This window comes from Deinococcus carri (assembly GCF_039545055.1).
GTDB lineage: Bacteria > Deinococcota > Deinococci > Deinococcales > Deinococcaceae > Deinococcus > Deinococcus carri.
On record NZ_BAABRP010000005.1, the window covers coordinates 75001 to 130081 of the forward strand.

Annotated in this window: 51 protein-coding genes and 1 tRNA gene (2 of these 52 running past the window's edge); 19 read left to right on the plus strand and 33 right to left on the minus strand. The window is 68.3% G+C overall.

Features of this window, described 5'->3' with window-relative positions:
- The 3 genes from ABEA67_RS08755 to secG form a co-directional block, all read right to left on the minus strand.
- Positions 1-71, minus strand: the beginning of a protein-coding gene (locus ABEA67_RS08755; RefSeq protein WP_345463946.1) for an ABC transporter permease. The gene continues 913 nt to the left of window position 1, outside the view; 71 of the gene's 984 nt are visible here — the first part of the coding sequence; its start codon is at positions 69-71; its stop codon lies beyond the left edge, outside the window.
- Positions 72-153: 82 nt separating this feature from the next.
- A complete protein-coding gene (locus ABEA67_RS08760) occupies positions 154-1935 on the minus strand; it encodes an ABC transporter substrate-binding protein (RefSeq protein WP_345463949.1) in 1782 nt (593 codons plus the stop codon).
- A gap of 333 nt (positions 1936-2268) precedes the next feature.
- Positions 2269-2493 carry a preprotein translocase subunit SecG gene (gene secG, locus ABEA67_RS08765; protein WP_345463952.1) on the minus strand — a complete coding sequence of 75 codons (225 nt, stop codon included), beginning with the start codon at positions 2491-2493 and terminating at the stop codon, positions 2269-2271.
- Between the two features lie 260 nt (positions 2494-2753).
- Between secG and ABEA67_RS08770 the strand changes: the two genes are divergently transcribed.
- On the plus strand, positions 2754-3830 hold the full coding sequence (locus tag ABEA67_RS08770) for a DUF4384 domain-containing protein (protein ID WP_345463955.1): 1077 nt from the start codon (positions 2754-2756) through the stop codon (positions 3828-3830).
- A 72-nt stretch (positions 3831-3902) separates the two neighbouring features.
- Here the strand turns inward: ABEA67_RS08770 and ABEA67_RS08775 are convergent, their stop codons facing one another.
- Positions 3903-5648 (minus strand): ABC transporter substrate-binding protein, encoded by a 1746-nt coding sequence (locus ABEA67_RS08775; RefSeq protein WP_345463958.1) that lies wholly within the window; start codon positions 5646-5648, stop codon positions 3903-3905.
- A gap of 55 nt (positions 5649-5703) precedes the next feature.
- Here ABEA67_RS08775 and ABEA67_RS08780 point away from each other — a divergent pair, with 55 nt between their 5' ends.
- On the plus strand, positions 5704-6963 hold the full coding sequence (locus tag ABEA67_RS08780; protein ID WP_345463960.1) for an MDR family MFS transporter: 1260 nt from the start codon (positions 5704-5706) through the stop codon (positions 6961-6963).
- 386 nt (positions 6964-7349) lie between these two features.
- On the opposite strand, the gene ABEA67_RS08785 is transcribed toward ABEA67_RS08780, so the two are convergent.
- Both ABEA67_RS08785 and ABEA67_RS08790 read right to left on the minus strand, forming a co-directional pair.
- The gene (locus ABEA67_RS08785) at positions 7350-7694 is read right to left on the minus strand and encodes a metal-sensitive transcriptional regulator (protein WP_425557170.1); all 345 of its coding nucleotides are present in this window, start codon (positions 7692-7694) and stop codon (positions 7350-7352) included.
- Positions 7694-7903: a CopZ family metallochaperone gene (locus ABEA67_RS08790; RefSeq protein ID WP_345463963.1), complete on the minus strand. Its 210-nt coding sequence runs from the start codon at positions 7901-7903 to the stop codon at positions 7694-7696. Before ABEA67_RS08790 ends, ABEA67_RS08785 begins: the two co-directional genes overlap by 1 nt.
- Positions 7904-8071: 168 nt before the next feature.
- On the opposite strand from ABEA67_RS08790, the gene ABEA67_RS08795 reads away from it, so the two are divergent.
- Positions 8072-10582: a heavy metal translocating P-type ATPase gene (locus ABEA67_RS08795; RefSeq protein ID WP_345463966.1), complete on the plus strand. Its 2511-nt coding sequence runs from the start codon at positions 8072-8074 to the stop codon at positions 10580-10582.
- 23 nt (positions 10583-10605) lie between these two features.
- Positions 10606-11025 carry a hypothetical protein gene (locus tag ABEA67_RS08800; RefSeq protein ID WP_345463969.1) on the plus strand — a complete coding sequence of 140 codons (420 nt, stop codon included), beginning with the start codon at positions 10606-10608 and terminating at the stop codon, positions 11023-11025.
- 300 nt (positions 11026-11325) lie between these two features.
- Here the strand turns inward: ABEA67_RS08800 and ABEA67_RS08805 are convergent, their stop codons facing one another.
- The 3 genes from ABEA67_RS08805 to ABEA67_RS08815 are packed head-to-tail and all read right to left on the minus strand — an operon-like array spanning position 11326 to position 13704.
- On the minus strand, positions 11326-12405 hold the full coding sequence (locus tag ABEA67_RS08805) for a sensor histidine kinase (RefSeq protein ID WP_345463972.1): 1080 nt from the start codon (positions 12403-12405) through the stop codon (positions 11326-11328).
- Entirely contained in the window at positions 12402-13070 is a 669-nt protein-coding gene (locus ABEA67_RS08810; protein WP_345463975.1) for a winged helix-turn-helix domain-containing protein, read from the minus strand. Before ABEA67_RS08810 ends, ABEA67_RS08805 begins: the two co-directional genes overlap by 4 nt.
- Before the next feature lie 37 nt (positions 13071-13107).
- Positions 13108-13704, minus strand: a complete 597-nt coding sequence (locus ABEA67_RS08815; protein WP_345463978.1) for a DUF305 domain-containing protein — start codon at positions 13702-13704, stop codon at positions 13108-13110.
- Positions 13705-13895: 191 nt separating this feature from the next.
- Between ABEA67_RS08815 and ABEA67_RS08820 the strand changes: the two genes are divergently transcribed.
- Positions 13896-14321, plus strand: a complete 426-nt coding sequence (locus tag ABEA67_RS08820; protein ID WP_345463981.1) for a four-helix bundle copper-binding protein — start codon at positions 13896-13898, stop codon at positions 14319-14321.
- Positions 14322-14552: 231 nt separating this feature from the next.
- Here ABEA67_RS08820 and ABEA67_RS08825 read toward each other — a convergent pair.
- From ABEA67_RS08825 to ABEA67_RS08840, 4 genes are all read right to left on the minus strand, one after another.
- Positions 14553-14635: transfer RNA gene (locus tag ABEA67_RS08825), tRNA-Leu, on the minus strand.
- Positions 14636-14706: 71 nt separating this feature from the next.
- Positions 14707-15960: a phosphoribosylamine--glycine ligase gene (gene purD, locus ABEA67_RS08830; RefSeq protein WP_345463984.1), complete on the minus strand. Its 1254-nt coding sequence runs from the start codon at positions 15958-15960 to the stop codon at positions 14707-14709.
- Positions 15960-16880 carry an MBL fold metallo-hydrolase gene (locus ABEA67_RS08835; RefSeq protein WP_345463987.1) on the minus strand — a complete coding sequence of 307 codons (921 nt, stop codon included), beginning with the start codon at positions 16878-16880 and terminating at the stop codon, positions 15960-15962. The genes purD and ABEA67_RS08835 overlap by 1 nt, the downstream gene beginning before the upstream one ends.
- Entirely contained in the window at positions 16877-17050 is a 174-nt protein-coding gene (locus ABEA67_RS08840; RefSeq protein WP_345463990.1) for a hypothetical protein, read from the minus strand. Before ABEA67_RS08840 ends, ABEA67_RS08835 begins: the two co-directional genes overlap by 4 nt.
- 96 nt (positions 17051-17146) lie before the next feature.
- Between ABEA67_RS08840 and ABEA67_RS08845 the strand changes: the two genes are divergently transcribed.
- The gene (locus tag ABEA67_RS08845; RefSeq protein WP_345463993.1) at positions 17147-17947 is read left to right on the plus strand and encodes a substrate-binding periplasmic protein; all 801 of its coding nucleotides are present in this window, start codon (positions 17147-17149) and stop codon (positions 17945-17947) included.
- A gap of 83 nt (positions 17948-18030) precedes the next feature.
- Here the strand turns inward: ABEA67_RS08845 and ABEA67_RS08850 are convergent, their stop codons facing one another.
- Positions 18031-18369: an RNHCP domain-containing protein gene (locus tag ABEA67_RS08850; protein ID WP_345463996.1), complete on the minus strand. Its 339-nt coding sequence runs from the start codon at positions 18367-18369 to the stop codon at positions 18031-18033.
- Complete coding sequence (locus tag ABEA67_RS08855; protein WP_345463998.1) at positions 18369-18818, minus strand: hypothetical protein; 450 nt, start codon at positions 18816-18818, stop codon at positions 18369-18371. The genes ABEA67_RS08850 and ABEA67_RS08855 overlap by 1 nt, the downstream gene beginning before the upstream one ends.
- 289 nt (positions 18819-19107) lie before the next feature.
- On the opposite strand from ABEA67_RS08855, the gene ABEA67_RS08860 reads away from it, so the two are divergent.
- Both ABEA67_RS08860 and cdd read left to right on the plus strand, forming a co-directional pair.
- A complete protein-coding gene (locus ABEA67_RS08860) occupies positions 19108-20448 on the plus strand; it encodes a hemolysin family protein (protein WP_345464000.1) in 1341 nt (446 codons plus the stop codon).
- Positions 20441-20890 carry a cytidine deaminase gene (cdd, locus tag ABEA67_RS08865; RefSeq protein ID WP_345464002.1) on the plus strand — a complete coding sequence of 150 codons (450 nt, stop codon included), beginning with the start codon at positions 20441-20443 and terminating at the stop codon, positions 20888-20890. The genes ABEA67_RS08860 and cdd overlap by 8 nt, the downstream gene beginning before the upstream one ends.
- Positions 20891-21225: 335 nt before the next feature.
- Here cdd and ABEA67_RS08870 read toward each other — a convergent pair whose 3' ends face one another.
- The 3 genes from ABEA67_RS08870 to aceA all read right to left on the minus strand — a co-directional run bounded on the left by ABEA67_RS08870 (position 21226) and on the right by aceA (position 24077).
- Positions 21226-22044, minus strand: a complete 819-nt coding sequence (locus ABEA67_RS08870) for a WD40 repeat domain-containing protein (protein WP_345464004.1) — start codon at positions 22042-22044, stop codon at positions 21226-21228.
- Entirely contained in the window at positions 22035-22646 is a 612-nt protein-coding gene (locus ABEA67_RS08875; protein ID WP_345464007.1) for a WD40 repeat domain-containing protein, read from the minus strand. The genes ABEA67_RS08870 and ABEA67_RS08875 overlap by 10 nt, the downstream gene beginning before the upstream one ends.
- Positions 22647-22748: 102 nt before the next feature.
- Complete coding sequence (gene aceA / locus ABEA67_RS08880; RefSeq protein ID WP_345464010.1) at positions 22749-24077, minus strand: isocitrate lyase; 1329 nt, start codon at positions 24075-24077, stop codon at positions 22749-22751.
- Positions 24078-24527: 450 nt separating this feature from the next.
- On the opposite strand from aceA, the gene ABEA67_RS08885 reads away from it, so the two are divergent.
- Positions 24528-25223 (plus strand): HD-GYP domain-containing protein, encoded by a 696-nt coding sequence (locus ABEA67_RS08885; protein ID WP_345464013.1) that lies wholly within the window; start codon positions 24528-24530, stop codon positions 25221-25223.
- Between the two features lie 95 nt (positions 25224-25318).
- On the opposite strand, the gene ABEA67_RS08890 is transcribed toward ABEA67_RS08885, so the two are convergent.
- From ABEA67_RS08890 to ABEA67_RS08905, 4 genes are all read right to left on the minus strand, one after another.
- Entirely contained in the window at positions 25319-25951 is a 633-nt protein-coding gene (locus tag ABEA67_RS08890) for a hypothetical protein (RefSeq protein WP_345464016.1), read from the minus strand.
- Positions 25952-26421: 470 nt separating this feature from the next.
- Complete coding sequence (locus ABEA67_RS08895) at positions 26422-29241, minus strand: RNaseH domain-containing protein (protein WP_345464019.1); 2820 nt, start codon at positions 29239-29241, stop codon at positions 26422-26424.
- Complete coding sequence (locus ABEA67_RS08900) at positions 29241-32627, minus strand: hypothetical protein (RefSeq protein WP_345464022.1); 3387 nt, start codon at positions 32625-32627, stop codon at positions 29241-29243. The genes ABEA67_RS08895 and ABEA67_RS08900 overlap by 1 nt, the downstream gene beginning before the upstream one ends.
- A complete protein-coding gene (locus ABEA67_RS08905; RefSeq protein ID WP_345464025.1) occupies positions 32620-33747 on the minus strand; it encodes a restriction endonuclease-related protein in 1128 nt (375 codons plus the stop codon). Before ABEA67_RS08905 ends, ABEA67_RS08900 begins: the two co-directional genes overlap by 8 nt.
- 390 nt (positions 33748-34137) lie before the next feature.
- On the opposite strand from ABEA67_RS08905, the gene ABEA67_RS08910 reads away from it, so the two are divergent.
- The 7 genes from ABEA67_RS08910 to ABEA67_RS08940 all read left to right on the plus strand — a co-directional run bounded on the left by ABEA67_RS08910 (position 34138) and on the right by ABEA67_RS08940 (position 41519).
- Positions 34138-34995, plus strand: a complete 858-nt coding sequence (locus tag ABEA67_RS08910; RefSeq protein WP_345464028.1) for a DNA-methyltransferase — start codon at positions 34138-34140, stop codon at positions 34993-34995.
- A gap of 114 nt (positions 34996-35109) precedes the next feature.
- Complete coding sequence (locus tag ABEA67_RS08915) at positions 35110-35220, plus strand: DNA methyltransferase (protein WP_345464031.1); 111 nt, start codon at positions 35110-35112, stop codon at positions 35218-35220.
- Between the two features lie 72 nt (positions 35221-35292).
- Positions 35293-36741: a hypothetical protein gene (locus ABEA67_RS08920; RefSeq protein WP_345464034.1), complete on the plus strand. Its 1449-nt coding sequence runs from the start codon at positions 35293-35295 to the stop codon at positions 36739-36741.
- Positions 36742-36782: 41 nt separating this feature from the next.
- Positions 36783-39773, plus strand: coding sequence for a DEAD/DEAH box helicase (locus tag ABEA67_RS08925; protein WP_345464037.1), 2991 nt, complete (start codon positions 36783-36785; stop codon positions 39771-39773).
- 245 nt (positions 39774-40018) lie between these two features.
- Positions 40019-40420, plus strand: a complete 402-nt coding sequence (locus tag ABEA67_RS08930; protein WP_345464040.1) for a type II toxin-antitoxin system RelE/ParE family toxin — start codon at positions 40019-40021, stop codon at positions 40418-40420.
- Positions 40421-40503: 83 nt separating this feature from the next.
- Positions 40504-41031, plus strand: a complete 528-nt coding sequence (locus tag ABEA67_RS08935) for a helix-turn-helix domain-containing protein (protein WP_345464042.1) — start codon at positions 40504-40506, stop codon at positions 41029-41031.
- Entirely contained in the window at positions 41028-41519 is a 492-nt protein-coding gene (locus ABEA67_RS08940) for a hypothetical protein (RefSeq protein WP_345464045.1), read from the plus strand. Before ABEA67_RS08935 ends, ABEA67_RS08940 begins: the two co-directional genes overlap by 4 nt.
- Before the next feature lie 184 nt (positions 41520-41703).
- On the opposite strand, the gene ABEA67_RS08945 is transcribed toward ABEA67_RS08940, so the two are convergent.
- The 4 genes from ABEA67_RS08945 to ABEA67_RS08960 form a co-directional block, all read right to left on the minus strand.
- Positions 41704-43911: a DEAD/DEAH box helicase gene (locus ABEA67_RS08945; protein WP_345464048.1), complete on the minus strand. Its 2208-nt coding sequence runs from the start codon at positions 43909-43911 to the stop codon at positions 41704-41706.
- The gene (locus ABEA67_RS08950) at positions 43908-45260 is read right to left on the minus strand and encodes an ATP-binding protein (RefSeq protein WP_345464051.1); all 1353 of its coding nucleotides are present in this window, start codon (positions 45258-45260) and stop codon (positions 43908-43910) included. Before ABEA67_RS08950 ends, ABEA67_RS08945 begins: the two co-directional genes overlap by 4 nt.
- On the minus strand, positions 45257-47503 hold the full coding sequence (locus ABEA67_RS08955) for a TerB N-terminal domain-containing protein (RefSeq protein ID WP_345464054.1): 2247 nt from the start codon (positions 47501-47503) through the stop codon (positions 45257-45259). Before ABEA67_RS08955 ends, ABEA67_RS08950 begins: the two co-directional genes overlap by 4 nt.
- A gap of 97 nt (positions 47504-47600) precedes the next feature.
- Positions 47601-48434: an HNH endonuclease gene (locus ABEA67_RS08960; RefSeq protein ID WP_345464057.1), complete on the minus strand. Its 834-nt coding sequence runs from the start codon at positions 48432-48434 to the stop codon at positions 47601-47603.
- 108 nt (positions 48435-48542) lie between these two features.
- On the opposite strand from ABEA67_RS08960, the gene ABEA67_RS08965 reads away from it, so the two are divergent.
- Positions 48543-50036 carry a hypothetical protein gene (locus ABEA67_RS08965; RefSeq protein WP_345464060.1) on the plus strand — a complete coding sequence of 498 codons (1494 nt, stop codon included), beginning with the start codon at positions 48543-48545 and terminating at the stop codon, positions 50034-50036.
- Positions 50037-50081: 45 nt separating this feature from the next.
- Here ABEA67_RS08965 and ABEA67_RS08970 read toward each other — a convergent pair whose 3' ends face one another.
- The 7 genes from ABEA67_RS08970 to ABEA67_RS19440 all read right to left on the minus strand — a co-directional run bounded on the left by ABEA67_RS08970 (position 50082) and on the right by ABEA67_RS19440 (position 53831).
- Complete coding sequence (locus tag ABEA67_RS08970; protein WP_345464063.1) at positions 50082-50291, minus strand: hypothetical protein; 210 nt, start codon at positions 50289-50291, stop codon at positions 50082-50084.
- Positions 50292-50324: 33 nt separating this feature from the next.
- A complete protein-coding gene (locus ABEA67_RS08975; RefSeq protein WP_345464066.1) occupies positions 50325-50462 on the minus strand; it encodes a hypothetical protein in 138 nt (45 codons plus the stop codon).
- Between the two features lie 436 nt (positions 50463-50898).
- Complete coding sequence (locus tag ABEA67_RS08980; RefSeq protein WP_345464069.1) at positions 50899-51840, minus strand: alpha/beta fold hydrolase; 942 nt, start codon at positions 51838-51840, stop codon at positions 50899-50901.
- On the minus strand, positions 51837-52529 hold the full coding sequence (locus tag ABEA67_RS08985) for a DUF4386 domain-containing protein (RefSeq protein WP_345464072.1): 693 nt from the start codon (positions 52527-52529) through the stop codon (positions 51837-51839). The genes ABEA67_RS08980 and ABEA67_RS08985 overlap by 4 nt, the downstream gene beginning before the upstream one ends.
- A gap of 21 nt (positions 52530-52550) precedes the next feature.
- Positions 52551-53315, minus strand: a complete 765-nt coding sequence (locus ABEA67_RS08990) for an SDR family NAD(P)-dependent oxidoreductase (RefSeq protein WP_345464075.1) — start codon at positions 53313-53315, stop codon at positions 52551-52553.
- 25 nt (positions 53316-53340) lie between these two features.
- A complete protein-coding gene (locus tag ABEA67_RS08995; RefSeq protein WP_345464078.1) occupies positions 53341-53724 on the minus strand; it encodes a nuclear transport factor 2 family protein in 384 nt (127 codons plus the stop codon).
- On the minus strand, positions 53697-53831 hold the full coding sequence (locus ABEA67_RS19440) for a hypothetical protein (RefSeq protein ID WP_425557171.1): 135 nt from the start codon (positions 53829-53831) through the stop codon (positions 53697-53699). Before ABEA67_RS19440 ends, ABEA67_RS08995 begins: the two co-directional genes overlap by 28 nt.
- A 273-nt stretch (positions 53832-54104) precedes the next feature.
- On the opposite strand from ABEA67_RS19440, the gene ABEA67_RS09000 reads away from it, so the two are divergent.
- Complete coding sequence (locus tag ABEA67_RS09000; RefSeq protein WP_345464081.1) at positions 54105-54569, plus strand: MarR family winged helix-turn-helix transcriptional regulator; 465 nt, start codon at positions 54105-54107, stop codon at positions 54567-54569.
- Positions 54550-55081 carry the 5' portion of a hypothetical protein gene (locus tag ABEA67_RS09005; RefSeq protein ID WP_345464084.1) on the plus strand. 2 nt of this gene lie beyond the right edge of the window, so 532 of the gene's 534 nt are visible here — the first part of the coding sequence; its start codon is at positions 54550-54552; its stop codon straddles the right edge of the window (only 1 of its three bases is visible, at position 55081). Before ABEA67_RS09000 ends, ABEA67_RS09005 begins: the two co-directional genes overlap by 20 nt.

Sequence of the window (55081 nt, forward strand, 5' to 3'; positions counted from 1 at the left end):
AACGCCAGCAGCGTGGCGAGCAGGAAGGTCGGGATGAACTGCAGGACGCGGCGGAAAATATATGGAAGCACGGGCTACCTCGCTCAGCATGAAGCGCGGGGCCAGGTGGCCCCGCGCTCCTACGTATGACTCGCGGCGCTGGCGGGAAACGCCTTAACGCTTGATCCAGGTCAGGTCGATGACGCGCGGCCCGTAGAGGGTGCTGGCCGTCAGGCTGCTGATGGCAGAACGGGGGAATTCGCCCTGGGTCCGGTCGGTCCAGGCGTAGTGCACCGTCTGGGCGGCGAGCTGCACGTAGGGCTGCTGCTCGGCCTCGATACGCTGAATCTGGTTGGCGATCGCCTTGCGGGCGGCGAGGTTGAACTCCGCGCGGCCCTTCCAGTACAGGTTGATGGTCTGTGTCTCGAAGGGGAAGCGGCACTTGTTGCTCTGGTTGAACATGTGCAGGTTGCCGCCGTCGGCCAGGCCACTGCACTCGATCACGTTCGGGCCACTGATCGGGAAAACTCGGCTGCCGTTCGTCAGGCCGATCAGGATCGCGTCGAAGTTGCGGCGACCGAAGTTGCTCTTGGCATCGAGCATGTCGGTCATCTGGTTAAAGGCGATGAAGCTGGTGTTGACCTTCATGCCGACCTTCTTGGCCTCGTCCTGGATGATCTTGGCGAAGCCCTGGCGGCGCACGTTCTCCGCGTTGGTGATCAGCGTGAACTCCAGCTTGTTGCCCGCCTTGTCCACCAGGATGCCGTCAGGCCCCTTCTTGGTGAAGCCGAGTTCATTCAGCAGCTTGATCGCGCCCGCCGGGTTGAACTTGTACTTGTCCGCGCCGGTAGCCAGCCAGTCCTTGAAGACGGGATACACGCCGGTGTAGGTGGGCTGACCCAGACCGCCCAGCGTCAGGTCGACCATCGCGTCACGGTTGACGATCATGCTGAACGCCTGGCGGAACTTGGGGTTGCTGAACAGCTTGGTCTTGAAGGTGGCGCTGTCGTCCATGTTGAACACGACGAAGTCGCTGCTGGCACGGCCACTGGCGTTGGGGATCAGCACGCCGTTGATCTTCTTGGCGTCCATCGCGGCCTTCACCTGGGCGAGCTTGTCGCGGTTGTCGGGCGCGTACACGTCGATGTTGCCCGCCAGGAACTGCGTGAGCTGCGCGTTGGCGTCGGGCACCACGTTGATCTGGACGCTGTCCAGGTACGGGAGGGCCTTGCCGGCGCTGTCCTTGTTCCACTCGCCGAAGTAGGGGTTCTTCTTCAGCAGGGCGCGCTCACCGCGCTGGTAACGGTCGAGCATGAAGCTGCCGCTCACCACGATGTCCTTGGGGTCCGTGCTGATGGTCCACATGTTCTTGATGCCTTCGGCACCCTTGCTCTTGAACACGGGCATGAACACGTGGGTCGGCTCCGGCTCGAAGCCGGTCAGGAACTCCAGCGCCGTCACGTCGGCCTTGGGGAACACGACCTTGACGGTATCGCTGTCCACCTTGCTGACCTTGATGGGCTGGTCGTTGATGAAGAAGCTGTCGTAGCCGTTGCTGCCGATGTCCTTGTTGCTGTACAGCGTGTAGCTGGTGACCCAGTCGTCAGCGGTGATCGGCTTGCCGTCGCTCCACTTCATGCCGGGGCGGACATTGAACGTGAAGGTCTTCTTGTCCGCCGACTGGGTGTAGGAGGAAGCCATGTAGGGGTAGTACTCGTCCGTGATAGGGTCCTGGCCCAGCAGACCGCCCGCCGACATGTACGCGGGAAGGTTGGGGCTTTCCTTGCTCACGAAGGGGTTCAGGGTCTTGAAGTCCTGGAGGTTCACGGTGCGGAGAGTGCCGCCCGTCTGGACTTCAGCGGGCTTGTTGGTGGTCCAGCTTGCAGGGTACACAAAGGGCGCAGCCAGGCTGCTTCCGAGCGTCATCGCCAGCGCAACAAACAGGGCTTTTTTCATGACTTCCTCCTGGTCTGGAAATTCAGCGCACCCGGGCCTGAGCCTGGGGGCGGTCCAAACGGGCTATTTGGGGGTTCCAGCGCGGCCAATATAAGGACAACGTTTGCGTGAGGTCAAGTGCAGCCCCCACTATGGTGCATGACTAATCACACCTTCATCACAGGTAAATCAGGAAAGAAAGCGCGCTGCCAGCGCTTTTAGAGGCAGCTTCATATCCAGCGGCACCGCAGGGCGCGTCCAGCATGGGCGAGCGGAAAGAGGTCGGGCGCTGCATAAAAAAACCGCCCTGGCAGCCAGAGCGGTCCTGTGACGGGAGAAAGGGGAATGGGGAAATCAGTGCGAGACGAAGCTGATCAGCAGGGCCAGCAGCATGAACAGGCCGCCCAGCACGCTGGTCACGCGGACCAGGCCACCTTCCACGCCGCGCCCACCCAGCAGCGAGCCGCCCGAGGCCATGCTGGCCGTCAGCCCCGCCTGCTTGGGCACTTGCAGCAACACGAAAAACACCAGGCCCACACAGACCAGGGCGAACAGGACAATAAACAACGTCAGGATCATAGAAGTACCTCTGGTGGTGCCGGTGAGGGGAGCTGACCTCCTGCGGTGGCCCACTCTATTTGGGCGGGCCGCTGCGCTCTTGCCCCGGCAACAACCCTTGCGGACGAACTTTACCACAGGCCGCCCCACACCACAGGTGCGGGTGGAAGGGCTTCATGGGACGTCCGGGGCCTCTCTGTTCTCCAGCCACCCCTGGATCATAAAGGTGGGGCCAGGTTGCCGTCAGCCGCCCATCAACTGAGGGCGGCATCATGCCGCCCATGAAAAAGCTTCTGATGATTCCCGCGGCGATGCTGCTCGGTACGGCGGCGGCGGCTCCCAAGATCAGCGCCCAGAGCATTATCGTCAACCCCGCCCAGCCCGACCTCAGCGTCAGCGTGCGGGTCGACAAGGACACCACCGGCAACGCCAACCCCACCTACCGTGTCGGTGAGAACATCCGCATCAGCACCTCCGTCAACCGTGACGCTTACGTCTACCTCTTCAATGTTGACGCGACGGGTGAAGTCACCCAGATTCTCCCCAACCGCCTCGGCGGCGAGAACTTCGTGAAGGCCAACACCACCGCCGTCTTCCCGGCTCCCGATGCCACTTTCACCTTCACGGTGGGGAATGACACGGGGTTGAACAAGGTGCTGGCGCTGGCGAGCCTGACGCCGCTGAACCTGGACCAGCTCAGCTCGTTCAAGACGCAGCAGGACCAGTTCGCCACCGTGAATGCCCGTGGTCAGCAACAGCTCGCCCAGGCCCTCAGCATCGTGGTGAACCCCCTGCCCCAGAACAGCTGGGTCAGCGACACCGCCTTCTTCAACGTCACGGCCCGCACGCCCATCACCACCGGGGGCCTGTTCGTGGGCACCAATGTCCCTGACGCCACGGTGTTCCTGAACGGCCAGCGGCTCGGCAGCGCGGACAGCACCTTCAGCAACATCCGCCCCGGCACCTACCCCGTACGCGTGCAGGCCCCCGGCTTCGCGGACTACAACACCAGCGTCACGATCCAGGCGGGCAGCACCACCAACCTGAATGTGGACTTCCAGGCGGTGGCCGTGGTGACGCCCGCCCCGCAGAGCAGCACGCCCGTGCTGGACCTGTTCCGCAACCTGCTGGGGGCCGCGCTCGGTGTACCGCTTCAGGACCCGGCCCGCAGCGCCTACGACCAGAAGGTGCGTGACCTGCAAGGCCAGGGCTACCGCCTCCAGCAGACCCGCAACGTCGCGGGCGGCTACGAGGGGCTGTTCGTGAAGGGCGCAACCACCGCTACCGTGACCGTCACGCTGGGCAGCAACCGCACCGTGAACGTGCAGGTGACCGAGAACACCGTCTACCGCTACTGAACTCAGCCTCCCGCTAGGCCCGCCTCTTCCCGAGGTGGGCCTTTTTGCCGTCTATCGGGGGAGGGGCACGGGTCATGCGCTGTCCTGCCCCTCCCCCACCCACAGCCGCTTGAGGTTGATGCGCCCGTACACGTCCGGGTGGACGTCGCGGATCAGCGGGTGAACGGCGCGGCGCTTGACCCGGTGGTGGGTGAGGTTGACGTGGCCCGTGCCGCTCAGCAGATCCTCCACCCGGTCGAGAATCGCCTCGTACTCCGCGAAGGTCTGCGCGGTCCGGTAGCCCTCCAGCGCCCGGTCCACCTCGGCCAGCACCGCCGGGGGGAGCAGGCGGCGAAACAGCAGCTCGGGCTGCCCCATGGCCGTCCAGAAGGACAGGTGCTCATCGGCCCCCGCGACCTCCCCCAGCAACACGAGGTCGGCGTCGCTCCCGCGGTCGGGCGTGGCGCTGAGGGGATAGCGGCAGAGCGTCATGGGCAGCCCGTGGCGGGCGGCGCGGGCCAAGAGCCACTCGCCCTCCGCCATCGGGTCGGGCAGGTCCAGCACCCAGAAGCGCAGGGGCGGCCCGGTGTAGGCGGCCTGCCGCAGCAGCTCGGCGGCCCGTTCCTCCGAGCGGGGGCGGGGCGGCTTCCTGGCGCTGCGGCGCGGGAAGAAGGAGGTGGCGGGGATCAGCGGGTCCGTGCGGCCCGTCTCCTGCCAGAAGGCCGCCACGTCGTGCAGCTCGCAGACGGCGGCGCGCAACGCCGCATTCCGGGCCGCCGGGCGCTCCCCGTTCCAGATCAGGAACTGCACGCCGACCTCGGCCTGCCAGCCGTCCACCGAGGCGGGCGCGGCCCCGTCCACCTGATAGTGCCGGACGTTGCCGTGTCCGCCGTGCCCCACCCGGTACACCTCTACCTCGTCGATCAGGGGCCTTCCGGCGAAGTGCGCGTCGAAGGCCGTGAGCCGGAAGCCCCCGTCCAGCCGCGTCCAGCGAAAGGCCCCGGTGCCCACCGGCTGCGTCTCGTCGAAGGGCAGGTCGCGCGGGAGGATCAGCGCCTGGGTGTCGGCCAGCCGCCGGGGCAGGAAGGCGTCCGGGCGGGCGAGGTGCAGCCGCAGGGTGTGCGGCCCCAACACCTCGCTGCCCAGCAGGTCGGGCAGGAACCAGGGCGCACCGGCCTGGAGTCGGTCGAGGGTAAAGCGCACGTCGTGGGCGTCCAGGGTCCGGCCGTGGTGAAAGGCCACCGCCTTGCGCAGGTAAAAGGTCCAGCTCAGCCCGTCCGGTGAAGCCCGCCAGTGGTGCGCGAGGTGGGGATGCAGGGTCCAGGTCTCGGGGTCGAAGCGGGTCAGCGGGTCCAGCACCTGGGCGAGCAGGTGCGCCTCGGCCGTCGCGCTGGCATGGAGGGGATCGAGACTGGTGAGGTCGCGGGTGAGGACGGTCCGCAGCCGGTCCACCCCCGCCCGTGTGGCGCTGAGGCCAAAGACGCTGCGGGTGGCGTCGGTCAGCACCCAGGCGCGCGGGAAGGGCAGGCGCGAGAGCCGGGCGAGGTCCCCGGCGGCCCCTGCCCCGGCCAGGTGCGCCGTCAGCGCCTCCAGCTCTGCCCTCAGCCCGGCAGCAAAGGCGACGCGGGAGGTGCGGCCTCTTCCCCGCCCCGGTGTATAGGTCAGCCTCCCCTCCCCGGCCAGCCGGACAAGCTGCCGCCGGGCCGTCCTAGCACTGCACTGCCACCAGGCCAGAGCGTCCTCCAGCCGCAGCTCATGGCAGGCGCGCTCGCCGTCGCGGACGTGCAGGGCGGCGCGCAATTCCAGATAGGGCCAGTCCGGGGACAGAAAAGGGGTCATCCGCCCCCGATTCTGACTCTTTTTTCCCCTTTTGGTGCCCGCCAGACTGGGGCGCATGTGGCGGGAACTGCACCCCAACGTCCGTGTCCGTATCGTCAACTCCTTTCTGGCCCGCATGGTGGGGGGCGCGGTCTTTCCCTTCATGGCGATCTACTTCACGCACCACCTGGGGCCGGGGCTGGCGGGCGCGCTGCTGGCCGTGCTGGTCGGCGTGCAGTTCGTGGCGGGGCTGTACGGCGGGGGCCTGGCCGACGTGTGGGGCCGCCGCCGGACGCTGCTGGCGGGGGAATGGCTCAAGCTCTTCGCCTTCCTGGTGCTGCTCGCGGCCAACCTGCATACGCCGCTGCCGTGGCTGACCTTTGCCGCCCTGATCGTCATCAACGTCTCCAGCGGCCTGATCAACCCGGCGGCCGAGGCGATGCTGGTGGATGTCAGCACCCCCGAGACGCGCACCTTTATGTACGCCGTGAACTACTGGGCCATCAACGCCAGCCTCCTGATCGGCACGCTGCTGGGCGGGTGGCTGTACCAGGACCACTTTCCGCTGCTGCTCGCGGGGCTGTGCGTGATGTCGGGCGTGACCCTCTTCCTGGCCTGGTCGCGCATGACCGAGACGCTGGGCGGCCCCCGCCCCTCGCGGGAGGAGGTCCGGCAGCAGATGGGCCTCGGCCCGCTGGCCCGCAGCTACGCGCAGGTGATGGGCGACCGGCCCTTCCTGCTGTTCCTGCTGGGCTTCCTGCTGCTGATGACGGTCGAGTTCGGGCGCTCGAACTTCATTCCGGTGCATCTGGCAGGCTCCTTCCCGGAGCAGACCGTGCTGGGCCTGAGGCTGGACGGCGTGAAGGCGATGAGTGTGCTGACCGCCGTCAACACGGTGATGATCGTGGCCCTCACGGTGCCGGTCACGACCTGGGTGAAGGGCCGCGACCTTACGCGGCTGATGGCGGTGGGCTTCGCGCTGTTCGCGCTGGGCTTCGCGGTCCTGAACGTCAGCCTGAGCCTGCCCGTGCTGCTCGCGGCGAGCGTGCTGCTCAGCCTGGGCGAACTGCTGTACGTGCCCACCCGGCAGGCCCTGCTGGCCGACATGGTGCCCGCAGAACGCCGGGGCGCATACCTGGCGGTGAACGGCCAGACCTTCACGGTGGGCAAGTGGCTCGCGGCGCTGGGGATTCCGCTGGGCGCGAGCATCGGTGGGGCGGGAATGGCGCTGGTGACCCTGCTGCTGGGCCTGCTCGCCATCGGCCTCAGCGTGGCGGCCGTCCGCCAGCGGAGCCTGGCCCGCCAGACCCAGGCCCCCGCGCCTCAGGGGGTCTGAGGGCAGCGCCGCCCATTTGGAGGGGCTGACCCGCTTGTAGGACAGGCCGATGAATAATAATGAGTCCTCGACATCCAGGGAGCGTACAAGCTGCCCGGTCGCCCCCTCTCCCCATCCCTCTCCCGCAGGGGAAGAGGGGGTAGGCCATCCATCTTGATGTCAGCAGATCAACTTCATCCCGTATAGGGGGACAGACAGCAAGAAGCCCCTCTCCCCTTGCGGGTGAAGGGCCAGGGACCAGGACAGCGCAGGCCGCCCATACGAATTCCGGTTGCGCCGTGATGGCCTCACTGCGAAGCCCGACTGGAAGGAGAAGGGGACGGCTTCCAGAATGAAGTGAGCCTTCGGGAAAGCGCCGAAGGCTCATGGAGTGGCCGGAATCCGTATCAGGTGTACTTGAAGACTTCCATCAGCTCGTCGACGAGTTCCTTCTCGTCGCCGCGTGTGGCCGCCGTCGCCACATGTGCCTCAAGGTGGCCTCGCAGGACCACACTTGCCGCGCCGTCGAGCGCGCCCTGCACTGCCTTGAGCTGCCGCAGCACATCCACGCAGTACACGTCTGGGTCTTCCAGCGAGCGGCGGATGCTCTCCAGGTGCCCGCGGGCGATGGCGAGACGACGCGCCGCCCGCTTGCGGCTCTCCTCCGGCATGCAGAGGTGATGGCCCGCGTGGTCGTGCGTCCCCTCGTGGGGGGTCACGTCCAGCCGTTCGGCCGCCGTCTCTTTCGCCATTACGGGTTCGCCACCTGCGCGCCGTAGCCTTCCTCGACGACGGCCGCCACGAGCTGCTGCGGTTCGGCCGTGCCCTGCACGACGGCCTTGCCGGTCTTCAGGTCCACCTGCGCGTCGCTCACGCCGGGAACGTTCCTGAGGGCCTTCGTCACGCCCGCCTGGCAGTGGCCGCAGGTCATGCCGGTGATGTTCAGTTCGGTCTGTGTCACGGGTCTTCCTCCTGGCCTCAGGATATATCCTCCCCCCTGGGGTGTCAATTCTTCGGAGGAAAGTTGGCGCGGGTAAGCTCCTTCTCAGGACCTCTTGTCAATCCTCCTGCCTGGGGTCTATCCTGGGAGCATCGGTTACCCCCCCGAGGGGGATAGGAGGAAGTGAAGATGACAAAGACCATCGAACTCGGCGTGCAGGGCATGACCTGCGCCAGTTGCGTTGGAAGGGTCGAGCGCGGCCTGAAGAAGGTGGAGGGAGTCGAGGAAGCCAACGTCAACCTCGCCACCGAGCGGGCCACCGTCACCTACGACCCCGCCCGGACCACACCGCAGGCGTTGCTGGAAAAGGTGAAGGACACCGGCTATGAACCGGTCGTGAGCCGACTTGAGCTGGGCGTGCAGGGTATGACCTGCGCCTCGTGTGTGGGGCGGGTCAAGCGTGCCCTGAAGAAGGTGGACGGCGTGCTGGATGCGGGCGTGAACCTCGCCACCGAGCGCGCGACCGTGCAGTACCTCCCTTCCAGTGTCAGCGCGGGACAGCTCAAGGCGGCCATCCGGGAGGCCGGGTACGAGGTGCTGGAGCAGCAGGCGGGCCTCAGCCGCGAGGACCAGGAACGGGGGGCGCGCGAGCGGGAGGTGGCCCACCTGCGCCGCCAGGTGCTGTTCAGCGCCGTGTTCGCCGTGCCGCTGCTGCTGCTGGCGATGGTGCCGATGCTGATCCCCGGCGTCGAGGACCGCCTGATGACCACCTTCGGCCACGGCGTGATGACCACCCTGAACTGGGTGATGCTGGCCCTGGCCCTGCCGATCCAGTTCGGCCCCGGTCTGCGCTTCTACCGCCTGGGCTGGAAGAGCCTCAGGAACCGCGCGCCCGACATGAACGCCCTGGTGATGATCGGCACCACGGCGGCCTTCCTGTACTCGCTGGTCGCCACGGTCGCGCCCGGCCTCTTTCCGGAGGGGACCGCGCACGTGTACTACGAGGCCTCGGGCGTGGTGATCACCCTCATCCTGCTGGGCAAATACTTCGAGGCCATTGCCAAGGGCCGCAGCAGCGAGGCCATGAAGAAGCTGCTCAGCCTGCAAGCGAAGACGGCGCGGGTGGTGCGCGGCGGGCAGGAACTCGACCTCCCCACCGATGAGGTCCTGGTCGGTGACCTGGTGTCCGTCCGTCCCGGCGAGAAGATTCCAGTGGACGGCGAGGTGGTGCAGGGGGCCAGCTTTGTCGACGAGAGCATGATCACCGGGGAACCCGTGCCCGTGGGCAAGCAGCCCGGCGCACCGGTGGTGGGCGGCACCATCAACGGGAACGGGGCGCTGACCTTCCGCGCCACGCGCATCGGGGCCGACACGGCGCTGGCGCAGATCATCCGGCTGGTCGAGACCGCGCAGGGCAGCAAACCGCCCATTCAGGGCCTCGCGGACCGGGTGGTCGCGGTGTTCGTGCCGGTCGTGCTGGGTATCGCCGCGCTGACCTTCCTGCTGTGGCTGATCTTCGGCGGGCAGACGGCCCTGAGCTTCGCGCTGATCACGACCGTCGCGGTGCTGATCATCGCCTGCCCCTGCGCGATGGGCCTCGCCACGCCCACCAGCATCATGGTCGGCACCGGCAAGGCCGCCGAACTCGGCGTGCTGTTCAAGGGTGGGGGTGCCCTGGAGGGCCTCCAGGCCGTGCAGGTCGTCGCAGTGGACAAGACCGGCACGCTGACGAAAGGCAGGCCGGAACTCACCGACCTGGTCACCGCCCCCGGCTTCGACCGCGTGACTGTCCTGAAACTCGTCGCGGCGGCGGAGGAGCCGAGCGAGCACCCCATCGCCCGCGCCATCGTCGAAGCGGCGCGGCGGGAGGGCATCGCCACCGTGAAGCCGGAAGCCTTCGAGGCCGTGCCCGGTTACGGGCTGGAAGCGCGGGTGGACGGGCACCTCGTGCAGGTGGGGGCGGACCGCTACATGACCCAGCTTGGACTGGACGTGAACGCCTTCGCGGGGCAGGCGGGACGCCTGGGCGACGAGGGCAAGAGTCCGCTGTATGCCGCCGTGGACGGCAAGCTGGCCGCCATCCTCGCCGTCGCGGACCCTATCAAGGACGGCAGTCCGGAGGCCGTGGACGCCCTGCACCGGATGGGCCTGAAGGTCGCCATGATCACCGGGGACAACGCGCGCACCGCGCGGGCGATTGCCCGGCAGCTCGGTATCGACGAGGTCCTGGCGGAGGTGCTGCCCAGTGGCAAGAGCGACGCCGTGAAGGCACTCCAGGCCAGGGGGCAGAAGGTCGCCTTCGTCGGGGACGGCATCAACGACGCCCCCGCGCTGGCCCAGGCGGACGTGGGCCTGGCGATTGGCACCGGCACCGACGTGGCGGTCGAGACGGCGGACGTGATCCTGATGTCGGGCGACCTGCGCGGCGTGCCCAACGCCCTGGCCCTCAGCCGCGCCACGTTGCGGAACATCAAGCTCAACCTCTTCTGGGCCTTCGCCTACAACATCATCCTGATTCCGGTCGCGGCGGGCGTCCTGTACCCGGCCTTCGGCGTGCTGCTCAGCCCCGTCCTCGCGGCGGCGGCGATGGGCTTTTCCAGCGTCTTCGTCCTCACCAACGCGCTGCGGCTGCGCGGTTTCCAGCCGCCCGTGAAGCCCGACGCCGTTCCCGTTCCAGCCCCCACCCCCGTCCACGCCTGAAGTTTGCGGCCAGGAGAGAACCCATGACCAAGCTCAATGTCGGCCCTTACGTCGCCTCCCTGAAAGCCGGCCCCACCCTCGTTCGCGACCGGCAGGCGTTCCTGGAACGTGCCCGCCTACGTGACGAAGTCCCGACCGTCGCCGGAATGCCCCTGGTAGGGCTGGGCGGCTCGTGCGGCAAGCCCGCCTTCCTGCTGCCGTACCTGATCCGCTGGAGCGACCGGAACACCCTCGCGCTGGAGGAGGTGGCTGCCGAGTTCGGCTGCTTCGTGGAATACGGGGCGTACCCGCACCTGAAGCTGGAGGACGGCGGGCAGGAGGTCGCGGCCGTGCAGGACTGGAGCCACATGGCGATGGTCTTTCTCCGCCCCGGCTACGAGCGCGGCCAGGAACTGCTCGTGCGTCTCCGCGACGCGCTAGGACCCACCCCCCCTGAAGCCTGAGCCGGCAGACAGAATAAGGCCCCCTCGCTGAAGGGGGCTTTTCGTTGACGCACCCCAGCAGCCTGTTCATACCAAATTGCGATGATTCCCAGGAATCATCCGAGCGGACTGGCACAGCTGAGGAGTGGCGTCCCCAGGGGCGTCCGTTCACGACGACGGCGCAGCAGAGCGAGAAGCAAAAAGGACGGGGTTGCGGAGGTGGAACCGCCCAGTGTCCAGAGCCGCCTCTGGACACGCTTTCAGGGCGGGCAGGAACATCAGGTGCTTTCCCGGATGTTTGGGAACCGAAGCAATCCCGTATTAGGCTCCCGGCAGGGTAAAGGTGAACGTGCTGCCGCCCCCGCCCGACGTGACGCCCATGTGGCCGCCCATCTGCTCCACCAGGCCGCGTGCGATCGTCAGGCCGACACCGCTGCCCTCCCCACGGGTCCGGGCCGGGTCCGCACGGTAGAACCGCTCGAAGATGCGGCCCAGATGCTCGGCGGGGATACCGCTCCCGGTGTCCTGCACGGCGAACTTCACCTGCCCTCCCGCCTCCTGCACCGTCAGCGTGACCCGGCCTCCGGGCGGCGTGTGGCGCAGGGCGTTAGACAGCAGGTTGGACAGCACTTGCAGCGCCCGCTCGAAGTCGGCCCGCACCTGCGGCGCAGGGCACGCCTCCGGCACGACCAGCGTGACGCCGCGCTCCCCGTAGGCATCCCCGAAGCGTTCCAGCGCCGCGGCGAGCAGCGTCCGGGCGCTGAAGGGGGTGGGGTGCAGGTCCACCCGGCCCGCCTCCACGCGGGACACGAGGCCGAGGTCGCTGGCGAGCCGGGCCATGGCGCGCACCTCCCGCCGCAGGGCGGGCGCGGCCTGTTCCGGGGTCATCACGCCGTCCGTGAGCGCCTCGGTGTATCCGCGCAGGGCGGCGAGCGGCGCGCGCAGCTCGTGCCCCACGTTGCCGATCAGGGCCACGCGATCCTGCTCTACCCGTTCCAGCGAGCGGGCCAGCACGTTGAAGTTGTGGGCGAGGTCGGCCAGCTCGTCGCGCCCCGTCTCGGGGAGCCGCCGGGCGTACTGTCCCGCTGCGAGGGCCTGGCTGCCCTCCGAGAGCAGGCGCACCGAATGCACGATGCGCCGCGACGTGAGGGAGGCCGTGAGGGCGGCCACCCCCACCGCGAAGGGCAGCGCCGCCAGCAGGGCGCTGTGGAGGGTGCGGCGCATCCCGCGTTCCAGGTCCGGGCGCAGGGCACGCCCCTCAGGGCCGATCAGCGCCGTCATCTGCTCGACGTGGTGGCGGTAGAAGCTGGGCGCGCTGACTTCCACCACCAGGAACAGGGCGATCAGCGCAACCAGGATCACCAGCAGGTGGCCCAGGAACAGCCGTGGGAAGAGCCTCACGCCTCCTCCCGGAAACGGTACCCGACGCCCCGCACCGTCTCGATGAAGCGCGGCTGCTCCGGCTGCTCTCCCAGCTTGCGGCGCAGTCCGGCCATGTGGACATCCACCACCCGCTCCACGCCGGGAAAGTCGGCCCCCCAGACCCGCTCGAGCAGGCGGTCGCGCGACCACACGAACCCCGGATGCCGGGCGAGGGTGAGCAGCAGGTCGAACTCCAGCCTCGACAGGGCCAGTTCCTGGCCGTCCAGGCTGGCGGTGCGGGTCCGCTCGTCCAGGTGCAGGCCGCCCGAGGACACGCTGTCTTGCAGGCGCGCGCGGCGCAGCAGGGCACGCACCCGCGCCACCACCTCGCGGGGGGAGAACGGCTTGGTGACGTAATCGTCCGCACCGACCTCCAGGCCGCGCAATTTGTCCTCCTCCTCGCCGCGCGCGGTGAGCAGCAGGATCGGGAAGTCCGGGTGGTCCCGGCGCTGCCGGCGCGCCAGTTCCAGACCGCTCGTGCCGGGCAGCATCCAGTCGAGGACGGCCAGGTCGGCCTCCGCCAGCCTCGACTGCCCCGCCGCCCCGTCCCGCGCCTCCAGCACCGTATGGCCCTCGGCGCGCAGGTAGGCCCCGAGAATCTCCAGGATGGCGGGGTCGTCGTCCACGATCAGGATGCGGGCCATGAGCGCCCCCCAGGGTAAGCGCCAGCGCGGGCCGGGATCAGCCGCGGCGGGTGAGCCACTGCCGGAAGGCGTACATCTCGTCCGCCTGCGCCCGGATGATGTCCCGCGAGAGCTTGAGCACGCGGGGGTCACTGCTCTTTTGCAACGCGAGGCCCGCCATGCCGAGCGCCGAGGCGTGGTGGGGCAGCATGCCCTGCACAAAGGCCCGGTCGGGATTCTGCGCGGTCTTCAGCGGCGTGAGCATCCCCCGCATATCCCCGGCCATCGCACTCTGCATCTGCCTGTCGGCCCCGCCCAGGGCCTTGAGCCAGGTGTTCATCTCGCCTATCTCGCGGGTCTGCTCGCGGATGACGTCCGCCACCCAGGCCTTTACCTGCGGGTCCTTCACCCGGCCCTGCACGGCGCGGGCCATGTCCACGGCACCCTGGTGGTGCGCGACCATCATGGAGAGGTACGCCCGGTCGAAGGCCTTCCCGCTCAGCCCGGCCAGGCCACCCAGGTCGTTCATCCCGTGGGACATCGGCGCGGCGCTGGCGGGTAGGCCGTGCCCGCTGTGGTCCATCTGGGCAAGGGCGGGGGTGGCCGCCGGGGTCAGGGTGATGAGGGCCGTCAGGACAAGACTCTTCGGCTGCATGGCGTGAGGCTACCGAGCTCCCGTTCAGCTTCTGTAAAGGCGGCCCTAGCCCGCAACTCCCCGCCTGGCGAGGGCAGAAAACGGCGGCCTTCATGCCCTCTTCAGCGCAATGTTACAGAACCTGAACACGCATTCCCTACGGTGGACAGGTCCAGCCACCCCACCGCCCCCATTCCACCCCGGAGGTCCCCATGCCGCAAGCCATCCAGGCCATGCTCGCCACCCATCCCCAGCAGGACGCTGCCGCCCTCAACATGCAGGCCCTCACCGCCTGCATCGAGGCCTGCGCCGAGTGCGCCCAGGTATGCACCTCCTGCGCCGACGCCTGCCTGGGCGAGCGGGAACACCTGATGCACCTGGTGCGCTGCATCCGCCTGAACCTCGACTGCGCGGATATCTGCGCGGCGACCGGGCGGGTCGTGACGCGCCTCACGCAGGCCGACCCGGCGGTCCTGCGCGCCCAGTTGCAGGCCTGCGTGGCGGCCTGCCGGGCCTGCGGTGACGAGTGCGAGATGCACGCCCGCGAGATGAACATGGAACACTGCCGCATCTGTGCCGAGTCCTGCCGCCGCTGCGAACAGGCCTGCCAGCAATTGCTGGGAGGAATGAACGCCTGAACCGGCTGGGAGGAGTGGAGGGGGCAGCCTGATGCAGGCTATCCCCCTCCACTCCTCCTGACTTTTTACGCGCTCAAGCATGCAGAACGCCCCCGGCGGCGTTTCCCCCCTACCCCTGTGCCCGACAAAACTGTCCGCGACCCTGGAACTTCTGCTCCCGGTTCCACGGTGCCCCGGCTTGCACCCCCAGCCCAAGCAAAATGCCCATGCAGACGCATGAGCATTGCTTCCTGGTGCCGGTGAGGGGACTCGAACCCCTACGGTTTCCCGCTCGATTTTGAGTCGAGTGCGTCTACCAATTCCGCCACACCGGCCTGATACTGCTGCCTTGCGGGGCCAACGCGGATGCTAGCGTGCGGGAGGTCCGGGGGTCAAACCGGCCCCCTTAAACCGGCTGGGGTTCGGGGTGCGCGCCGATGCGGCTCCCCAGGTCGCGCCGCCGCTGCGCCCCCGCAAAGTCCACCCGGTCCGCGAGGGCGTGGGCCAGGCCCAGCGCGGCGTTCAGGGTGGGGGCGGTCGCGGTCACGGCCAGCACCCGGCCCCCCTGGCTGACCAGTTGCCCGCCCTGTTCGGCGGTTCCGGCGTGATAGATCACCTCGCCGGGCCGGGGCGCGGGCAGCCGCAGGGGAATCCCCGTTCGGGGTTCGCCGGGATAGCCGGGGGCGGCCAGAATCACGACGGCGCTGGCCCCCTCCCGGAACTGCACCGAGGCGGGATCGAGGTGCCCCCGCGCGGCATCGAGCGCGTGCCGGGCGAGGTCGGAGGCGAGCAGGGGCAGCACGGCCTCGGCCTCCGGGTCCCCGAAGCGGGCGTTGAACTCCACCACCTTCGGCCCCACCGGGGTCAGCATCAGACCCGCGTACAGCACGCCGGTAAAGGGGTGCCCCTCGGCGCGCATTCCGGCCAGGGTGGGTTCGACGATCTCGCGGCGAACCCGGTCCAGGTCGGCCGGTTCCAGCGGGAAGGGGCAGATCACGCCCATGCCGCCCGTCATCGGGCCGGTGTCGCCCTCGAAGATGGTCTTGTGATCCTGGCTGGGCGGGGTCAGGGCGTAGCGCTCGCCGTCGGTCAGGGCCAGCACCGTGACCTCCTGTCCGGTCATGAACTCCTCCAGCACGGCCTGCGCGCCGTCCTGGGAAAAGATGTCCCGCAGGGCCGCCTCCGCCTCGGGAAGGGTGTGCGCGATGGTCACGCCCTTGCCCGCGCGCAGCCCCGCGTCCTTGACGACCAGCGGCAGCGGCTGCGCGGCAGCATACGTCAGCGCCTCCTCCAGCGCCGTGAAGCTGCGGTGGGCGGCGGTCGGGATGCCGTGTCGTCCCATAAAGGCCTTGCTCCAGGCCTTGTCCCCCTCCAGGCGGGCGGCGGCGCGCGTCGGGCCGAAGGCGGGGACGCCCCGTGCCTGGCAGGCGTCCACCAGCCCGGCCGCGAGGTAGGCCTCCGGGCCGACGATCACCACGTCCACCCCCTCGCGCGCGGCGAGGTCGGCCAGCGTGCCAGGGTCCTGCGGGCTGGCGATGACGCGGGCCTGCCGGGCGATGCCGGGATTGCCGGGCGTGCACAGCACCTCGTGGCCCGCACGCTGGCAGGCGTCCACGATGGCATGCTCGCGGCCCCCGCCCCCCACAACCAGCACGCGCATCAGCCCTGGCTCCGGGGTGCCGCGGCGCGGGCGGCGGCGCGCTGCCAGTACCGCGCCAGGCCCTGCACGCTCATCCAGGGGGGGCAGGCGAACTCGTAGCGCGCGGGCAGCTCGGGGGCTTCCTCGCGCAGCTCGTCCAGCAGTTCGGCGGTGAAGCGTTCGGTGATGGCCTCCAGCGGCTCGCCCGCCTCCAGGCCCGCGCGCACCCGGTCGGCGTCCTGTTCCAGCGTGGTCAGCAGGCTGTCCCAGTGCGCCGCCTCCTGGGGTGCGCTGCCAAAATGCGCGAAGTTCAGCGTGCGGGCGTCCACGTTCCGCAGCGCAGCGACGCTCTCCCGCCAGGTGGTCAGGTCGATGTCGGGCGGCGGGGTGGGGGCGCGCGGGGTCTGGCGCGGGTCCAGGCGAACCCCGCCCACATCCCCCACGAAGAGGTCGTCGCCCACGTGGTAGGCGAGGTGGTGGACGGCATGGCCCGGCGTGTAGAGCGGCAGCACTTCCGTCCGACCGACGCGGAGCGTCTCGCCGCCCGCCAGCACCTTCAGCCGGTCCGGGTCGATGGGCCGCATCTCGCCCCACAGGCGGTCCATGTGTTCGCCGTAAATCTGGCCTGCGCTCGCCATCAGCCGCTCGGGGCGCGCGAGGTGCGCCGCGCCGCGTTCGTGGACATAGGCGCGCGCGCGGGGCACCCGGTCCAGAATCGTGCCCGCCGCGCCCGCGTGGTCGAGGTGGATGTGGGTCAGCAGCAGGTGGCGCACGTCGGAGAGCGAGGCTCCCAGGTCCGCCAGACCAGCCTCCAGCGCGGGGAGGGTGCTGGACGGCCCCACGTCCACCAGCGCCAGCCCGTCACCGGTGTCCAGCACGAAGGAGGCAATCACGCCGGGCACGTCCTGAAAGTTCAGGTCGAGGCGCTGCGGCCCGCTCATGCTTTCCCCGCCAGGCGGGCACCCGCCAGCAGCGCGGCGGCCGCGTACTGCACGGCCACGATAGCCCGGATGGTGCCCACGTTGGCCGCCTTTCGCAGCGGCCCGAGGCTCAGCGCAAGAATCAGGGTCGCGCTCAGCGCGATGAATGCCACCACCAGCCACAACACCATGCCCGGAGTGTACCAACCGCGCCGGGGGCCAGCGCACAGGGGCGGGTCTGCCTGGCTGTCAGGGTCCTGCAAGGGGCCTGGCCCTACCCTGCCAGCATGGCCCCGAATGCCCTGCTGCCGACCCTCCCCCTCCGTCCCCTGGGCGGCCTGACCGCCCTCCTGCTCGCCCTGCTGGCCGCGCCGCACGCGGAGGCGCGCAGCCTCGCCCAGATCAAGGCCAGTGGCGTGCTGCGCGTGGCGACGACGGGCGACATGCCGCCGTTCAGCCTCGTGAGTGGCGGGCGCTACAGCGGCTTCGAGCCGGAGCTGATCGAGGCCCTGGCCAGCAGCCTGGGCGTGCGGGTCGTGTACGAGACGGTGCGGGGGGACCAGTTCACCCGGCTGCTTCAGGAAGACCAGGTGGACGCGGCCATCGGCGCGCAGGCCATCACCAGCACCCGCGAGAACAAGGTGGATTTCACCTCTCCCACGGTCTGCGCGGGCGTCTCGGTGGCGTCGATGAACCCCAGCCTCCAGAAACACACCGATCTGGCGGGCAAGACCATCGCGGTGAGCGCCGGCTCGGTCATGCAGGCCTACGTGCAGAAGCTGCCCTTCGAGAAGAAGGTGAACGTCTACCCCACCGTCAACGACGTGGTCTATGCCGTGATCTCGCGCTCGGCGGACGCCACCTTCGCGTACCGGGTGATGGAACCGGCCTTTAAAAAGATGCTCCCCAAGGCCAACCTGTCCTTCGGGCCGGAACTGTGGAGCGTGCCCATCGGCATCATGGTGCGCCAGGAGGACGACAGCACGCGCCTGGCCCTGAATGCCGGCCTCGCCCGCTTCATGCAGAGCGGCGGCTATGCGGCCCTCAGCCTCAAGCACTTCGGCCGGGACATGCGCTGCACGAGCTGAGGACGGCTGTCACGGTCGGGGGAGGGGGGTCATGCAGGTCCTCTCCCCCGTTTGCTGTAGCGGTAGCGACGGCCCGCCCGGGGTTACTCGCGCCGCCCGCGGCTGAGGTCAATCAGGGCATCCCAACTGTCGGGCTGCGTGGGGTCGTCGAGGGCGGCCTTGTTGCGGCCGGTGAAACCACACTTGCGGCAGCGGTGGAGGATGATCCAGCCCTTCTTGCTGCTCTGTTCCACACCAACCGGCACCATCACGCCGTGGCAGTCGCAGGCGCGGTCGCCGGGCTGCACGTCCACATGCAGGGAGTGCAGGCAGGCGGGGCAGTGGTTGCGCACCGAGCCGTTCTGAAGCGGCTGGACCGCCGCGCCGCAGTGGGCGCAGGTAAAGGCGTTGTTGGTGCCCTGCACCGTGAAGCGCCGCGCCATCACCCTGGTCCCCTGCCCCGCTGCCCCCCACGGCGGGCCGCCCAGCGCGAGTCCAGAAACGCGCGGATGCCCGGCACCGACACCAGGCACAGGCCCAGCAGCAAAAAGCCCACGCCCGCCAGGCTGATGATCCAGCCCTGCCAGCTTCCGACCGCTGCCAGCATCCCCACCACGAACACCAGCAGACCCGCGAACATGCTGAAACCCACCGTCAGCCGCCATGCCCACACACTGCCGCGCCACACCTGTCCCAGCAGCACGGCCGTCGCGCAGGCGTACAGCACGTTCCGCACCAGGTTCGCCGCGCTGCCCTGAAGCAGATGCCCGAAAAAGGGCGTCGTCGCCAGCATGAACAGGCCCGCCAGGACCACCAGCGTGGGAAGCCGCCCCGCCTCGGCCAGGGCGGGGTCGAAGGGGGACGGGTCCGGCCCGCGCGGAGGAACACTCACCCCCGTATTCCAGCACAGCGGGGGGCAGCAGACCAGGACAGCGGTCACGGCGGGAAAGGTGAAGGTTCCCTGCCCCCCAGATCGGCCCCAGCCCTGTGGTAAACTTCGCCTTGCCTATGGAGCCTCCCAGTTCTGGCTCTGACCTGACGCCCGGCCCTGACCGCCTGCGGGCGGGTTTTTTGCTGTGGCACACGAAAACTTCCGGTGACCGACACCTGGCCCCGCGGTGGGCGGGGTGGGCAGCATGTGCCCTCGCGGTGTACCGCGGCGCGGTGGAGCGCGCGAACAGATGAATGATTGGATTGGAGTGGCGTCCCTGCTGTTTCTGGTGATCGCCAACGGATATTTCGTGGCGGTCGAGTACGCGCTTGTCAGTGTGCGCCGCACCCGCATCGACCAGCTCGCCCAGGAGGGCAACGGGGCGGCGCGGGCCGTGCAGCGGGTGTTGGGGCGGCTCGACCTGTATATCGCTGCCATTCAGCTGGGCGTGTCGATGATGAGCCTGCTGATCGGCTTTATTGCCGAGCCGGCCATCGAACACCTCGCGGAGCCGCTGTTCGTGCGGGCCGGAGTGCCGGAGCCGTGGCAGGGACGGGTGGCCTTTTTGCTGGCCTTTGCCCTCTCGACCACGCTGCATATCGTGCTGGGGGAGCTGGTGCCCAAATCGGCGGCCCTCCAGAAAAGCGAGCAGCTCGCGCTATCGCTGGTGCGCCCGCTGGTACTGTTTACCACCGTCTTCCGGCCTATCATTCTGGGCCTGAACGGGCTGGGGGCCTTCGTGCTGCGCCTGCTGGGCCTCAAGGCTGTCGCGGGGCACCACGCCACCTACTCGGAAGAAGAAATCCGCATGATTGTCGGCGCGTCGAGCCAGGAAGGCGTGCTGGAGGACGAGGAAAAGGAACTCGTCTACAACGTATTCGACCTCTCCGACACCACCGTGCGCGAGGTGATGACGCCGCGCATCGACATGGTGGTCGTGGACGGCGCGGCCCCCCTGCGGCGGCTGCTGGAGCTGAACAACGAACACGGCTACTCGCGCGTGCCGGTCTACCAGGACACCGCCGACAACATCGTGGGCATCGCGCACACCAGCGACATGCTGCGCCACCTGAACACGCTCGACGAGACCGTTATCGCGGACGTGATGCGCCCGGTGTACTTCGTGCCCGAGGGCATGAAGATCAACGACCTGCTCAGCAAGATGCGCGACAAGAAATCGCACCTGAGCATCGTGGTGGACGAGTTCGGCGGCACCGCCGGGCTGGTCACGCTGGAAGACGCCCTGGAAGAAATCGTGGGCGAGATCTACGACGAGACCGACGAGGACGAGGTGCCCCTGATCGAGGTGCTGGGTGAGGGCGTGTACCTGATGGACGCCAGCCTGACCGTCGGTGAGGTGGAAGAGCGGCTCGGCACCAACCTCGAAGACGGCGACGGCGAGTACGACACCCTCTCGGGCTTCATGACCAGCCACTTCGGGGATATTCCGGAAGCCGGGCAGAGCTTCGTGCATGGCGGCTGGGCCTTCACGGTCGAGGACGCCGATCAGCGCCGCGTGACCCGCGTCCGGGTGGAACGCGCCCCCGAGGTGCTGGTCTTCACGGCAGAAGAGGAACAGCCCCATGAGTAACCCCCCCGAAACCCTGACCCCCGTGACCCCCGACCCCCAACTGCTGGAAGGGGCCAAAGCCGCCTTCCGGCAGGCCTACGCCCCCTACAGCAAGTTCCGCGTGGGCGCGGCGCTGAGAACGCCAGATGGCCGCGTCTACTTCGGCGCAAATGTCGAGAACGCCAGCTACGGCCTGGGCCGCTGCGCCGAGCAGTCCGCGGTGCAGGCGATGGCAACCGCTGGGGCGCGCGAGTTCACCGACATCGTGGTGTATTCGGAAGCCACGCCGCCCGCCAGCCCCTGCGGTGCCTGCCGTCAGGTCCTGTTCGAGTTCGCCCCCGACGCCCGCGTGGTCTGCGTGAACCAGCACGGCGACGTGGTCAGCGGCCTGGTCCGCGACTTCCTGCCCCACGGCTTCCGGCTGGAGCAGCGCGACGACGGGCACGAGGTGGGGACCGAGTAGGCGAAGAGATGTTCTTGCATAACCTGCCTGCTTTCCTATTGGGAGCAGGCAGGTTATTTCGCATTCCTGGCAAACGAGGCATACAGGAGCAGCAGGAGTGCCGCCGCCACACTCCCCAGGTGGTAGACCCTGAAAAAGACCAGCGAGGAGATGAAGTGCAGCAGGATAAGCACAGCAATGAGGAGAGGCCAGGCCGACAGAAGGCTCTGCTTTTTTGGATTCATGCTGCCCCCAGAAATTAGAACCACAGGAAACGATGAAGTCAGTCCAACCTAGCAGGACGGTCTGGACCTCGCGGCCCAAAACGCGCCCTCAGCCACGGCGGGGCGCGTTGTTCAGTGCAGCGGAATCCTGAAGCTTTCCCGTCCGCGCGCCACGGTCACAGCCTCGCCGGAGGGGTCGAGACGCACGGTCGCTCCGGAGGTGCCAGGCGTCTTCCAGAAGCCAGAACGTGTGACCTGACCGCCCGGAACGTCGTGCAGCCGAATCTCGCCGTTCGCGTACAGCACGGCAATCCGCTCGCCGTCGTCCGTCAGGTCGGCGGCCACGGAGCCGCGGGGGAAGGTGCCGAGGCCAGGGTACAGCTGCATGGGAGCCGGGAGTTTGGCGCGGAGTTCGCCAGTGCGCGTGGAGAACACCATCGCCGGGGCCTCCCCACCCGCTACGCTGAACAGGCCGCTGTTTGGGATGAAGTCCACCTGCAAGCCCGGCAGGAACACCCGGCGCGTCTGTGACCCGGCCAGTTGGGCCAGCCGTTTCCCGGTCGCCACGTCCCACACGCTCAGGTCGTAAGGGTAGGCGTGCGTGACCAGGGTGCGGCCGTCAGGCGAGAAGGCTGCCAGGCTCACCTTGTCCGATTTGCGGTCGGCGGCCAGCAGCGTGGCGCGGCGCTGTCCGGTCGGCACGTCCCAGAGCTGGACATAGCCGAAGGCCCCCAGCAGGGCCAGCGTCCGCCCGTCCGGGCTGAGCGGCCCGACCCGCGCCCAGCGCAAACCCGGCGTGGTGGCGGTCCAGAGGGTCTGACCCGCGTCCGTTACAGTGAGGGTGCCCGTTCTCGCCTCCGGGGAGTCCGGCTCGGTGGTCACGGTCGCTTCCAGGGCCGCCGCGGCGGGGGCGAGCAGCAAGGCAGTCAGGAGAAGGGATTTCAGCGGCATGGGGCCTCTTTCGTATCGGAGAGCGCGGGGACAGGCAGCGTCGTCACGGTGAGGGGCCGCAGGGTGGGCAGGGCATAGCGGGTGGTCGTCGTGAGAGAGCCGGTGGCGTACCCCCCGTTGGGGCCGAACACCTCACTGTTCATCGCCACACACAGGTCACGGTCCCGCAGCCACAGCGGCCTGATATGCGAGTTGCTCTGCTGGTTGCCGGAGAGAACCGGGCGTGGGACAGCAGCCCGGCTGCCTCCCGACAGATTCCACAGCCGCACCGTGTTCTCGCCAGCGCCGAGCAGATACTGCCCGTCCGCCGTCCAGAGGAGTTGCCGCACGTTGCTGTTCTTCAGCTCCAGCACCGGCCGACCGGGCTGGGCAAGGAACACCTGACAACCACCGTACTTGCCAATTTCCCAGCAGAAGCGGACGGCGGCAGCGTCCCCACGGGGGGACAGCAGCGTTTGCTGATGCGTCCAGGGGTATTCCTCACGCCCCTTGTTGGAGGGGCCGAAGACCCGGACCGTGTCCCGACCTCCGAAAGCCACGCTCACTTCTGGCGCAGCACTGACGGGGGAAGTGGCGAGGGCCGCCAGCAAAAGCGCGAACATGCCCCAGCCTACGCACCCCACATGACGGCGACGTGACGCCAACGCCGGGAGGGGAGAACCTTGCCTCGGCTCTCCCCTCCCGGCGGTCATGACTCTCTGGCTTCAGTCGTGGGCGGCGACCACCTCCTTCTCGCCGTGGAACTGCTGCTCCTCGGTGCTGCCGGTGAGGGCGGTGGTGCTGCTCTGGCCGCCGCCCGCCGCAGTGCTGACGAGGTCGAAGTAGCCGGTGCCCACCTCGCGCTGGTGCTTGACGGCGGTGAAGCCCCGGTCCTGCGCGGCGAATTCCTTTTCCTGAAGTTCGACGAAGGCGGGCATCTGGTGGCGAGCGTAGCCGTAGGCCAGCTCGAACATCGCGTGGTTGAGGCTGTGGAAGCCCGCCAGCGTGATGAACTGGAACTTGTAGCCCAGCCGGCCCAGCTCGACCTGGAACCTGGCGATCGTCTCGTCGTCCAGGTTCTTCTTCCAGTTGAAGGAGGGCGAGCAGTTGTAGGCCAGCAGCTTGCCGGGGAACTTGGCGTGGACGGCTTCCGCGAAGCGGCGCGCATCTTCCAGGTTGGGCACGCTGGTCTCGCACCAGATCACGTCGGCGTAGGGGGCGTAGGCCAGCGCGCGGCTGATGGCCTGCTCGATGCCGGGCTTAACGTAGTAGAAGCCCTCGGGGGTGCGCTCGCCGGTCGTGAAGGGCTTGTCGTTGTCGTCGATGTCGCTGGTGAGCAGGTTGGCGGCGTCGGCGTCGGTGCGGGCGATCAGGACGGTGGGGACGCCCGAGACGTCGGCGGCGAGGCGGGCCGCGTTCAGCGTGCGGATGAACTGCGAGGTGGGCACCAGAACCTTGCCGCCCAGGTGGCCGCACTTCTTCTCGGAGGCGAGCTGGTCCTCGAAGTGGACGCCCGCCGCGCCCGCCTCGATCATGGCCTTCATCAGCTCGAAGGCGTTCAGGGGGCCGCCGAAGCCCGCTTCCGCGTCGGCCACGATGGGCACGAAGTAGTCGATGTCGTCCTTGCCCTCGGCGTGCTGAATCTGATCGGCGCGGCGCAGGGTGTTGTTGATGCGCTTGACCACGTCGGGCACGCTGGAAGCGGGGTAGAGGCTCTGGTCGGGGTACATCTGCCCGGCGTTGTTGGCGTCGCCCGCCACCTGCCAGCCGCTGAGGTAGATGGCCTTGAGGCCCGCCTTCACCTGCTGCATCGCCTGGTTGCCCGTCAGCGCCCCCAGGGCGTTCACGAAGGGTTCTTCCTTCATCAGCCGCCACAGCTTCTGCGCGCCGTGCTTGGCGAGGGTGAACTCGATGGGCAGACTGCCGCGCAGCCGCACCACGTCCTCGGCGGAGTAGTTGCGCTTGATGCCCTGCCAGCGTTCCTCGGTCTGCCAGGTTTTTTCCAGGATTTCAGCGTGCGTTTTGGGGCTGTGCTGGCTAGAGTTGGGGGACATGGTCGGCTCCTCGGGGGTGTGAGAGGCTGTCCTGCCCGTGAGGCAGGTCCGGCGGGAACGGTGCTGGGGGCGCTGTGCCTTTGCCCCGGTCTTGAATGAGGCCATTGTGGGTGACGCCGCCCGCCTGGAGAGGTGGTGTACTCACGGCACGGCGGGGTACACCACTTCGAGAGGTACACCGCTCCAGCCCGCCGCCCGGCTCGAACACACCCCCTGCGACATCTTGATGACAAATGCTCCAGAGCCTCTGGCGCTGGCCGGGGAAATACCGCCCTGGCCGCCCGCAGAGAAGAAGCTGCGCCGCGCCGTAACCGCCTGCCCTTTCACCGGAACAGCGGGGGCGGCACACACCTGAGCGCCGAACCCCTATCACGGTTGAGTCACAGCCCCTGACGTAAGCTCCGCGCATGACTGGCAGTTTCTGCCTGCCGGCGGGCAGCCGGGAGCAGCGTGCGTGAAGCTCGCGCCGCCGTACTCCCTGCCCTGTGGCCGGGCGATGAGGCTGCCGCGCCGCCGGACCCCGCCGGGGCACTCGACCATCTGATCTGCCTGCTGGGTGCCGCTCTGGAGGAGGCCGCTCAGGCCGGGGAGGACTGGCAGCGGGAACACGTCCGCCGCACCGCGGACCTCGCCGGGCGGCTGGCGACGGCCCTGGGGCTGCTGCCGGGTGAGGTCCGGGCCATCCGCTGGGGGGCGGCGCTGCACGACATCGGCAAGGTGCGCGTGCCACAGGCCATCTTGCAGAAGGCGGGGGCGCTGGGGCCAGCGGAACATGCCGTCATCCTCCAGCACCCCGTCTGGGGCGTGGAGTTGTTGGCAGCACTGCCCTTTTTGCCGCCGCAGACACTGGAAGCCGTGCATCACCACCACGAACGCTGGGACGGCCAGGGCTACCCGGCGGGGCTGCGTGGCGGCGAGATTCCGCTGAGTGCCCGCATCGTCTGTCTCGCGGACGTGTTCGAGGCCCTGACCAGCTCGCGGCCCTACAAATCCGGCTGGCCGGAGGCGGACGCTGCCCTGTACCTGCTGCAAGAGGCCGGGCGGCTCTTTGACCCGGTCCTCGCGCCGCTGTTCGTGGACGGGGTGCTGGGCTTTGGGCACCTGCTTTCCCCCGGCGGGCAGGCCCCCGCCAGCGCCGCTCCCTGAGATGGAATCCGTTGAAAAGGTTGGCCTGTCAACCGGAACATTCAGCCGAAGGGAGAAGGAGAACGTACGGATTCCGGAATCCGGATCAGGCAGCGCTACTTGAGATAGGGGGCAAAGCGGCTGAGGGTGGCCGCGTCGGGGCCAGCTGCCGCACTCAGCAGGCGGTTGCCGCTGAAGGTCAGCAGCAGCGGTTTGCTGCCTCCCACCAGCGCGGGGCGGCCGGGCACCGTCAGGCGCGCCCCGCCGCTGAGAAGAACCTGCGCGGTGCGCGCGTCGAAGGTCAGCGCCTCGGCGCTCAGGACGGGCGCGGCGGCACTCACGTTGCCCTGGGCGGTCACGAAGCCGGTTTTCACGTACAGCACCATCCGGTTCGCCGTCAGGTTCTTCAGGCGCGCGTCGCTGTAGGTCACGCCGCCCGACGCGGTGACCGTGCCGAGTTTCAGGTCATACAGGACGTTCTGGGCGCGCAGCGTGCCCCCCTGCCGGGTGGTGACGGTCGCGCCCTGGGCCGTCAGCCGTGCGCCGGGCACCAGTTGCATCTGGGCCGCGTTCAGCCGCAGCCCGGTGCGGGCGTCGGTCGCGGTGCCGCCCTGGGGGAGGTCGGTCGCGCCGGTTTCCAGGTTCAGGTTCTGCGGCCCCCGCGGCGTCACGTTCAGCCCGCCGAAGGTCACGGCGCTGCCCGCCCCCAGCGTCAGCGCGGCCAGCAGAGAGAGAAAAAAGCGGTTCATGCGCCCCACCCTAGCGCCCGGCCCCTGAGCGGCGTGAGCGGCGGCGTCAGCTCCAGTTCAGGTGGTGCGGGGCGGTGGGCGGGCCGTTCTCTTCTCTCCCTGAAGCCTGCGGCAAGACCCCTCCGGCTCAGGCTCCAGGCCACTGCCAAAAAAGAAGCACCCCGAAGGGCTGTCGGCTGCCTGTTTAGTTTCCCACTCTGCTGCGACAAATACAGGCTTTTCGAGCTGTGGGAAAACTGCATACGCCCTGAATAACGTCACGGTATTTTCCCATTTTCTGCAGCCGCGCCAGCACGAGCTTTTCTCCTGCTCCTCGTGAGCGGCTGCTCTCTATGCGCATACTTTCGAGCTTCCTTTCCCCCTGCCCCGTTTCCTGAGGGGCTGGACTGTCCTCAAAGCTGCTTTTGCCATAGCGAAGCGCCCCGGGATGAGTCAGGGCGCTGATTCTTGCTGCTGGCGGCCGTTCGCCTTCAGTTGGCGTCGTCGTCGTCGGGGTCCTCGTCCAGGTCGGGATCGTCGAAGTCCGCGATGTATTCCCGGACCACCCGCTCGAAGAACAGGGGCAGGGGCAGGTTCGTCCAGTCGCTGTGGTGGCCGTAGCCGCTGCGCAGGCTCTCCACGAACTCCGCCACCCGGTCGACGTCGTCCTGGGGTTGCGCGAGGAGGACGCTGATCTCCACCGGGTTCGGGGTGGAGCGGTGCTGGGTAAACGGCGGGCGGTCCTTATCGGCGCGGACATGCACGCTGCGGCCCGCGTGCTTCTCTGCCTTCTCGCCCTTCTTACGGTTTTCCTTGAAGGCGGGCGTGCTGCGGTAGCAGGAGACGCCGCGCTTCCCGCGGAACGTGAGCTTGCTTCCGAAGGAGAAGTAAGTGGGCACCTGGCAGCCCCCCACACGCAGCAGCTTGGCCGCCAGCCAGGTGGGGGCGTGCACCCGGTGAATCTCTCCCGTGTCAATGTCGTCGTAGCGGACGTACTTGTCCGTCACGACCTGCGGGGCGTTGTCCTGGCGGATCCGCACCAGGCGCAGGCCAGCTTTCTGCCAGGGCACCTGCATGTTGCGCTTGTTCAGGGCGTCGAACCCGACGTTGCCCGGATCGACCCGGATGTCGGCCAGCCAGGGCCACAGCCGCACCGCGTGGGTGCTGTCCACCATCACCAGGGGACGCCGGCCAGCCGTGACTTCCGCCTGAATGGCGTTGAAAACAAACTCCTGGTACTGGTGCTGGCGCACGCCGCTCTTGGCGTCGGTGTTGAGGTTCAGCGGGCTCTTCGCCGCGACGTCGAGCAGGGTCTCGCGCAGGGATTGCCAGGGGGTGACCTGCAGGGTTTTCGCATCGTCCTCGTAGGCGAAGGCCGCCTCGACCCGCGCGCCGCGCAACCACACCCGGAAGGAGAGAGCGACGAAGGAGCGGTCGTTCTCTCCTTTCTTGCGGTTGCGCTGGATGGCGGTGAAGCCGAGCAGCACCTCGGGCCGCGTCTCCCGCGGGAACAGCCGTTGCGCGTCCTCCTCAAGCAGGAAGAGCCGCTGCGCGTTCTCGCTGATCTCGTCGATGTTCCCGTGATGCCCCCAGACCAGGTGCATCCAGGCGTTGTGCAGGCGCATGCGGAAGTCCCGGGCGGGATCCTCCTCCTCGGGGTTGGGCGGGAGCAGGTACTGGACGGGGGCGCGGCCGCGCCGGGCGATGACGTTGCGCGCCACCCGCTTGTTGATCTTGTCCTCGCCGCGCAGCTTCCCGTCTGGCGACGTACGCGAAGGGTATGTGCGGGGGGCGAGAACGAGGACGCCGATCACCCCGTCCCGTTCGTTGGTGTCCCGGACGAGGTCCACCAGGGGCTTCCAGGCTTCGACGCGTTGCCGCGCGCGAGCGCGGGCCCCCAGGCGTGCCCCCGGCAGATCGTCACGCAACCCGTGCACGTCGTCGGGGAGACCGACGACCGCGACGTGGACGAGGTCCCCGAGGACCCGCTGCACCGTGTCCTGCGCGAGGCGGGCGTCTGCCTCGCAGGAGGGGTGGTAGGCGATCAGGAGCACGCTGCCAGCCCGGTGTTGCTGGGGGAGCATCTGGCGGGTGCGCGTCAGCCAGGTCTCGACCCGGTCAGCCTGGGCTTTCTCGTCGTCGATGTCGACGAAGGCGGTCTCGGTGGGGGCGCTGTTCTTCGTCCCCACCTCGGTGACGTCCGCCCAGGGTTGGAACCCGAGGGTTTCGAGGTGCGCGCGGGCCTGATCAAGGGCGTCAATCTTGTCGCGTTCGGGGACGCCCGCCTCAATCCTGTGTTTGCCGTAGCCCGCTCGCAGGTTGACGAGCACCTCGGCCCGGTCGCTGCGCTGATGCAGGGTGGCGGTGCCGTCCGCCGTCAGGTCGAGGTCGTAGGCGTTTGCAAGTTCCTTGAACTCCCCATTCACGGTGTAGGCGCCCTTCTCGGCGCTGATGGTGAATGGGTGCGCGGTGCTCTCGCCCACCCCGAAGACGTAGCCGGTGACGCTGCCGTTCCGGGGGTTGGCCTTGAGCTCCGACACCCAGCGGCGCTTGTGCAAGTCGAGGGCGACCAGCGGCCGGGGGAAGGTCGGGAGGGTGAGGACCCGGAGGCTGAGGACCAGGCTGAAGGGTTCCCGGACGTTCTCGCGGATGGGTGCGCTGATCAGCTCGGCCGTGGCCTGCGCGTGATTGGGAACGATTCGCCGGACGGGCCCCAGGCCCGGGAAGACCTCGCGGCCCTCCAGCTGCCGCGCGACGGCGTCCGCGAGTGCCGGGTACGAGAGCCCGGTGCCGGGTTCGGTGGTGCCGTTGGAGGCGGCCTTCCAGTCGTACACCGGGCCCCTCTCCGGCTTGACGGTCAGCAGCCGACGCTCCCGGTAGAGGGTTTTGAAGTCCTCCAGCACGGCCGTGAGCTGTTCGGTGTCCTCGCGGCCCTGGCAGGCCGCAGTCAGGGTGCCGTTGGTCCAGCGGGCGACGGCCTTCATGGCCCCCTTGAACAGGGCACCCTGGTCCTCACCGTCCGCCCAGGCGAGGACCCCGCTTTCTCTCTCCGCAGTGCCCAGGCGGCGGGCAACCCGTTGCAGGCCCGGCACGTGCAGTTCCAGGAGGGTGTTCAACGAGCGGGTGGGCATGTACCCGGGCCTGAGGGCCTGGTCCAGCCGCCAGAGCACCTCGCGGGCCGGGTCGGTCCAGGCCAGAGTGTGCAGCTGCGCGGGCGCGCCCTGCGCCTGGTCGGGGAACAGGAAGCACAGGGGCCGGAAGTCCTCATGGTCGTCGTACTTGTGGTAGCGCGCGGGGGCAGCCGTAGTCATCAGATTTCCTCCAGGTCAAGGTCGGCGGGGGGCACGTACACGTCATCCACGTCGTCCGGGTCGAGCTGGACAGCCTTGCGGCGCGGGGCTGGCCGGGGCACGGCCGGGTCGGGGAAGTGGAGGTTTTCCAGGCGTTCGAGGGGGTCGAGGAACGCGGCGTACAGCTCGCGGTACACGCCGGCGCGCAGCGGGTCCGGGTGGTTCACGCAGGCCCGCAGGACGTCCCGCATGGCCACCAGGACGCTGCTCGAAGCAGTTTCCACCTCACCCCTGGCGCTCATGCGCGCCCAGGCGGCGTCGACGAAGAACACCTGGACGGGGCTGCCACCGCGCATGCCGCGGCCGATGGTCTGCAGGACGGGCACGGCCAGGTTCGCCGCGAACGCCTCGAACAACTCCCCCTCCAGCGTGGACGCCCGCAGCGGGGAGCCGATCAGCTCGGACGCGCGGGCGAAGGCCGCGCGGCGGGCCTGCAACCAGGCGTCACGGGTTTCCTCGAGCGTCTCGTCCCCGGCGGGCACACGCGCGTCGGCCTTCTGGGTTTCGCGGGCCACGACGCTGAGCAAAAAGGACAGGTCGTCCGCCGCCGGGTGAGGCCGGGTGAGGAAGTACAGGCAGCCCATCGCGGCCTTGCGGCGGTGCTCGCCCTCGCTGAAGACGATGTTCACGCCGCGCCCGATCGCCATCATCGGGAAGACCAGCAGCTCCACGTCCTCGTCGTCCCTCAGGGCCTCGACCTGCGCGGAGGTGACGTAGGGCCCGGGGCGCGGCGCGCGGACGACCCCGCGCACCCGCCGGTAGGCGTCGGGGTGACGGACGCGCAGGTGCTCGACGATGGTCTCCACCTGCTCATAGCTGTTCACCACGAACGCCGCCTTGCGCCGGGCCCCGTAACTGGCCTGCAGGGTGGTGAGGGCCTTGCCCACCTCGCTTTCCTGCCAGTCGCCGCCCACGAGGGCGTCCACCATGCGGCGCAGGTTCTCCCGGGCGGTGTGCGGGTCTCCCGCGCCGCTGAAGGAGAGCGGCGTGCCGCTGCGCTGGTCCGTGACGGGCGTGAAGGCGTAGTGGGTGAGGTCGGCGCGCACGTCGGGCACCGCCGGGGAAAGGACGTAGTCCGGCAGGACCTCCACGTGGTAGGTGGTGCTCTGTTCGAGGTAGGACGTGGCGCTGGTGAGCAGCACGGCCGGTCCGCCTTCACCGTCCAGCTCGTGCAGGTGGTACAGCAGCAGGCGCGGCGCGCTGTTCATCATCAGGTAGTCGATGGCCGTCGAGCCGTTGGGCTGCATGTGGAAGCGCACGCCGGAGAGCAGGCCCATCACGTTCACCGGCACGTGCTTTTGCAGTTCGGCGCTGTCACTGTTGGACAGGACGCTGCCATCGACGATCCCGTGGGTGACGAGCCGCTGCGCGTGACCGGCGACGCGGCGGAACGCGACCACCAGGCAGGACACCGCGACGAGCAGACGCACGTCCTCGTGGACGGGCCGTCCCTCCAGGCCCACCACCCGCACCAGGATCCTGTGGATGGCGGCCTGGGCGGCCTCACGCCTCCCCGAAGTGTTCGCCCGCAGGTACATCCGCAGCGCCTCATTCAGGGCGAGCCATTCTTTCCTCGCGGCGGTGACCTTGAGGCCCAGGTCGCGGGCGAAACGTCTGGCGTTCACCCACTCCTGAGGGCGGTTGTCGGTCTCGAAGGCGTCGTAGAGGGCCGACTGGTAGAAGTCCCACACCGCCGCCTTTCGTTCCTGCGCAATGTCGCGCATGATGCGGCTCAGCACCGCATTGGTCGTCAGCAACTGCCCGGCGTACCGCTCGCGGGTTTCCGGGCTGAGCTTCTGCACGGTGGTGACGAGCCGCTTGGTGTGCCAGGAGAAGCGGTCGAAGTACTCGTCGTACACCTCCACCAGTGGGTCCGTCAGCATGAAGTTGTCCTCCCCGGCCAGGCGTACCTGCAGGTCCTGCACGCCGTTGTGATGGAGGCTGTTCTCCCGGCCGGTGATCTTCAGGGTGACGGCCCCGTGCCCGTCGAGGTTCTGCTGGGCGGCGTCGCACTCGTCGACGATGACCACGTCGAAGGTGCGTGCCACCAGCTCGAAGTACCGCAGGCGCTCCTCGCTGGTATGCCCCGGCACCAGGGTGTCCAGGCTGGCGATGTGGCCCAGCCACACCGTCTGGCTGGGCAGGTCCCGCGCGGCCTTGTTGCGCCCGCAGGCCGCCCAGGCCGGGCAGAGTCTCCGCACCGCGCGGCGGTCGCCGGGTTCACGCCGCTGCTGGACGCGGTCGCACGGCGCTTCCCCCAGTGGCCAGTGCTCGCTGCCCGAGGGGGCGAAGGCGGGAAGCAGGCAGTTGGCGCCGAAGAGATGCGCGCCGAACACCGCGTGGCCGAAGCCCCCCTGCGGGTCGCCGCTGGCAGCGAGTTCGCTCAGCCGGGTGGCGTGCCGGGCGCGGGTCGTGCCCCCCTGTCCGACGAGCATGCCGACGCTCGCCCCGTAACGGTGCAGCTTCTCGAGGTACCCGCGGGCGACCTGCACGCTGGTGAAGAACACCGCCGTCTTCACGCCCTGGCGGGAGAGCCAGACGCACAGCAGGGTGATCAGGGTGGTCTTCCCCGCCCCGGGCAGGCCGACCAGGTGCTTGAGGCCCTCGAGGACCAGTTCCGTGCCCGGTTCGAGTTTGCCTCCGGCCGTGACCATCAGCTTCGCGTTCGCGAGGCGGGCCGCCCAGTTCTCCGGCCGGTGGCCCTGCTCTCCGTCGAGCCGGTCGAGTTCCGCCGCGATGGCTTCCAGGTCCGACCAGGGCACGCGCAGCGCCCCGCGGGGCGTGCGGTCGAGGCTGTGTTGCGGGATGGCGGGGAGCGGCACGCCCCCGAGGTTTACGGGGACGTGCACGGTGCCGGTGGCGGCGTAGCCGTCGGTGCGGCGGGCAGACACCTCCGCGGTGAATTCCCGCGCCGGGTCCGCGAGGGACAGGGTATTGAACTGCCGGTCGAAGCCGTCGCGTAGGGCCTGCCTGGCCTGTTCGGCAGTCGTGTTGGCGGTGACGTCGCGGTCCTTGATGCGGTGGGTGACTCGCTTGAAGTGGATGCCGTCGTCCCGCTCCTGAATCTCGTACGCGGGGGCCTGCTGCCGTCCCTGCTCGCGGACGAAGGCGTTGAAGTCGCGCACCTCGTACACCAGCGCGCCGTGCGACCGCACCCCCTGAAGGACGTGACGGGCTTCCCGGACCAGCGCGGCGTGCGGCGCGACGGCGGGGGCCTTCAGGACGCTGGCCAGGCCCTGCATCAGCAGGGGAACGTCGTCGAGTTTCTCCAGGCCGAGTTCCTCGGCGAGCACGCAGGCCCACTGGATGCGCCGGGGGCCGGGCCACAGGCTGGGGACTTCACGCATGGGCCAGGACCTCCAGTTCCCCGCGGACTTCACCCACGGTCATGACGCGGACCGCCGCGGCGGGGCCGCGCTTCAGGCCGCGCCGCAGCGCCTGCAGGTACCCCGCCTGGTCCCGCCTCGCGTCGGGCACGGCGAGGATCTTCACGTCGTAGTGCTTCAGGCCGCCGATGCCCGCGTTCAGCTTGCACACGAGGGCGTGCGCGTCACGGTAGTTCTTCACGTCGACTCCCGTGCGGCGGCCCAGGCTCACGTCGCACTGGTCGGACTGGGGATACAGGGCGGCTGGGAGGCCCTTTTCCACGGCCGCGTCATAGATGCGCAACTCGTCCACCGCCGGGTTCACCCAGTAGCGCAGCACCTGGTTGCTCGCCACGAGCGGCGCGTTCGCCTCGAAGGGCCGGGCGAGGGCTCGGTACTCCTGCCCCTCCCGGCAGGCCTGCAGGGGACAACGTCCCGCAGGGTAGCGCCCCTGGTCGGCATGAGGGCGGGTCAGGGTGCCGCAGTGCGCGCAGCGCTGCGGCACCCCGCGCTGCATCCAGGTTTCCGGCACGGGGATGAAGAAGTGCCCGAGCAGCAGGTCCGTCACCTCATCGGGCACGAGGTGGTCGTCGAAGTACCCGCGCAGGTGCTGGCGGGAGGTCAGGCTCTGACGGGCGATGAACTCCCGGATCAGCGTGTAGGCGCGGTGCTGCTCGGCCTTCGGCAGCGGCCCCAGCACCTCGGTCAGGCGCGCGTGCAGCTGCTTCTCGATCACGTCGTCGTGCGTGCGGCCGCTCTCGGCGGCGATCTCCTCACACTCCTCGGTGGGGACGAGCAGATCCGGATCCACCAGCAGGGTGTTGGCGTAGGGAAAGTCCCCCTGAAAGGCCTCAAGGTTCCATTCGCCGAGCGGCCGGGTGCAGGCGTGCAGCACGTCAAGCACGTTCGCGTAGCGGTCCTCCCGGCCTTCTTCCAGGGCGAGGCGGCCCAGCAGGCTCATCGCATCCTGCATGCTGTTTGGGACGGTGTGGTCCTGCAGGATGACGCGGCGCTCCTGGGCGACGCGGTACTGGGCGAGGACCGCTGCCGCGAGCAGCCGGGCAGTGGTGACGGGGCGCGTGGGGGTCGAATCAGGACTCATCGGGTGGACCTCCTGAAGGCAGCGAGCAACCGGCTCAGCACCGGCTGCTTCCTCACGGGGATTTATGTGCGGGCGCGTGCGTTTGGGTCGGGAGCGTTGACGACCTCGCCCTTGCGGCCTACGGAGTGCGGCCGGACCAGACCGGCGGCGAGGAGCCTGAGGGCCTCCTCGCCGCCGGGAAGGGACGAAGTGTGATGCACGCCGCCATCCTACACTACGTTCTCGACAAATCAAGGTGGGTTCGCTTCGTGATTCGCTGAACTGAATCACCAGGCTGAGAAATCAGCCTGGTCCGCTCTCGACGAACGGCGGGAAGTGCGCTACCCTGGAGAGGAATTTCAGCGTCTGGGGCGGATCCTCACCGGACCGCCCCCGCTTCTCGACGACACCATGACCACGACCGAAGACACCCCCAGGACGCCCACGCCCCGCCCGCGCGCGCCGCGCACCCTGGAACCGCAGGTGCGGATGGGGGATGCCCGCGACGCTGCCCGCTTCCTCCCCAAAAAATCGGTCGACCTGGTGGTCACGTCGCCCCCCTACTGGCGCAAGCGCGACTACGGGCACCCCGATCAGCTCGGCTGGGAGAGGACGCCCGAGGAGTTCGCCAAGCGGCTGGTGGCGGTCATGAACCTCTGGAAGCCAGTGCTCAAGCCGCACGCCTCGGTGTTCGTCAACCTCGGCGACTCCTTTCGGGACGGCCGCATGGCCGGGGTGACCACCCTCTTCGAACTCGCCGCCATCACGGGGGGCTGGAGCCTCGTCTCGCGCATCCTGTGGGTCAAGCGCAGCGGACTCCCCGACCCTCACGGGCGGCTGCCGCAGCGCCACGAGTTCATCTTTCAGTTCGCCCAGAAGGGGGCCTCGCCCTACCTCGATACCTACGCTTACGCGCAGGAGTTCGACCTCTCCGAGGGCAACGTCTGGCACGTCAAGCCGGGGCGGTCGCTGAGCCCCCACCTCGCCCCCTTTCCCGAGGAGCTGCCGCGCCGCGCCATCCTGCTGGCCTGCCCCGAGCAGGTGTGCGTGACCTGCGGCGCGCCCCTGCGGCGGGTGCTGCGGCGCGGCCTCAAGCTCGACCCCAACCGCAAGCAGAGCGCGCGCGCCCTCGAGCGTTGGCACGCCAGCGGCCTCAACGAGCGCCATCAGGAGGCCATCCGCGCGACGGGCATCTCCGACGCGGGCAAGTCCCTGCGCTTTCAGGTGGGTGCCGGCCGCAACAGCGCGGAGGTCGCGGCGCTCGCTTAGGAGGCCAAGGCCGCCCTCGGGGGGTACTTCCGGGAATTCACCTTCGCGCTGCCCGAGCAGCATGGCTGGGACCCCTGCGCCCGCTGCGGCGAGGCGGGCCACCGCCCCGGCCTGGTGTTCGACCCCTTCGTGGGCACCGGCACCACCCTGCGCGCCGCGCAGGCGCTGGGCCGCCGCAGCTTCGGGCTGGACCTCCACCCCATGTGCGAGGCCAGGACATCTTGACCGGCGGGCCGTGAGCCCGTCATCAAGTTCGGCCGGATGCGGGATGGGCGCCTCCTATACTCAAAGGTGCCCATGCCCACCCTCAAAAAGAAGTCGCTCTCGCTGTACTTCAAGAACCGCTGTGACCGGCAGCTGCTGCTCTACCTCCACAGCGACGAGGAGCGGGCGCGGCTGGGCATGCCCGAGCGGCAGAAGGCGCGCCCTGGCCTGGGCAAGGCGGCCAAGGCCGGACACGAGTACCAGTTCAAGCGGGTGAATGAGCTGATCGACGTCCTCGGCGACCGGGTGCTGCATGGTGGCGTCGACCCCGAAGAGGAAAACCAGCACCAGAAGGTCGATCTGCGGGAGAGGCTGGAGAGCGCCGAACCCTACGCCCTGATCGTCGAGGGCGAGTTCGAGGTGCCAGCGAGCTTTCTGCGGTGGGCTGGGGTTCAGGAGCTGCTCGGCGACCCTGGGACCGGCGAGAAGCTGCACAACGACGTGCGACCCGACCTCACCGAAGTTCTGCCTGCCGGTTGGAGTCCTGGGGGCAAGCGGGTGACCCCCCAGGGCCGTGTGGTCTCCATCCCTGCCGATGACCCGCGCCTACAAGTGCGCGTGGTCGACATCAAGCTCGCTTCGGAGCCCGGCGCGAACTACTTCGGGGAGGTCGCCTACTACTCGGTGCTCCTCGCCAGCGCCCTGGAGGCCTGGGGCCTGGACGACCGGTTCGTCGTCCTGCCCCAGGCGGCCATCTGGCCCGGCTCCTACGACGACTCGGCCGTGGTGCGCCTCGCCCGGGAGGGGCAGGCGCTGGGCCTGCCCTGCGCCGCCGACGAGCTCTTCACGGCCCTCCACAAGGACTTCGAGGAGATCGACGTCGAGCTGTTCACCCCGCGGATCATGCGCTTCCTGCGCGAGGACCTCCCCCGCGTGCTGGGGGCCGGGGTTGAAGAGGCCGCCTGGCACCCGAACTACAGCTGCATGGGTTGCGAGTTCTACGGCCACGGCTGGGAGGACGACCAGGGCAACGCGACCTGGCGCCCGGACCACTGCAAGCAGCGCGCCGCCGAGGGGGACGGCCGGCTCAGCCGCGTCTACGGGCTCACCCGCAGTATGGCCCTGGAACTCGAGCACCAGGGCGTGGCCTCGGTCAAGGCGCTCGCGGCGCTCACCCCCCGCGCGCAGCCGCTGCAACGAACCGGCGCGCTGCGCGCCAACGCCGCCAAGCTGGTGGCCCGCGCCCAGGCGCTGTGTCAGGGAGAGGTGGTTCCTGTCCCCGGCGACGGCCTCACGGCCTCGATGCCCGCCTACACGGACCTGAAGGTGTGGATTGACCTGGAGTACGACCCCAGCACGGCGATCACCGGAGTCTTCGGCATTCGTGCGGGCTGGATGGAACCCCGGGAATTCGGGGCGGAGTCGGAGGTCAAGCGGGAGCAGCGCGAGTGGGGACGTTACGGCGACCGGCTGGTCTTTCTGGTGGAGCGCAAGGATCTCGACCTGGAGCGGGACCAGTTCCTGAATTCCTGCGCGCGCTGAAGGACATCCTGGGGTGGGTCCAGGAGCAGGACGACGCCCGCATGAGCGCGCCCCCCACCTGCTGGAAGGTGGATGAGCGCACCGGGGAGACGAAGATGCTCGACCCCAAGCGCAGCCGCTACCAGATCTACCTGTGGGACGAGGCGCAGCAGCGTCACCTCCAGCGCCTCGTGAGCCGGCATCTGGAGGCCCTCCTGCAAGACCCCGAGCTGCAGGACCTCGCCTGGCTGTTTCCCTCGGGCGAGCTGCTGCAGCAGGCCGAGGATGCCACCCGCGCCGCGCCGCTGACGATCGTGCAGCCCATCCTGGAGGCCTTCGTGGCGGTGCCTGTCCCGCACCACTACACGCTGATGAGCGTCGTCCCGGCCTACAACGACGGTTTCTGGAGCTGGCGGCGAAACGACCGCTTCTACGACGAGCTCAGCAGCCTGCTGCCCCCGGAGCGCATCCACGAGGTGTGGGAGGACTCCGCCGCCCGGCTCACCCGGGAGGAGACCGGCAGCAGCGGGCTGCAACAGACGTTGATCACCGAGGCCGGGAAAAAGCTCGATGCGCTGGAACAGGTGCAGCGCCGACTGGAGGCCGACCTGCGCAAGCGCAGGGCCGCCAGCACATCAAGTGCCCCCGTGGTCGGGTACGAGTCGTTGAGCCTGAACGGCGTCGCTTACGAGTCGCAGCTGTGGTTCCAGTACCACCGCCTGAATGCCGCGCTGCAGCAGTTCGAGTCGGAGTTCGCGTATTGCCTGCCGCCCGCCGAGCGGGTCGCCAAGTTCAAGGCCGCGGAGCTGACCCGCCTGCGCGGCGCGGAGGCAGAGCGGGAGCTCGACCGGCTCAACAAACAAGCGGGCACGCGTTACCGGCTCCAGGACGTGATGGTGTTCCGGATGACCCCCGAGTCGCGCGACGTGAACCTGCGTTCCAGTGACATCGGCCTCTGTCTGTCGCCCAAGGATCAGCCTGGGCTACTGATGCGCACCCTGGGCAGCTTCGGCCCTGCCCGGGACCTGTACGTGAGGTTCAAGCAGGCGCAGAAGTCTGGCCGCACGGTGCCGCTGCCCTTCTCGCCCGGTGACCTGAAAAAGCCTCTGTGGCAGGTCATGAACTTCTCGGTGAGCATCGAGCTCCTTGACCGGCGATCGGGCCTGGTCGCGCTGCGTCCGCTCTCCGACCAGTATGAGAACCTCTGCCGTCTCCTCGGCTTCGACCCCTTCGCCACCGCGCCGGTGATGCTGGACCGGCTTCAGCGCGATTTCTTCGCCAAGAAGATCGGCATCACCCTCAAGGCCATGGGGGTGCCGGAGAACGTCGTGCTGGACCAGAGGACGCTGGCCCATCTCAAGCCCGCGGCGCGCGGCGCGCCTCCGCGTCGGCGCAGCAGGGAGTGGGATGGCCCGTGGGTGGACTTCATCTGGCGGGGCCGGGCAACGGCCGCGGCGGCGCGCCCGGGTCACCGCGCCCAGGTGCTGGCTGAGGAGCTGAAGATTGACGCCACGCTCAACGAGCGGCAGGCGGACGCGTGGCGCAGCGCCCTGACCCAGCGGCTCACGCTGATCTGGGGGCCTCCCGGCACCGGGAAGAGCAAGACGTTGCGCTCAGTACTCAAGGCCGTGGTCCGTGAGGCGGAGCTGCTCGGGCAACCCCGGGTGATCCTGATCACTGCCAACACCTACACCGCCGTGGACAACATCCTGCTCGACGTGCTGGGGGAGCTGCAGGTAACCTCCGCGGAGGTGGTGCGGGTCCAGCGCGAGGGCCGAGAGACGGACGCGCGGGTCACCGAGGCGCTGGCCCAGCATGCCGAGCGGTTTCGCAGCGTGGATCTCGACCGCTGGGCACCCTCGGAAGAGGTGGATGAGCTCTTGGGGAGGATCGGTGTCCCCCAGGGGGTGCTCATCCTGGGGGCGCCCGCGATCCAGGTGCACAACCTCGCCTACGCGGGCAAGGATGAGGCGACCCAGCAGTGGGCGAGGCGTGCCTGGTTCGACTACGTCGTGATCGACGAGGCCTCGCAGATGGACGCGGTGACCAGCACCCTCGTCTTCACGAAGACCAAGCCGGAGGCCACCGTGGTCCTCGCCGGCGACGACAAGCAGCTGCCCCCGATCCACGCCGCTGAGAAGCCCGAGGGCCGCCAGTCCCTGCTCGGCTCCGTCTACGAGTACGTCAAGGACATCGGGCGGGTGAAGCCCGTGGAGCTCAACGTCAACTACCGCTCGAACGGGGCGATCGTGCGGGTGGCCCACCTCGCGGGGTACGCCGGGGACCTGCACGCCCGGTCGAAGGACATGCGCCTCAATCTGCAGGCCTGGGAGGTGCCCGCGGAAGCGCCCGAGGGGTGGCCCGCAACCATCACCTGGTCGCCGGAGTGGTACCGCCTGCTCGACCCCGACGCGCCGGTGACCTGCGTGGTGTACGACGACCTTGCCCTCAGCGGGCAGGTGAACGACTTCGAGGTGGGGGCCGCCTCGGCCCTCGCCTGGATCCTGCGCCGCCACCTCGGCAAGGGCGCGCGCGGCCGGCTGGACTCCGCGGGCGGGGAGATCGAGTGTCCGGCGATCCTGGCGGACGACCGGCACTTCTGGAAAGAGGGCCTCGGCGTGGTCGCGCCCCACAAGGCGATGGTCAGCAAGGTCGCGGACAGCTTCCGGCACCTGTTCCCGGGGGACCCCGCCGACGCGGTGGCTTCCGCGGTGGACACCGTCGAGCGCTTCCAGGGGCAGGAGCGCGAGGTGATGCTCGCGGTGTTCGGTCTGGGCGACACCGAGATGATCTCCAGCGAGGCCGAGTTTCTCTACGACCTGCGGCGCTTCAACGTAATGGCCTCGCGGGCGCGCAACAAGCTGATCGTGTTCGTGACGCGCGCGCTGCTCGACTTCATGGCGAACGACAAGGACGTGCTGGAGCAGTCGGGGCTGCTCAAACGCTTCGCCGAGCTGCACTGCCAGCCCGCGGGCGCGCCGGTCGACCTCTGCGTGGAGAACGAGCGGGGCGAGGCCGTGCCGCGCTCCTGCGAGGTGCGGGTGGCGCGCTAAGGTTCATCGGGGCGGAACTTCGGGCGAATCGGTCATCGCTAGCCTTGCACGTGACGTGCCCATCAGAACTAGACCAGCACAGCCCTGAGCTCTCATCGTCACCTACGGTGGCAAAGTTACGCGTCGAAACCCTGAATAAGGACCATAATTCACAAAATTTTGGACTGTGCTTCATAAATAGCCAGCCCACATGGGCACTTGATATTCCACCGAAGGAATACTAGAATGGAGGCAGTGGGAGGCAGATGCCATGGACTTGGAAATTGTTTGGTGCGGACGAGTGCAAGATACCCGAAGACCTTCTGCGGGCCTTCTACCATCTTCTTGAAGACCCGATCATCCCCCTCCGCGAGGGCCTAGACCCCCTGCTGACCACTGATCAGAGCATCAGCCTGCGCACCAAGATCAGGAAGCTCTGTGATTTCTACCCGGGCTCGCTCAGCAGCGACGAAATCGACCGCTTTGACGACGGGTTTTATGAGCTCCGGCTGATGGGTAGAGGCTACAGTTACCGCTTTTTCTTCGTCCAGACGTCCCCTCAGACCTTCCTGTTTCTAGATGTGATCTCCAAAAAGTACAACGGTAAGACGCGTAAATCTGATCTCGCGACTACACGAGCACGACTCAAGCAAGTGAAGCGCAAGTAAGTGTGAACCGTGAACAACAGGCACAATGCGCAGACAAGAATCTGCCCAGTTACGTTAGAACAAGCTTCCCAGGAGTGCATGACATGAACAGTCAGCAAAGCGATCTCAAGCTCTCCGGCCTCCTTTTTCAGGACAGTGAACACGTTTTGGTCGAAAGGATCACGTACCTCAAGGAATACCTTAGCTACGTGATGAAAGAGCTGCGCAGTCAGGCAGAATTATCGCAGGCAGATATTGCCGAAGTTCTCGGTGTGAAGCAGCCCGCAGTGGCAAAACTCGAGAAGGCTGATCGGCAGCACGATATTGAAAGCGTGATGCGCTATCTTCACGCTGTTGGTGCAGAACTTACTGTAGGCGTCAAACGCGATGATCGGTTCTACCAGGTCAGTGAGCCGTCGAACACAGTGATTGTTGATGTGCCTGAGGACATCTGTGGGGAGTCACAACGCTGCCAAATGGACGTCCGATCCTACGTCCACGACGCACTTGATCACTACTGTCTGGAAGGCCAGAACACTGCCGCAGAATGGTTTGGGTTTGAGGTAGAAGTCAGCTTGTCGCCGCAGGGTCCCGAAGGCGAACAGGTGGAAGCGGAGGCGGTGTTGGTGTGACCCTTAGCGAGGAGCAGCGTCAGAAGTACAACAAATTCGTCAGCGGAGTTTCCCTGACTAGCATCAGGCTGGGCAGTTGCAGTGTCGAATCAGAGCCAATCCGTCCATCTCCATCAAAAACGAAGGTCGAGCTGGAGTTCGAGACGTCTCTTACTGAAGCCACATTCCAAACAGATGCCGGGGAGTTTGACGCTGTGGCGCAGATTGCCGTTAAGTTTTCAGTACGTGAGACGGGTGATCCAGTTGGCACCATTCGCGCCTCATATCGCCTCACCTATACCGGCCAGGATAGCTCTGACCTTGACACCGTGCGCCTATTTGTGAAGCAGAACGTGCCGGTCAACGCTTGGCCATACCTGCGAGAGTTCGTTCACACGACGATGCAGCGAATGGACTGGCCACCGTTCATCCTCCCACCCATGAGAAGGGGCCCCACCAAGAAGAAGACAGCTGCATCGAAGAAGGCAGCGGCGCCTACTTCGGATTAGGCACCTGTCCAAACGCGCGCACGAGCAGCATCATCGCCTGACGACCTCGAGCACCTTCGCCAACACTTTTCAAGCATCCTTCGAGTTAGTCTTACTTACGGTCATATCATTGACCCATCCCTAAGGGCATGAGCCTCTTAAACTGCTCCACATTGCTTTTGGAGGCGAGAACTCCTTCCAGCATTCAGTCCCATTTCTGCCAGCCCTGCAGATCCTCTACTGCTCCCGAAATGTCCAGCCCGTCGGTCACCTGCGCGTCAACGAGAAGTTCGGGCGGCACGAGCTTGTCGAACTTTCCCGGACCGCCGTGGATAGGACGCCTGAGGTAAGCCTCACGCAGCCGCGCGCGAATTTCCTCCTCGCCGGGGAGGGTCCTGAGGGTCTCCGCGAGGTCGGCCGGGGTGCCGGTCACGACCACGGAGTAGGGGGTGTCGCTGTGCGCCGCGCCGGGCGTGGGCTGGGCGGCGAGCAGCAGGGAGAGCACGGCTCCGATGGTGCCGTGAACTCGGGTGCCCCGCCAGGGCAGCAGGAGCAGCTGGCGGTCGCTGAGGGCATGCAGGGGGCCATCGAGGAGTCCGGTGGCACGGGCCAGGGTCCTCGCCTCCTGTAGCCGCGCGCGGGCGGCCGGTTGCAGGTAGGGGTAGTCGGCGTCGGAAACCAGAACCTCCCGCATCTTCTGCACCACCCGGTCGTGAACCTCGCCGCCGCCGCTCGCCCAGGCCGTCGTGTTGCGCCCCCGCTCACGCCGCACGAACACCTGGCGGCGTTTCTCGTCCACGTCCGTGACCCGCCAGGCGCGCCCGCTCAGCGAGATCACCCGGCCGACCTCGGGGGCGCTGCTCAGGGTGCCGATCTCGCTGATGCCGTTGAACACCGCGTACTCGGGGACGTCGGGGAACACCGCGAAAAAGTGCCAGTCCTGCACCAGCTTCTCGCCCGCGAGCCCGAGGATCAGCCCTCCCTGGTCGGTGCGCTGCAGGTGGTCGGAGGTCAGTAGACCCTGCAGCAGGGCGCGGTACTGCTCCTGGCTCACATGCCGGAAAGGGCTGAGGGTGAGCACCCGCACGGCGAGGTCGCGGGGGGCCTGCTCCCCGTATTGTTCCAGCGCGCCGAGCGTCTGGTGAATCAGCAGGCTGAAGGGCAGACGCGGCTGGCGCGTGGGCTCCACCCAGCGCTCCTCGAGGTAGAGCTGCACGGTGGCGACCGACTGCAGCAGGGTCCAGGGCAGGCGCTTGTGGGGTGGGTCCTGGTCCCGGTGGCTGCGTTCCAGGGTGTAGAAGATCATCTCGCCCGGCCCGCCGCGCCGCCCGGTGCGGCCCAGGCGCTGCACGAAGCTCGACACGCTCGGCGGGGGGTCCACCTGCAGCACCCGTTCGAGCTGCCCCAGGTCGATGCCCAGCTCCAGCGTCACGGTGGCGACCGTGCAGGCGGGCCGGCCCTCCTCGCGCATCGCCCGCTCGGCGTCCTCGCGGTAGGCGGCCGCCACGCTCCCGTGGTGCACGTGGTAGATGTCGGGCGAGGCCTGCGCCTCGGCAATCTGGCGCAGGGCTACCACGGCGTCCTCGACGCCCTGGCGGCTGTTGAGAAACACTAGGCTCTTGCGCCCCAGGGTGCGCTCGTAGAGGTGCGCGTAGAGCCCGGGGGCCTCGTCCAGCGGGCCGAAGTCCTCTTTCTCCTCGGCCTGCTGCAGGGGGAAGTGCTCAAGGGCGAGGTGCAGGCGCCGCTTCGCGCCAGCGTCGTTGACGACCTGCACGTTGCGCCCCGTGTTCCCGCGCAGCCACGCCTGAGCGAGCGAGAAGTCGCCCAGAGTGGCGGAGAGGCCTACCCGGCGCGGAGGAACCCGGGTGACGCGTTCGAGTCGTTCCAGCAAACAGCGCACTTGCCGCCCGCGCTCGTCCGCCATGAAGGCGTGCACCTCGTCGATGACGACGAACCGCAGGTCGTGGAAAAGGTGGGCGAGCGTGCTGCCGCGCCGCAGGAACAGGCCCTCTAGCGACTCGGGCGTGATCTGCAGCACGCCGCGGGCCTGCTCCAGGGTCTTCTTCTTGCGGCTGGCGCTCACGTCCCCGTGCCAGGCGCCGACCGGGATGCCCGACTCCTCCAGCAGACCGTCCAGCCGGTAGAACTGGTCGTTGATCAGCGCCTTGAGTGGGCCGATGTAGAGTGCGCCGATGCTCTGCGGCGGGTTCTCGTGAAGCGAGGTGAGGATCGGCAGGAAAGCCGCCTCCGTCTTTCCGCTCGCGGTGCCGCTGGCGATGAGGACATGGTCGTCGGTGTCAAGCAGCGCCGCGCAGGCCGCCGCCTGGACTGCGCGGATCTCAGTCCAGCCATGGCGCCAGATGTACTCCTGGATAAACGGCGCGAGGCGGGTGAAGGGGTTGGCGGCCGTCACAGGTCGAAGGCGGCGAACTCGGCGCTGGCGGGGACCGGTACCTCCTCCTCGCGGCGCGCCTCGGCGAGCACGTCGGTCCGCGAGGGCACGAAGTCCGGCCCCTTCACGAGGCCGAGGAAGGTTTCGCCGGGGTTCTGGCGCAGCAGGTTGAGCACGCTGACGAAGTCGCGGGTCACGTCGCGCGGCGTGAGGAAGTCACTCGCCCCCAGGCGGCTGAGCACTTCATTCATGAACTCCACCAGTTCGTCATCGGTGACCGTGGGGGTGTAGCCGTGGTGCAGGGCGTGCAGGCGCCGCAGCGTGTGCAGCAGGGTGAAGACTTCTTCGTTCTTGAGGGTCTCCAGGCGCAGCACCGGCCCCGCGGAGTCCTGCAGCCCGGCGCGCGCGAAGCGGCTCTGCTCCAGGCGGGTGCGCAGGGCGTCGTAGGAGAACAGGCCGCGGCGGGTGTCCTCGACCATCTGGGGCGTCGCGCCCACCAGAAGCTGCAGGTAGGACGCGCGGCCCTGCAGGGTGTCGTTGAGCATGGTGAGGAGCTTCTCGTAGTTCGCGCTGCGCGAGACGCTCTGGGTGATTTTGTAGAGGTTGACCGCCTCGTCGATCACGACAACCAGCCCCGCGTAGCCGATCGCCTTCACGAACTGCGCGAGCAGCTTCACATAGTCGTACCAGGAGTCGTCGTCGATGATGACGCGCACGCCCAGGGCCTCGCGCGCCTCGGTCTTCGTGCCGTACTCGCCGCGCAGCCACTTCAGGGCGGCGTTCTTCAGCTCGTCGTTTCCCAGCTGGTGCCCGCGCCAGTAGGCGCTGATCACGCTGGCGAAGTCGAAGCCGTGGACCAGACCCTCGAGCTCGTTCACCGCTTCGTGGATGCGCGCCTCCACGGCGCTGCCGAAGCCGGGGTCGGTGGGGGCGGTGCCTCCCGCAACGACCTCCTGCTGGACGCCGCTGATCCACTTTTCCAGCATAGCGGGGAGCGCGCCCCCGTCCTGCCGCACGCGGGTCGAGAGGTTGCGGGTGAGCTCACGGTAGGTCGCCAGGCCCTGCCCACGCCCGCCCGTGAGGCGGCGCTCGGGGCTGAGGTCCACGTCGGCGACCACGAAGTTGCGGTTCATCGCGTAGTTGCGCAGCAGCTGCAGCAGAAAGCTCTTGCCAGCGCCGTAGCGCCCGGAAACCACCCGGAAGCCCGCGCCGCCCTCGGCGACGTTCTCGAGGTCGCCCAGCAGCGCCTCGATCTCGGGTTTGCGGCCGACGACGATGTGTTCGATGCCGACGCGCGGCACGACGCCGGCGCCGAGAGAACTGAAAAGGGCGGTGGTGATGCGTTTGGGGACAGGTGGGGGGGTTATCATGCGTTCACTTCCTGGCGGGCCAGCCCCTTGGCCTGGAGCAGGCGCAGCACGTCGTAGCGGTAGGCGTCGTCGAGGGCGAGGGGGTCGCCGTAGGGATCGACGAGGATGTCACCGACGGTGTCGAGGGCATGCGTGTTGAGGTCTTCGAGGACGGCGGAGGCGAGGGCGTGGCGCGCGGCGGTGAACGCCTCGAGTTCGCGCAGGGTGAGCCCGCCTCGCAGCAGCTGCTCCAGCACCACGAGGTGCAGGGGCGGCAACGCGTCCGCCAGGGCCTGCCAGGGCCCTTCCAGCGTGGCCGGGGCCTGCGTCACCTCGGCGGGGGCCTGCTCGAGCACGCCCAGCAGAAATTCCAGCTCGTCGCGGTAATCCTCGACGGCGACGAGCAGCGCGCCCTCCTGCACGAGGAGGACGTCCCCCAGCTTGAGCTGCGCGGCCTCGTTCACCTCGTCGACCAGGGTGCTCGCAAAGGTGCCGGTGGGCAGCTGGAGGTCAGCCTCAGGCGCCTCCCAGCCCTGGGCGCGCAGCTGACGCAGCAGGTCGCGCGCCGCGCCGGAGGCGACCTCAAGGATGTCGGCGACCGTCTCCACGTCGGTGAGGTGGCCTTCAGGCACATTGGCGGGCAGGGTGAAGCGCTGGGCGGCGGGCGTCCCAGGCTGGGGAGGGGCTGGAGCCTCAGCGGGGAGGACGACGACCGGGGCAGCCGCCTCGCCGCCATCCTCGTCCAGCAGGCGCTCGCGGATGGCCTCGGACTCCTGCTGCAGCGCGGCCAGGCGGCCAGCGTCGAGCCGCACCGTGCGCCGCACCTCCTGCTGGGGAAACAGGTGGGTGTCGAGGTAAGCCGCGAGGTCGAGGGGCAGCTCGACGCCGCGCAACTGGCTTTTGAAGCCCGCCCGCTTGCGGGCGAGGTTCTCGGCGTGGCGCACCGCCTGGGTGAGCAGCTCGGAGAGCCGCCCGTCCTCCCTGTAGGGCCAGAGGGTGGCGGCGACGTACTCGTACGAGGGGCCCTCGAACACGGCGCCGGAGAAAGCCCGGCGCTGGATTTGGCGGGGCTTCTTGGGTCTCAGCGCCTCGAAGACCGAGGTGCCCGTCGTCTCCCGGTAGAACTCGTCCGTGAGCCGCACGGCGTGTCGCAGGGTGGCGTCGAGCGCCGCCTTGTCCGGGGTGTCGCGGTAGAACTTGTTCTGCTCCGGGCGGTAGGCGACGAGTTCGCGGAAGACCCCCGCGGGCACCTCGGCGCGGTCGCCGCGCTCCAGCCAGTGGTGCAGCAGCTCCTCGCCGCGGGCGTAAACGCTGGCCTCGTCCAACCACGCGCGCGCTGCCTCACCTTTGAGGCCGTAGTAGTGCACGAAGTCGCTGAGCCAGTCCACCAGATAGTGGTCGAGCTTGGGGTGGTCCACCCGGTAGGTGCGCCAGACGTGCTGCAGGTGGGCGAAGGCCGCTTCCGGGCGGTCGAAGCCCACCCCGTGCAGCACCTCGTAAACGTGGAGAAACACGTAGCTGAGATCGGTGGGCAGCGCCTCGCCGGCGCGCAGGCGCGCCCGCCAGAAGTAGTACCAGTCGGTGCGGGCGCGGTCGAGGTCGGCGTAGGTCGTCCAGTAGGACTGCAGGGGCACCGGCACCGCGGCGTTCCTCGTCATCCTCGCCCGCCCGCGTGCCTGGGAGAGGAACGAGTTCGGGGAGGCTTTCTGGCGCTGCACCTTTTCCCAGCGTGAGGACTGGGAAGGGCGCGGAGGAGGGGACGCGGCGGGGGAAACGGGGGGTAGCTCCTCCTGCGCTTCCAGGGGCAGCTCGAAGGCCGCGGCCCGCTGCCGCAGCTGCTCGATGGCGGTGCCGAGCTCCTCGCGCAGGTCCGCGACCAGGTCGAGCGGCTTCGGCGGGGGTGGGGCTGACCCCGGGAGAGGCTCGGCTCGCCGGGGCGGCACCGGGAGGCTCGCGGCTGGCTTTTCCACCTCGCCGATCTCCAGCGCGGCAAAGGAGGGTTCGGGGGTGACCCGCAGGGGTGCGAGCGGCACGATCTTCTCAGGGACGTCCGGCGTCGGGGGGGAGATCAGGAGGGCGGCCTCTGCCCTGGGGGGAGCGTCGAGGTCGATGGCGGCGAAGGTGGGCTCGGGGGGCGCGACGACCTGGCCGTGCCGACCGGTCCGCCCGGGCGTGGGTGAGGGTGGAACTGACGGCGGGGGCGGAAGAGTGACGTCTTCGCGCCGGCCGAACAGCAACGAGCGGATCAGATTTCGAAGTCCCATGAAACTCCTCCCGGAACCCTGCCATTTTAAAGAGGGGGAGCTCCTGCTGGGCCGCATATCTTGCCTGCGCCCTGACCTAATGGTCTCAAAGGCGCTGTCAGACCCGCTTGCCCAGGGCGAGCAGCCGGCGCTCGATGGCGTTGCGGTCCAGGCGGTACTTCTCGGCGAATTCGCGCAGGGTCAGGTCGTGTTTGCGGCCGTTGCAGGTGCTGCACGCGTAGACCATGTTGTCCTTGGTGCTCATGCCCCCGCGCGACACGGGGTGGATGTGGTCCGCATGCGGTGTGTCGCCCAGCGGCCCCTGGCAGTAGGGGCAGGCGTGGTTGCGTGGCAGCTGCTTCTTGATGCTGTCGGCCACTTCGCGGGTTTTCTGCTCGAAAGCGGCGGCGAGGGCGCGGTCTTTTTCGATGCGGTCACGCTCGGCCTGGCGCTCACCCGGCAGCATGGCCTGGTGCAGCACAACTCGGGCCTGCTCGGCGCGCGCGAGAAAGGCGCACGCGTTCGCCTCGGTGTCCAGCGGTGGCCACGCTGGTCGGGAGGGCAACCGCTTCCGACTCTCCTGCAGCGCCTGCCACGCGGTGCGGCTCGCGCTCAGCTCCGCCTCGGCCGCCTGCAGCCGGTGGCGGAGGTTCGGGGAGATGCCCCTGGTGAACCAGCGCCAGGGCACCGGCGCGGCGCGGTAGGCGGCGTTCGCCTCGTGCCGCAGGGCGGTGAGGCGAGCCTCGGCTAGCACCACGCGTTGTGCTGGTCCCCGGTCGTCCTGCGCCTCTTTTAGGGAGGCCAGCATGCGGTGGGCGTCGCGGATGTTGTTCTCAAGGGTGTCGGCGAGGTTCCGCAGGACGCCCTCGGCCCGGCGAGCCAGGGTGGGGCCCTCACGCTCGATTAGGTCGAGCAAGCCGTTGAACTGGAGGTGGCTCACCGGGGAACCCAAGCGGGACCCTGATCCGCTGGGGCGGTAGGACGAGGAGGAGCGGTAGCGGCGTCGGCTCATGGGGTGGGAATCCTGGGGGAAATCAGCGTGGCCTTATTCTAGGGGGGCATGACCTCGCCGACCGCTGATCTGAGCGCGTACGACACCCTGCTGGGTGTCCCCCACGGCGCGCCCCTGCCCCAGGTCCGCGCGGCGTTCTCCAGGGTGCAGGCGGAGTGCCAGGCGGGGCTGGCAGCGGGAGGTGAGGAGGCGAGGCAGGCGGCCCAGCGGTTGGAAGCGGCCGAGTTTGCCCTGGCGCAGCTGGAAGCCCACCTCCAGCAGGGCCGCCTCCCGGTGGTGGCGGATGTGGCGGCGCAGGAGCGCGCCCGGCTGGGCTGCCTGGCGCCGGTCGCCCTCCTCGGCAGCCTGCTGCTGTTCACCCTCTGGCCGAAAGGCGCGCCAGCGGAGATTCCCTCCCCCCCGGCCGACTTCCCAGTGGTCGCTGAGGCCCCTGAGGTGAAGCCCACTGCACCCGAAGCTCAGACCCCTCTCGCCGCGCCGGCGAGCATCCCCGACGCCATGGCCGAGCCGAGCTCACCCACGGAGACCACTGGACAAGACAGCTTACAGGTGGAGCCCGCCGAGGAGCCCCCGCCCCCCGTCCTGGTCGAGCCGGGGACTTACCCGGGGGAAGGAGCGCCGATGGAGGCCGCCCCGGCAGACTCGACGGAAGCGGTGGCGGCGGAACCGGCACCTGTAGTCGCCCCGCCGCCGGTGGTGGCCGATGAACCCGCCCCTCCCGCGGAGCCACCCGCCCCGGTAGCGGTGCCGGCCGCGGCGCCTGTGGCCCCGCCTGCCGCTAAGAAGCCGCAAGCTGCTCCACAGGGTTACTTCACGGTGGGGGACACGAAAGACGACGTACTGCGGGTGATGGGGCAACCCAGCGATTTCGGCGAGACCCACTGGACCTACGGCATCAACTCCGTGAACTTCTCGGGGGGGAAAGTTCAGGACTGGAGCAACATCGATGGCACCCTGAAAGCCAAGCTGGTGGTGCCCTCGGGGAAGAACAAAGGCTACTTCACGATGGGCGATACGAAAGATGACGTGTTGCGGGTGATGGGGCAACCCAGCGATTTCGGCGAGACCCATTGGACCTACGGCATTAACTCCGTGAACTTCTCGGGGGGGAAAGTTCAGGACTGGAGCAACATCGATGGCACCCTGAAAGCCAAGCTGGTGGTACCCCCGGGGAAGAACAAGGGTTACTTCACGGTGGGCGACACGAAAGACGACGTGCTGCGGGTGATGGGGCAACCCAGCGATTTCGGCGAGACCCATTGGAACTACGGCATCAACTCCGTGAACTTCTCTGCCGGGCAGGTCATCGACTGGAGCAACATCGATGGCACCCTGAAAGCCAAGCTGGTGGTGCCCCCAGGGAAGAACAAGGGCTACTTCACGGTGGGGGACACGAAAGACGACGTGCTGCGGGTGATGGGGCAGCCCAGCGATTTCGGCGAGACCCACTGGACCTACGGCATCAACTCCGTGAACTTCTCTGCCGGGAAGGTTACCGACTGGAGCAACATCGATGGCACCCTGAAAGCCCGACTGGAGTAGCTGGAGGAGGCTCACCGAATGGAAACCAGAGAGTCTCCGGCCTGGTTATTCGTCTTCCCACTGCCGCTCCTCGAGCCACGCCAGCGTCGCGGGCCAGTCGCTGGCCTTTCCCTTGATGACCCACGTCTCCCCATTCACGAGGGCGCGGGTCAGCACCCGGTGCTCGCGCGCCGCCGGCTCCGCGGGCAGGCGGTGCACCGGCACGGCGACGGTGGGGTCGAGAAAAAGGTTGGCGGGCGATCGGGTCTCGGCCATGGCAGCTCCCTTAAATAGCGCGCTTCCCCGGACTCACGCCAGCCGGCTCAGCGCCCCGGCCAGCTCCTCGTGCCCCCGCTGGCCCACCAGCAGGCTGCGCACCGCCACATGCAGTTCGCGCCCCAGCCGGTGCCCCAGCACCCCCTCGCTCACCCGCTTGTCGGTGCACACCCAGCAGGGGGGAGACTGGGGATCATCGGTAGGTCAGGCGGCGCTGCTCGACCTCGACGCGCGCCTTGGGGTCCGGCTCACACCCCAGCCCATACTTCGATAACTGGCTGGTACTTCGAGTTCTGGAAGTAGAAATCTACTGGCTCATGCCCTAAAGCAGGAAGTTGGGGGTGTTGAAACTGCCGCCATTGCGCCAAAACGGTACTCTTATACTGTTGGCTTGTGAAATCGCTTCACTTTGCTTGGTAGCAATTTCCTCAGGCTCTTCCCGGATTCCGGGGAGCTGACGAGCGAGTGAAGGTTCTTTTTGCCGTCTGGGAGGCAGGAAACAAGGGAGGAGTCGCCTCAGAGAGGGAGGAGGCATTTTGAACGTCCTCCACGTCCTTTTCTCTCTATCCCTCTGCTTAGCTCCCTGAAACGCAGATAGAGCCTTTCCTTAAACCTGGGCCAGGAGGTCGAGGATCGCTGCATTGACCGCATCCGGCCGTTCCTGCTGTACCCAGTGCCCACAGCCGCGCAGCAGGGTCAGTTCCTGAAGATTGGGCAAAAGAGCGCGCATCTGATCCAAGTTGGCAAACCGCACGGCGCTGTCCTGCGTCCCGCCCAGGAAAGTGGCCGGATGGCCCAGGCCCCGGCCGCGGGTTCCAGGTGCCTGGGTGAAATCGCGCAGGAGGCTGCGGTAGCGACCGAAGACCCCCGCGAACCCGCTGTACATGAATTCCCGCGTGTAATGGTCGAGGTCCTCGTCCGTCAGCCACCTGCGGGACAGCGCCGGGTCGAGCGGCAGATCGCGCAGGGTTTGAGTATCGGGGCCGTTCGGCGCGTCGAACAAGACGTCCAGGGTATGGGGCGGCGCGTCGCCTGAGAGCGCGACGAAAAAGCGCCGCAGCGCCTCACGCAGGCGCGGTTCGTCGCCGGCCACCAGCGCGAAGTAGTCCTCGAAGAACTTCGCGGGGCGCATCACCACCTGGGCCGGGGTCGGCGCGGCGAGCGGCGCGTACGGCACGCTCAGGGCCACGATGCCCCGCACGCGCGCCGGATGGCACTCCGCAACCTGCCACGCGAGCTGCGCCCCCCAGTCGTGGCCGACCAGCACGGCATTGGCCGCGCCGAGACCGTCTATGATGCCAATGACGTCGGCGATCAGATGCGGCATGCCGTAACCGCCCTCGTGCGACGGCGCGTCCGAATGGCCCACGCCACGCAGGTCCGGGGCGACCGCGTGCATGCCAGCTCCGGCCAGAACGGGCAGTTGGTGGCGCCAGGAATACGACGTCTCGGGGTAGCCGTGCAGCAGCAGCACAAGCGGCCCGGACCCCGCCTCGACCAGGTGCAGATCGAGGCCGCCGCGATGCAGTTGCCGGGTTCGCAGGGTCACGGCGCACCGTCCCGGACGGCTGGCAGCGTCCAGCCAGCCGCGATCAGCCACAGGTAGGCCGGAAAGCGCGCGAGCGGCAGCAGCACGGAGAGGGACGGAAACAGCAGGCTGAGCGACGACAGCATGGCGGTCAGGGCGATGGCCAAGCCCGTCCAGGCGACCCAGCGTGGCCCCAGCCCGAAGACCAGCCAGGGCACGCTCACGCCGGCCAGCAGCAGGCCCAGGCCAGTGGCGTGGGCGAAGCCGCCGGTGGCGAAGCCCAGGAGTTGCAAGGTGCGCAGCGCCCCGACATCGCTGACTACGTCCGGCTGGGTCAGCGCCCAGGTGGACAGGGCCGAGAGGGCCAGGAACACGCTGGCCGCCACCCCGCCAGAGTGCGCGATCTCGGTGCCGGCGACCCGGATGCCGTGAAAGCGCAGGCGGTCTACCAGCGTGGCTGCCAGGATCGCCAGCGGCACAGACGCCCCGAACTGCAAGAACGCCGCCACACGCAACGCGTCCGGGTAGCGCGCGTAGTAGTCCTGAAGTTGGGACAACGGCAAGTAAGGGGTCGGGTAAGGTGCCCCGCGCGACAGCAGGGCGCTGGCCGCGATGCTGGCCATAAAGAGTGTGACGAACACGGCGGCGACCATGCCTGGGTGGGGCGAGCGGTGGCGCACAGGGGCCGAAGCCGGGGAAAGCTGGGTCATGTGAACTCCTCAGGGGCCGCCCTAGCGCAGCACGGCACCACCGGCCACGTCGAGCACGACGCCGCTGATCCAGCCGGATTGCTCCGACGCCAGGAAGAGGGCGGCCTGGGCTACGTCCTCTGGGGTGCCCAACCGGCGAACCAGGTGTGTGCCGATCAGTGCCTGCTTGACCTCTTCCGGTATCTGGGCGTCGTTGCGCTCGGTCAGGATGGTCTCGGGTGCGATGCAGTTGACGCGCACCCCGAAGGGGCCGACCTGGTCAGCCATTGCCTGGGTCAGAAGCTGGATGCCGGCCTTGGCGGCCGCGTACGGCATTGGCGTCCGGGCGTCAGGCCGCCGCGCGGCGGCCGAGGACACGGTGACGATGGTCCCGGAGCCGCGCGCCTTCATGCCTGGCAGAAAGCATTTCAGCGTCAGAAACGTGGCCGTGAGGTTGGCGTCAATGGACGCGCGCCAGCCCTCCTCAGGGATGTCCTCCAGGGCCAGGCCCGGCTGGGTCAGGTTGGCCCCGGCGTTGGCGACCAGGATGTCCACCCCGCCCCACGCGGCCTCAATGGCCCCACGCAGCGCCTCGATCTCCTCGAATCGCGTGAGATCAGCCGCGACACCCAGGGTCTGCCCGCCGCGCGCCCCGATCTCTGCCTTCACAGCGTCCAGGGCCGTATGGTCGCGGCCATGCACGACCACCTTCGCGCCATGCTCGGCAAACGCGCGCGCAATCGCCGCGCCGATGCCGCGGGAACTGCCGGTCACGAGCGCCACCTGCCCGTGCAACGCGGGCGTCATGGCTGCCCCAGGGCGGGCACCCGCCTCACCGTCCCGCCGGGCGCGGCGCGATGGGGCTGAGCTGCATGCCAGCGAGTTTCCACTGCCCGCCCTGACGCACGTAGACCTGGGTGCCCCGGAACTGGCCGTTGGAGGGCTGCCCCTGATAGGTCGCCTCCTGAACCTGCGTGCCGGTCACGATGGCCGCGTCGCCATACACCCGCACCTGCGGCTCCTGCCAGGCCAGGGCGGTGTACTGGAAATTACCGGACTGATAGCGCTCCAGCCACTGGGTCTTGTCGAGCAGGAAGCCAGCCGGGCCGATGTTGACGAAATCATCCGTCAGCAGGGTGGAGAGGGTCGCCGTGTCGCCGTGTCGTTCGGCCTCGGTCCACCGCAGTGTCAGGTCGATGATCTGCTGCTGTTCCATGGTGTGCTCCTTGTGGCCACCGCCTCTCCCGAGAGGTAGCGGTCCAGCCACTGCGCCTCGGTGAGGGTGAAGCCAAGTGGTCCGGCGGCCGTGAAGTCGTTAGTCAAGAGTTCGTCGAGAACCTTGACGTCGCCGCGCAGTTCTGCGTTCGCCCACGCCTATCCCAAAGCCAGCATGACCTATGTCATGTTGTCCCTTTCTGGCGTCCTGTTCCGTTGATCCAGCGGACACCATCCCTTGGTTACCTGTTTTTGAATCATAGAGGTCAAAGCGTTAGATATCAATGCGTTAGAGGTCTTCTTCTGTGCTAGGGTGAAAGTATGTCGGGCCGACCGAGCGGCACTCCCCTGGGCATCGTTCTCACGACTGTGGGGCGCGACGTGAGCCGCGCCTTCGACGACGCGTTGAGTGCGGCGGGCGGCTCCTTGCCTACCTGGCTGGTGCTGCTCGCGCTCAAGCGTCACCCGCGGGCCAACCAGCGGGAACTGGCCGAGCAAGTCGGCATTCAGGGGGCTACCCTGACGCATCACCTCAACGCGATGGAAGCGGAAGGTCTGGTGACCAGGAGGCGGGATCCCGCCAACCGCCGCGTCCACATCATCGAACTCACAGCGAGCGGTGAGGACGCTTTTCAACGTCTGCGCGAGGCTGCCGTGACGTTCGACCGCCGGCTGCGGGCCGGGCTCGACGAGGCCGAGATCAACGGGCTGCGCCAGGTGCTGGCGAAGCTGCAGGGCAACGTCCGGGGGCCAGGGACGTCCGGGGTGGTCCCCTCGGCCTGCTCTCCCGGGGCTGCGGCGCCCCCGCCCCCACCGGAGGCTGACGATGCAGGGCCGGGGACTTAAGCGCGCCCAGCCCCTGCGCCTTGCCCCCTCTGTTCGCAAGGGGTTGCTGGTGCTGCATCTGATGGCTGGCGTGGCCTGGATGGGCGTGGATGTGGCCCTGTTCGTGCTGCTGGAACAGGCGCGAACCACGAGCGACGCGGCCACCGCGCTCAGCGGGTACACCAGCGTGGGCTGGATCGTGCCGGTGGCCCTGCCGCCGCTGAGCCTCGGCGTGCTCGTCACGGGCCTGCTGCTGGGCTGGGGCACACCGTGGGGCATACTGCGCCACTGGTGGGTGCTGGTCAAGCTGGGGCTTTCCCTGGTCATGACGGCGCTGGTGTTCCTCGCCTTGGTGCCGCTGGTCGGGCGCCTGCCGGTCCTGACGTCCATGACGCGCGCCCAGGAGGTGCGTGACCACTTGGGCGCCCTGCCGATCCAGTTGATGTTCCCCCCGGTGGTGTCGTTCCTGCTACTCGCGTTCGCCACCGTCCTCTCGGTCTTCAAGCCCTGGCGCCGGACACCCTGGGCCAGGT

Excerpts from the sequence above, each read along its gene's own strand:
- ABEA67_RS08920 (WP_345464034.1), top strand. The coding sequence starts at position 35,293 with ATGCCCACCCTCAAAAAGAAGTCGCTCTCGCTGTACTTCAAGAACCGC.
- ABEA67_RS08815 (WP_345463978.1), bottom strand. The coding sequence starts at position 13,704 with ATGCAGCCGAAGAGTCTTGTCCTGACGGCCCTCATCACCCTGACCCCG.
- ABEA67_RS08820 (WP_345463981.1), top strand. The coding sequence starts at position 13,896 with ATGCCGCAAGCCATCCAGGCCATGCTCGCCACCCATCCCCAGCAGGAC.
- ABEA67_RS08775 (WP_345463958.1), bottom strand. The coding sequence starts at position 5,648 with ATGACCCCTTTTCTGTCCCCGGACTGGCCCTATCTGGAATTGCGCGCC.
- purD (WP_345463984.1), bottom strand. The coding sequence starts at position 15,960 with ATGCGCGTGCTGGTTGTGGGGGGCGGGGGCCGCGAGCATGCCATCGTG.
- ABEA67_RS08900 (WP_345464022.1), bottom strand. The coding sequence starts at position 32,627 with ATGCGTGAAGTCCCCAGCCTGTGGCCCGGCCCCCGGCGCATCCAGTGG.
- ABEA67_RS08840 (WP_345463990.1), bottom strand. The coding sequence starts at position 17,050 with ATGGTGTTGTGGCTGGTGGTGGCATTCATCGCGCTGAGCGCGACCCTG.
- ABEA67_RS08845 (WP_345463993.1), top strand. The coding sequence starts at position 17,147 with ATGGCCCCGAATGCCCTGCTGCCGACCCTCCCCCTCCGTCCCCTGGGC.
- aceA (WP_345464010.1), bottom strand. The coding sequence starts at position 24,077 with ATGTCCCCCAACTCTAGCCAGCACAGCCCCAAAACGCACGCTGAAATC.
- ABEA67_RS08875 (WP_345464007.1), bottom strand. The coding sequence starts at position 22,646 with ATGTTCGCGCTTTTGCTGGCGGCCCTCGCCACTTCCCCCGTCAGTGCT.
- ABEA67_RS08770 (WP_345463955.1), top strand. The coding sequence starts at position 2,754 with ATGAAAAAGCTTCTGATGATTCCCGCGGCGATGCTGCTCGGTACGGCG.
- ABEA67_RS08910 (WP_345464028.1), top strand. The coding sequence starts at position 34,138 with ATGACCACGACCGAAGACACCCCCAGGACGCCCACGCCCCGCCCGCGC.
- ABEA67_RS08835 (WP_345463987.1), bottom strand. The coding sequence starts at position 16,880 with ATGAGCGGGCCGCAGCGCCTCGACCTGAACTTTCAGGACGTGCCCGGC.
- ABEA67_RS08930 (WP_345464040.1), top strand. The coding sequence starts at position 40,019 with ATGCCATGGACTTGGAAATTGTTTGGTGCGGACGAGTGCAAGATACCC.
- ABEA67_RS08935 (WP_345464042.1), top strand. The coding sequence starts at position 40,504 with ATGAACAGTCAGCAAAGCGATCTCAAGCTCTCCGGCCTCCTTTTTCAG.
- ABEA67_RS08895 (WP_345464019.1), bottom strand. The coding sequence starts at position 29,241 with ATGACTACGGCTGCCCCCGCGCGCTACCACAAGTACGACGACCATGAG.
- ABEA67_RS08890 (WP_345464016.1), bottom strand. The coding sequence starts at position 25,951 with ATGAACCGCTTTTTTCTCTCTCTGCTGGCCGCGCTGACGCTGGGGGCG.
- ABEA67_RS08785 (WP_425557170.1), bottom strand. The coding sequence starts at position 7,694 with ATGGCGAAAGAGACGGCGGCCGAACGGCTGGACGTGACCCCCCACGAG.
- ABEA67_RS08850 (WP_345463996.1), bottom strand. The coding sequence starts at position 18,369 with ATGGCGCGGCGCTTCACGGTGCAGGGCACCAACAACGCCTTTACCTGC.
- ABEA67_RS08800 (WP_345463969.1), top strand. The coding sequence starts at position 10,606 with ATGACCAAGCTCAATGTCGGCCCTTACGTCGCCTCCCTGAAAGCCGGC.
- secG (WP_345463952.1), bottom strand. The coding sequence starts at position 2,493 with ATGATCCTGACGTTGTTTATTGTCCTGTTCGCCCTGGTCTGTGTGGGC.
- ABEA67_RS08810 (WP_345463975.1), bottom strand. The coding sequence starts at position 13,070 with ATGGCCCGCATCCTGATCGTGGACGACGACCCCGCCATCCTGGAGATT.
- ABEA67_RS08990 (WP_345464075.1), bottom strand. The coding sequence starts at position 53,315 with ATGACGCCCGCGTTGCACGGGCAGGTGGCGCTCGTGACCGGCAGTTCC.
- ABEA67_RS08955 (WP_345464054.1), bottom strand. The coding sequence starts at position 47,503 with ATGGGACTTCGAAATCTGATCCGCTCGTTGCTGTTCGGCCGGCGCGAA.
- ABEA67_RS08795 (WP_345463966.1), top strand. The coding sequence starts at position 8,072 with ATGACAAAGACCATCGAACTCGGCGTGCAGGGCATGACCTGCGCCAGT.
- ABEA67_RS08860 (WP_345464000.1), top strand. The coding sequence starts at position 19,108 with ATGAATGATTGGATTGGAGTGGCGTCCCTGCTGTTTCTGGTGATCGCC.
- ABEA67_RS08970 (WP_345464063.1), bottom strand. The coding sequence starts at position 50,291 with ATGGCCGAGACCCGATCGCCCGCCAACCTTTTTCTCGACCCCACCGTC.
- ABEA67_RS08780 (WP_345463960.1), top strand. The coding sequence starts at position 5,704 with ATGTGGCGGGAACTGCACCCCAACGTCCGTGTCCGTATCGTCAACTCC.
- ABEA67_RS08965 (WP_345464060.1), top strand. The coding sequence starts at position 48,543 with ATGACCTCGCCGACCGCTGATCTGAGCGCGTACGACACCCTGCTGGGT.
- cdd (WP_345464002.1), top strand. The coding sequence starts at position 20,441 with ATGAGTAACCCCCCCGAAACCCTGACCCCCGTGACCCCCGACCCCCAA.
- ABEA67_RS08985 (WP_345464072.1), bottom strand. The coding sequence starts at position 52,529 with ATGACCCAGCTTTCCCCGGCTTCGGCCCCTGTGCGCCACCGCTCGCCC.
- ABEA67_RS08870 (WP_345464004.1), bottom strand. The coding sequence starts at position 22,044 with ATGCCGCTGAAATCCCTTCTCCTGACTGCCTTGCTGCTCGCCCCCGCC.
- ABEA67_RS08905 (WP_345464025.1), bottom strand. The coding sequence starts at position 33,747 with ATGAGTCCTGATTCGACCCCCACGCGCCCCGTCACCACTGCCCGGCTG.
- ABEA67_RS08950 (WP_345464051.1), bottom strand. The coding sequence starts at position 45,260 with ATGATAACCCCCCCACCTGTCCCCAAACGCATCACCACCGCCCTTTTC.
- ABEA67_RS08995 (WP_345464078.1), bottom strand. The coding sequence starts at position 53,724 with ATGGAACAGCAGCAGATCATCGACCTGACACTGCGGTGGACCGAGGCC.
- ABEA67_RS08760 (WP_345463949.1), bottom strand. The coding sequence starts at position 1,935 with ATGAAAAAAGCCCTGTTTGTTGCGCTGGCGATGACGCTCGGAAGCAGC.
- ABEA67_RS08925 (WP_345464037.1), top strand. The coding sequence starts at position 36,783 with ATGAGCGCGCCCCCCACCTGCTGGAAGGTGGATGAGCGCACCGGGGAG.